Genomic DNA, 56,791 nt, shown 5'->3' with positions numbered 1-56,791 from the left:
ACCACCCCCTAGGGGCGCGGGGAACTGCGCGAACAGCCACGACGGTGCCGCACCCGGCACACGGCAGGTCGCGGCACACCCTGCGGAGCGCAACGGCCCGGAGAGCCGGCGGCTGATCCGGATGCGGGCGATCCTCGCCCTGGACTCGGACCGGGTGACCGAGGCCCGCGACCAGGTCGTCCCGCTGCTCGCCGCGACCGGCGAACCCGCCGGCGCCGAGGACACCGTCGCGACCCTGGTGGCGCTGACCCGGATCCAGGTCCGCGCCGGCCACTGCCGCGAGGCCCTGCGCACCGCGGCCCGCTGCTCGCGCGCCCTGGCCGGAGCGGCCCCCGCGCTCTACGCGGCGGCCCTCGCCGCGACCGCCGGCGGCACCGCCGAGGAGGCCCGCCGGCTGGCCGCACAGGCGGTCCGCGCCTCGGAGGCCGACGGCGACCGCCTGTTCCTGCTGCGCGCCCTCGCCGTGCTCGGCCAGGCCGAACTGCTCGGCGGCGATCCGCGCGGGGCGGCAGCCGCCGTCGAGGCGCTGCAACGCGTCCGGGAACTCGGCGAGGCGATGTGCGCCGCCGACCCGCCGCTGCTGCACTGGTACGGCGACCTGGCCGAGGCCCTGGTCGTACTCGGCGAGACGGACGCGGCCGGCGCGGTGCTCCACGACGCCCGCGCCCGGGTGCGGGACGGCGCACCGAGCAGCGTCCTCGCGACGCTGGACCGTGCGGAGGGGCTGCGCGAGGCGGGGATCGGCCGGGCCAGGGAGGGCGCGGTACGGCTCCGCGCCGCCGTCGACCGGCTGCGCCCGCTGCCGCTCCCCGTCGAGCTGGTCCGCACCCTGATCGCGCTCGGCGCGGTCGAGCGCCGCGCCCGCCGCCGCAACGCGGCCCGGCAGGCGCTCGCCGAGGCCCTGGAGACGGCGGCCCGGATCGGCGCGGCCCCGCTCGCGGCCCGGGCCAGGGACGAACTGGCGCGGCTGGCGGCCGGGGAGCGCGGCGCCGAGCCGGGCGCGGCCGGTCCCGACCTCACCCCCACGGAGGCGCGGATCGCCGAACTGGTCGGCGGCGGGGCGACCAACAGGGAGGTCGCCGCCGAACTGTTCATCAGCGTCAAGACGGTCGAGGGCACGCTGTCCCGGGTCTACCGCAAGGTCGGCGTCCGCTCCCGCACCGCGCTGGCGCACGCGATGGCGGTCGCCGTCATCGCCTCCGGCGCGGCGGTGGACACCGGCGACGACGAGCAACCGGGGCCGACGGCTCAGACGGTGACGGTAAGTCAGGCGGCCCGGGCCCGGCTCCCCCGCCCGCTCGACACACGCCGTTGACATGACATCGGCAGTTAACACGTAACGCAAGGGTTCCCCCGCTTACGGGGGTGGGGCCGGAGTTCCTACGGTGATCCCGTTCCGCTTCCGGAACACTCCCCACCCCCCACTCTCCGGAGGAACTTCGGTGAAGTCACGCCTGAAACTGCTCGGTCTGGTCGCCGCGCCGGCGCTGATCACGGCGGTCGTCCCCGCCGCCTACGCCGCCGACGCCCCGCACACCACCCGTGCCGCCGTCGCCGGGGACGTCCTGCCCGGCCTGAAGCACGACGCGTCCCGCACCGGCGAGGTCGCCGCGGGCAAGCGCATATCGGTGGCGATCAGCCTGGCGCCCAGAGGGGGCAGCGCCCTCGACACCTTCATCGCGAAGGTCAGCGACCCGCACTCGGCCGCCTACGGCCACTACCTGACGAAGGGCCAGTTCGCGGCCCGCTTCGGCCGGACCGACGCCGAGGTCAAGCAGCTGAAGGAGTACCTGCGTTCGCAGGGCGTCACCGTCGGCAAGGTGCACTCCGGCAACCTGCTGGTCGACGCCAGCGGCACCGCGGCCCAGCTGCAGAAGGCGTTCGGCACCCGGCTGTCGACCTGGAAGGACGCCACGTCCGGCCGCTCCTTCTACGCCAACGACAGCGCGCCGACGCTCCCGTCCTCCCTCGCCGCCATCGTCAGCGACGTGGCCGGCCTCAACAACCGCGTCCAGCTGCACCACCAGGCGACCCCGCACACCGTCGTCCCGCACAACGGCCCCGGCGGCGGCTACACCCCGGCCCAGCTCAAGGGCGGCTACAACGTCTCCGGCACGTACACCGGCAGCGGCCAGAAGATCGCGCTGCTGGAGTTCGACGGCTTCCAGCAGTCCAACATCACCAAGTACGACACCAACTACAGCCTGGGCTCGCCGACCCCGACCGTGTCCAAGGTGGACGGCGGCTCCGGTTCGCTCGGCGACGGCCAGGTCGAGGTCGAGCTGGACATCGAGGTGCTGCACGCGATCGCCCCGAAGGCGAACGTGACGGTCTTCGAGGGCCCCAACTCGGATGCCGGCGAGGTCGACACGTACCAGGCCATCGTCGACAGCGGCATCCCGACCACCTCGATCAGCTGGGGTGCGGCCGAGTCGGCCCGCACCACCTCCAACATCAACGCGGTGGACGCGGTGTTCAAGGCGGGTGCCGCCGAGGGCCTCGGCTTCTACGCGGCCTCCGGCGACGACGGCTCCGACGACGCGGGCGACGGCGGCACCTCCGTCGACTACCCGGCCAGCGACCCGTACGTCACGGGCGTCGGCGGCACCAAGCTGACCGTCACCTCGGCCAACGCCTTCAGCAAGGAGGTGGCCTGGTCCGGCGGCGGTGGCGGCAAGTCCACCGTCTTCAAGATCCCGAGCTGGCAGACGGCCGTCCAGAAGAGCGCGGGCGGCGGCTACCGACAGGTCCCGGACGTCTCGGCGCACGCCAACCCGAGCCCCGGTGTCTCCATCTACTCGCAGGGCTCCTGGTCCTCGGTCGGCGGCACCAGCGCGGCGGCCCCCGAGTGGGCGGCGTTCGCGGCCCTCTACAACCAGCAGGCCGCGGCGGCCGGCAAGGCCAACCTCGGCTTCGCCAACCCCGCGCTCTACTCGGCGAGCGGCACCGGCTTCCACGACATCACCAGCGGCAGCAACGGCGCCTACTCCGCGGCCACCGGCTGGGACTTCACCACCGGCTGGGGCTCGTACAACGCCGCGACCCTGGCGTCCAAGCTCCTCGGCTGACAGGGGACGGGGCCCGGGCCACCGTCGTCGGGTGCGGGTGCGCTGTCGCTGATCGCGCAGTTCCCCGCGCCCCTGACGGGGCCCGGACCACCGTCGTCGGGTGCAGGTGCGCTGTCGCTGATCGCGCAGTTCCTCCCCCAGCCTTCGGCCGGGGGTACCCCCAGCGCCCCTGGCGGGGCCTTATCCGACGTCGACGAAATCGCCGGTCGCCGTGGCCGGACCGGTGGTGGCGGTGCCGGCGAAGACGAACCGGAAGTAGCCGTCGGTCGCGGCCCTGGTGGTGGTGCGCAGGGCTCCGGCGGTGCCGCTGGTGACGGTCTTCAGGGTGGTGTAGGTGCTGCTTCCCTTCTTGCGGAACTGCAGTTTGACGGGCCGGCCCCGGTAGCCGGTGTAGCTGCCGCTCTCCCAGTTCGCGCGGGTCAGCCTGCCGGTGACGGTGACGGTCCTGCCCTTCTTCACCGGCTCGGGCGAGGCGTTCACCGTGACCTTGGCCAGCCGCTTGACCCGGGCCGTGCCCGCGGCGTCGGTCTCCGTCCAGTCGTCGGTGTGGTCCTGGGCCCCGGCGAGCACCTTCCAGGTGCCGGCCAGGCCGTTGTGGTCGAGGTCCCGCGCGGCGTCCACGGCGAAGCTCGCCTTGCAGGCGGAGGTGGCGGGATCGGTCGCCGACACCGTGCACGTGCCCGGCGGCGGGTACAGCGGCAGGATGCCGTCGGCGTCGTCGGTGTTCGGGCCGTGCCACAGGTAGGCCCACGACGCGGCGACGCCGTCCGGGTCGGTGGCGGTCCAGGTGATGGTGACGGTCTTCTTCGTGGTGAGGCCGAGGACGATGTCCTTGCCCCCGTCGACGACGACGTGCGTGAACACCGTGTCGCTCGGCGCGGCCAGGTCCGCGGCCAGCGCGGCGGTCGGCGTCACCGACGCGGCGAGGGCGGACAGGCCGGTGGCAAGGGATACGGCGGCGACGGCCGGGCGGATGCGCATGGAATCCCCTCTCGGGATCGACGGCCCGCCGCCTCCGTACGGCGGGTCCTGATGCTGCGTCACATCGACTAGACACACGAGGGTCGGCCACAGTTGCCCGCCGGTTCCCGCCGTGTTCACGCATCCCGGCCGGGACCCGCCGCGCCGCCCCGGGTCAGGATCTGCGCAGGACCCGGTTGGCCCCCGCCACCACCGTGCTCGCGAGGACCCAGCCCACACTCACCAGGACGACCACCACCCACTGCATGGCGCCGTGCGAGCTGTACGACCGCTCCTGCCCGAAGTCGACCACCGGCAGCAGCAGGTCGAGGGTGTACACGGCGGGCTGGAAGTCAGGGGGCGTGCCGTCGCCGTAGGGCAGCGGCGGCCAGGTCGCGAACAGCACCGTGCCGACGGTGAAGCAGAGGGCGAGCAGCAGCACCGCGCGCAGCGGCCGGTAGCCGTAGCCGACGGTGAGGTCCTGCAGGAGGCTCCAGAGCCGGGCGGGCCAGGCCAGGGTGGTGCGTCTGCGGCGCTGCTTGGCGAGCAGGACGAGGCGGGCGTCGGCGTCCCGGCCGTGGCGCCGGTAGTTGGCGGCGAGTTGCTCGTAGGGCTGCGGGGCGAAGCCGGCCGGGTCGCGGTCGAGCCAGGTCAGCCGGCGGTGCCCGGGCAGCACCGGTTTGGTGCTGTCGTAGGCGAGGCCCTCCAGGACCAGTGCGCGGGGCCAGCCGGCCGGGTCGTCGCGGAGCACGCCGACCCGGGTGTGGCTGAGGTCGACGATGCCGGCCGGTGCCTCGCGGGGCTTCAGGGTCAGCTCGGCGGCTGCGGAGCGCCGGCAGATCAGGGCCCGCTCCCCCGCCGGGACGTCCAGCAGGGCGTTCTCGAAGGAGAGCCGGGCCCGTACGGTGATGCTGCTGAGGGAGATCCGGCCGTGCGCGGTCAGCCCTTCGCTGCAGTTGAACTCCGCCCCCACCTCTATGCCGTTGGCCCGCAGGGCGGCGGCCCCGGCGTGGCCGGCCAGCTCGGCGCCCTCGAAGAGGGCCGAGCCGCCGACCCGGGCGTCGCAGAGGTCCACGGTGCCCTGCGCGGCGAAGCCGTCCCGGCAGTCGAGGTCGCCGCCGACATGCAGCCGGTGGGCCCTCAGCGCGGTGCCGGCCGGGTGGTGCAGCCGGGCCCGCCGCAGCACGACGCTGCCCCGTACCGCGGTGTCCCGCATGTCGACACTGCCGTGCACGGCGAGCCCCGAGCCGGCCTGGATGTCGCCGCCGACCGACGCGCAGAGCAACTGCAGGGCGGGGTCGGCGCCCGGTGCGTCCGGGCCGGCCAGGGTGGCGTCCTCCAGGTGGAGCGAACCGCCGATCGTGGCGCCGTAGAGGTTGATCCCGCCGTCGCTGGAGAAGCCCCGGTCGAGGTAGAGGCCACCGCCCACGGTCAGTTCGGGGGCCTGGAGGCAGGCCCGCTCCCCCTGGAGCCGGGCGCCGCGGAAGCCGAGGGTGTCCTGCACCCGGGAGCTCATGAGCCGGACCGGCCCGGTGCACACCAGGCCGGTCGCCGAGAGGTGTTCCTCGACGGCGAGCGACTGCGCGTCGACGGCCGCCGAGCCGTCGGGCGCGTGCACCGTCGAGCGGTCGAGCAGCAGATGCGTGCCGACGGTCAGGGAGCGGAGGTTCAGGGTGCCCTCGAAGGCGCAGCCCACGAACTCGCACTCCTGGCCGATCCGCGCACCGGCCGCGCTCAGCCCGGGCAGGGCGCAGTCCTTCAGCTGGAGCACCCCGAACTGCCCGCCGTCGAAGCAGGGCACCTCGTCGAAACGGCAGGAGTCGAGGCGTATCGCGCCCTGGACGGCGGCCTCGGCCAGGTCCAGGGTGCCGGTGATCCGGGCGCCGCGCAGCCGGAGCCGGGCCAGCCGCCCGGGCACGGGGCGGGGCGCGGCGACCAGCAGCCAGCGCAGGGCCTCGGCCCGCACCTCCGGCACGTCCGCGCACCACTCGCCCCGCCGGTACGCCTCCCACAGCCGTCGCTCGTGCGCCTCCCAGCCGTCCGGCGGGCCGTCGTCCGACACCCTGTGATCCCCCTTCACACACGTCCCCGCACACGGCTGCGAAGCAGGACGTTGTTACCCGACCGGTGGGATGGTCACGCCTGCCGACCGAGGTGGCCGTCAAGGCCGTCGGGGACGCCGGCCGGCCCGCGCGGCGGACGGCCGGTGGGGGTGGCCGCTCGTCCTCGCCCCCGGCCGTGTCCCACGCCCGTCCCAGTGGGCGTCCGTCCCCGCAGGTCAGCGCCGCGGGACCGTCCCGGCGTCCCGATCCCGGCGAGGGGATCCGGCCCGCGGGACCGCCGCTGCCAGCATGACCGGGCCGGGGCCTCCCGGCCAACTCACAAGAGGGGGAACACAGATGGGACGGAGGACGCTACTGCGGGGCCTGACCCTCGCCGTGGCAGCGGTCCTGCCCCTGTTCGGACCCACGGCGGTGCACGCGGCCCAGGCCGCGGCGACCGCCACAGCAGCCGCCACCGCGGTCGCGGTGTGCGGGCACACGAGCGAACAGCCCACGCTGCAACGGGGATCGACGGGGGACCCGACGGTCGAGGCGCAGTGCGAACTCGACCTCGCGACGAAGCCGAGCCGGTACACGCCGATCGCGGCAGACGGTTCGTTCGGCCCGGCGACCGAGACGCGGGTCAAGGAGTTCCAGGCGTGCGCCGGGCTGGGCGTGGACGGCGTGCTCGGCCCGCAGACCTGGGCCGCGCTGAACACCTGGGCCGCCCAGCCGCACACCTGCGCGACCCAGGGCACGTCGGCCACGGCGCAGGCGGCGGTCTGCGGCCACACCGACACCCGCCCGACGCTGCGCAACGGCGCGAACGGCGTCGAGGTCAAGGAGGTGCAGTGCCGGCTGAACCTGGCCATGGAGCCGTTCCACTACCCGCCGCTGACCATCGACGGCGACTTCGGGGGCGGCACCGAGGGCCGGGTGATCGAGCTCCAGCACTGCGCGGGCCTCAGCGCCGACGGCGTCGTGGGCCCCAACACCTGGGCGAAGCTGGTGGACTGGTCCAGCCGTAACGCGTACTGCACGCCACCGCGCCCGGCCGGCTACCCGGTCGACGGCCTGGACACCGCCAAGTACCAGCACCCGGGCGGCGCGCCGATCGACTGGAAGGCCGTGAAGGCCTCGGGCGTCGAGTTCGCGACGATCAAGGCCACCCGCGGCCTGAACGTCACCGACGAGTACCTCGCCACCGACCTGCCGGCCGCCCGGGCGGCCGGACTCGCCGTCGCGCCCTACCACTTCTACACGGGCTCGGCGGCCGACACGGGGGCCGCGCAGGCCGACCGGTTCATCGCCGCGGTACGGGCGACCGGGTACACCGGGCAGCGTGCGGGCGACCTGCCGCCGGTGTTCGACCTGGAGCGCATGGACGACGGCACCGGACGCTGCCCCGTCTACGGCACGGTGGCCGACGCCAAGGCCTGGCTCGACAAGGTGGAGGCTGCCTTCGGACGCACGCCGATCATCTACACCCAGAAGTCCTTCCTCGACGACTGCCTGGGTTCGACGACCGCGTTCGCCCGGTATCCGATGCAACTCGCGGACTACCGCCAGTCGATCACCCAGCCGCCGGTGCCGAACGGCTCGACGACCTGGTCGATGTGGCAGTACACCGACGCCGCGCTGTTCCCGGGCATCAAGGCCCCGGCGACCGCCGACGTGTTCAACGGCACCCAGGCCGACCTGGACCGCCTGGCCAACCGGACCTCCGCGCTCACCACCGCCTCGGCCGCCTCGGCCGCCTCGGCCGCCACGGCCGCCTCGGCCGCCACGGCCCGCACCGCCGCGACGACCTGCTACGGCGGAGCGGTCACGGTGCACTACGGGGAGGTCCTCGACTTCGGCCCGTACCGGACCACGAGCCGCTGCGCCGACATCAACATGCGTGTCGTCGGCGGCGACGCGGAGTACGTCGTCGCCTGCGTGAAGTTCGAGAAGACCGGCGTCTGCAACCGCTGGACCAAGGTCGGCTGGAGCTGGACCACCATCGCCACCGACGTCCTGGACGGGACCAGGTTCACCGTGCCCAACGGCGTGGACCTGGAGGGCAGTTCGGCCACCATCCAGATCGCCTTCTGACCCCCGGCCACAGGGAGACCATCATGATCCGCAACAGAACGCTGGCATCGGCCCTGTTCACCACGGCCGCGCTGCTCGCCGTGGGCGTCGCGCCCGCCTCGGCCCGGACGTCGGCCGCCTCGGCCGCCGCCACCAGCTGCTACGGCGGCGCGAAGACCCTGACCTACCACTACCAGGCTGCCGCCAAGGAGTACGGCACCTACACCACGTCCTCGCGGTGCAACGACATCAACCTGCGGCTCATCACGGACGAACCGGGCGTGTACCTGGACGCTTGCGTGGTGTTCGTCGACCACACCACCAAGTGCAACAACGGTGACGCGTACACCACACACGGTACCGAGTGGGGAACCGTCGCCACCGACGTCAAGGACGGCACCCACTTCGTCCTGCGCGTGCACGCCTACGACATCGACGCGCAGAACGTGACGTTCCAGATCGCCTACTGACCCCTTCCCCCGAAGCTCGACCCGAAAGGACGACCATGACCTCCTCCTCCCGTCCCCTGGACCGCCGCACCATGCTGCGCGGCACGCTGGCCGCCGGCGCCGGCATCGCCTTCGGCCAGCTGCTGTTCTCGGGCACCGCCCAGGCCTATTCCTGGTCGCGCACCCTGACCCAGGGCGCCACCGGCGCCGACGTGACCGAACTGCAGATCCGGATAGCGGGCTGGGCCGCGGACAGCGCGAGCCACAGCCGGGTGAGCATCGACGGGGACTTCGGCTCCGGTACGGCAGCCGCCGTGCGCCGCTTCCAGGCGGCGTACGGTCTCAGCGTCGACGCCGAGGTCGGCCCCAACACCCAGGCGAAGCTCAACTCGCTCGAGCAGTCGGACGGTTCCACGCTCCACTTCAACTGGAGCGAGTTCGTGAACCAGTCGGACGGCACCTTCAACGGCGGCAAGCTCAGCGCGTCGCAGGTGAAGGAGAACGTCCGGCGCTGCATGTACAAGCTGGAGGCACTGCGCAAGAAGCTGGGCGACAAGCCGATCACGGTCAACTCCGGCTTCCGCAGCATCGCGCACAACGCCGAGATCGGCGGGGCCAGCGACAGCATGCACCTGTACGGCACCGCGGCCGACCTCGACGTGCCCGGGGTGGCCACCAAGACCGTCTACCAGAAGGCGGAGACCTGCGGGTTCTCCGGTCTGGAGACGTACACCGTCGACCACCAGCACGTCGACAGCCGGGCCGACCTCGGCCGTGACTGGTGGTGGGAGGACGGCACGGTCTGACGCCGCTCTCGGGGGAGCGGAGCTCCGGGTACCGCCGCTTCGGTACCCGGAGCTCCGGGCTTCACCCCGCCGGTGTGCCCTTCGGGGTGCTGCTGGGCGTGCTGCTGGGTGCGCTGCTCGGTGTGCTCTTCAGCGCCGCCTCGCAGGAGGGCCAGTCGTGGAAGTCGTGCCGGACGCTCCACAGCCGGTGGGCCGCCCTGATGTTCCAGTCCGGGTCGAACGCCCGCAGCGGTGTGCCGTCGAGGTCCTGCAGCCGGGCGTCGGAGATCTGGAACACGCCCCAGTTACGGCTGCCGTTGGTGTTCGGCAGCACGTACAGCGGGTCGAGGAACGACGCGCACCGGGCGACGGCCACGGCGGTGCCGGGATCCTCGGTGAACACCTCACGGACCCGCTCCGCCACCCTGGACGGCGACCACGTCGTCATGCTCACCCGGTGGGCGTAGAGGGCCTTCTTGGTGGCGTCGTCGACCACATTGGTGGCCGGCAGCCCCGCCAGCACCTGGAACGCGGTGACCCTGCGCAGGGTCTCCGGCCCGAAGTCGCCGTCGACGGCGAGCTTCCCCTTCGCCCGCGCCAGCAGGGTCTGGACCTCGCGCACACAGGCGTCGTGCTGCCCCATGCTCACGGTCTTGCACGCCGGGGAGTCCAGCAGCCTGTCACCGGAGGCCGACGCGGCACCGTCAGGAGCGCTGCCGGGCAGCCACACGAAGCCGGCCACCAGCGCCACCGCGACCACGGCGGCCAGGACCGCGCCCCGGGGAGACAGCTTCTCGGGCACCCGGAACCACCGCGGTCGCCGGGGCTCCGGCGGGGCGACGTCGGTCCCGGGCGGGGGAAGGTCGTCCGGTACGGCGGTGTCGGCCCGCACGCCCTCCGGCGCGCTCTCCTCACCTGCCGCCGCCGGTGCGTCCCGGTCGGTGTCCGCCAGCGCCCACAGCCGGTGGAGTTCACGGAGTTCCTCCGCGTCGGCGCCGCACACCTTGGCGAAGGCGTGCACCACGCGGTAGTCCACCGGGACGCTGAGGCCGGAGCAGTACCGATGCAGGCTGGAACCGCTGACGCCCGCTTCCTTGCCGAGGCGGTCGTATCCCCGGCCACTGCGGTCCTTCAGCATCCGGAGACGGGCGGCGAACTTCTCGGTATGCGGAGAGGCAACCACACGTCCCCCGTTGCTCAAACCTCTACTGACGGGTAGAAGCTACACCGCGGGAAAGGAGCGCGTAGGCCCTTCCGTTGCCCTGACATGACTGCCAACGACCTTTTTCATGACGGTATTTGACAAGCCGTCAAACAAATCCGCCCGCTTGCCGTGTCCCCCTGTGCCCTACTTGCACTCGACCCGTCCCGCCGGAGCGGTTCCGGTCGTCAGCGCCTCGCACGCCTTCTGCCAGGCGTAGGGGTCGGACCGGAGCTGGGTGTGCAGGTAGGCCGCGGTGAGGTGGCCGAGGGCGGCGACGCGCTCGGGGCTCTCGTCGGTGGTTTCGTCGGCGTCGTATCCCGATATGCCGCCGAGCAGGTGCTCGGCGCCGAACAGGGTGAGCAGGGTCTTGGGGGCGGGGGCGAGGTGGTAGGGGTCGGCGTGCCAGTCGGGGCCGATGTCGGTGAAGTGCGAGGAGTCGTCCTTGTCGCCGGCGACGACCAGGGCCGGCGCGGTCATCGTGGAGAAGTCGGTGCCCTGGAAGAACGGCACCTTCCCGGCCATCGACCCGTTGAGCACGTCACCGCCCCTGCCGGGGGCGGCGAGCAGCACGCCCGCCTTGATCCGGGGTTCGCGCAGGTCCACTTCCGCCCCGGTGTCGGGGTCGGTCGTCCGGGCGCCCAGCAGCATGCTCGCGGTGTGGCCGCCGAGCGAGTGCCCGGCGACCGCGATCCGGTCGCGGTCGAGGCGACCCGCGAGCTGCGGCACGGCCTTCTCGATCTCGTCGAGCCGGTCGAGGACACGGCTCATGTCCTCGGCGCGCGAACGCCAGAAGAAGGGGGCTCCCGGCGCCCCGGCGAGCCGCCGGGCCAGGGTCCGCGAGCTGAGGTGCGTCGGCTGGACGACGGCGAACCCCGCGGCTGCCCAGAGGTTGGCGAGGGGCGCGTACCCGTTCAGCGACGAGAGGTTGTGGGAGCCGCCGTGCCCATGGGAGAGCAGGACGACGGGCAGACCGGTCCCGGTCGCGGGCACGGACACACGGACCTGAAGATCCACGGGCCGCCCGGGCACGGACAGGGTCACCGGGCTGTACGAGAGAACGGGAGCGAGCGGGCCGAAGCCTGCGATGTCGGTGTCGGTGTCGGCGGTTGCACTCATGAGGAGCGTTTCCCTTCTGCGTCCGGCTGCATCCGTCTGCGTCCGACCGACGCCGGAGAAACGGAACACTGTCCCGATTACTATCCGGAACGGCGTCCCGTTTTGTCAAGCGGCACCGGCGGGAGCTTCGGGAACTTGACGACGGCACCCCGGGACAGACACTCCACGCGAAGATCCGACTTCTTCCGTGCCTCCGCCTCTACACTTTCGCCGTCACACAGCGTGAGGAATAAAGTGAGAAGCGTAAACGAAATGCTCCGATCACAGCGTCCCTTTGTTCTCCGCGCGGTGTTGATCACCGCGCTCGTCGTACAGACCGCCGCACTCTTCGCCCAGGACTCGGAGATCGACTCCCTACGGGCACAACACATGGACCTCCAGGGACACCAGGTCGAGGTCGGCCCGTCCGGTCCGCCCGGTCCCGTCGGCCCGTCCGGTCCCGTCGGCCCGGCCGGCTCGGACGGCAAGGACGGCAAGGACGGACAGGACGGCCAGAACGGCACCAACGGACTCGACGGGAGGCAGGGCAAGGACGGGAAGGACGGCAAGGACGGCAAGGACGGGCAGAACGCCGTCGCCACTCCGAACCCGACCAGCACCCGCTGAACGCCGGCACCACACCTTCGCCGTCACACAGCGTGAGGACACTGTGAGAAACGTAAGAGAGATGCTGCGCAGACCGTGGCGCCCCCTGGTGCTCGCCACCGCGGTGGCCACGGCGCTCGTCGCGCAGTCGGCCGCGCTCGTCGTCCATCAGATGCAGATCGACGACATGTGGACGCAGAACATCGACCTCCAGGGCTACTACTCCGACCCCGGACCCTCCGGCCCGCCGGGCCCCTCCGGACCCCCCGGCCCGCGCGGCCCTTCCGGCCCGCCCGGCAAGAACGGCAGGCCCGGACGGGAAGGGCGGGAGGGAGCCGACGGGAGGGACGGGGACGACGGCCACAACGGAAGGAGAGGGCACCACGGGAGGACCGGCGAACCGGGCAAGGTCGTCTGACGCCGGTCCGGTCGTGACCGCCTACAACCGGGCGCCGATTCCGGTCAGCGCCCGGACCTCCATCTCCGCCTGCTTGTCCGGGTCCGCGGGACGCCTGCTGAGCACGGTGCCGAGGTATCCGCACAGGAACGAGAGCGGAATCGACACGACGCCGGGATTCATGAGCGGGAAGAAGTGGAAGTCGACGCTCTTGACGATCGACGTGGGGGTGCCGGAGACCGCCGGCGAGAAGACGATGAGCACGAGGCAGGACACCAGGCCGCCATAGATGCTCCACAACGTCCCCGACGTGTTGAAGCGTTTCCAGTACAGCGTGTAGAGCATCGTCGGCAGATTCGCGGACGCGGCGAGCGCCAGCGCCAGCGACACGAGGAAGGCGACGTTCTGGCCGTCGGCCACGATGCCGCCCACTATGGCCAGCAGACCGACCACGACCGCCGTCAGCCGGGCGACCCTGATCTCGGACCGGGGATCGGCCTTGCCGTGCCGAATCACGTTGGCGTAGACGTCGTGGGCGAACGACGCCGAAGCGGCCAGGGTCAGACCGGCCACGACCGCCAGGATCGTCGCGAAGGCCACCGCCGAGACGACTCCCAGGAGCACGACCCCGCCGATGCGGAAGGCGAGCAGGGGCGCCGCGGAGTTCTCCCCGCCGGGTGCGTGCACGATCGCGTCGGTACCGACCAGGGCGGTGGCGCCGTAACCGACCACCAGGATGCCCAGGTAGAACGTGAACATCGACCAGGAGCACCACACCACCGACCTGCGCGCCTCCTTGGCGTCGGGCACGGTGTAGAAGCGCATCAGCACGTGCGGCAGGCTGGAGATGCCCAGGACCAGCGCCAGGGCCAGCGACACGAAGTCGAGCCGGCTGATCGCGTTGTGGCCGTACAGACTGCCCGGCTCCAGCAGCCGCTCACCCAACGGGCTGTTCCGCGTGGCCTGTTCGAGCAGTGCCGAGAAGCTGAATCCGAACTTGCCGATGATGAAGACGCTGATGAAGGTCACGCAGACCAGCAGCAGGCCGGCCTTGATGATCTGCACCCAGGTGGTGCCCTTCATCCCGCCCACCAGCACATAGAGGAGCATGACGACGCCCACGCCGCTGATGAGGAGGGCCTGTCCGCCCCTGGTGTGCACGTCGAGCAGCAGGGCGACCAGCCCGCCGGCACCGGCCATCTGGGCGAGCATGTAGAAGAACGTGATCACCAGGGTCGCGTTGGCCGCCGCGGCCCGCACCGGGCGCTGCCGCATGCGGAAGGCCATTACGTCACCCACGGTGAACCGCCCGGTGTTGCGCAGTCGCTCACCGATGAGCAGAAGAGCGACCAACCAGGCGACGAGCCATCCGACGGAGTAGAGGAATCCGTCGTAACCGTGGACGGCGATCGCCCCGGAGATTCCCAGGAAGGACGCCGCGGAGAGGAAGTCCCCGGACATCGCGATGCCGTTCTGCACACCCGTGAAGGCGCTGCCGGCCGCGTAGTAGTCGGATGCCGTCTGGTTTCTGTTGGTGACCCGGTAGACGACGAACAGAGTGATGACGACGAAAATCAGGAACACGCTCAGATTGAGCGTGGGACTGCCGGTCGGGTCGGCGGCGATCTGCGGTGTCATTCCTCGTCGTCCCCCACCAGCTCGTGGATCCTGTCCACTTCCGGATCGAACTTCTTCCTGGCGAAACGCCGGTACGCCAGAACGATCGCGATCGTCGACGCGAACTGCAGCAGGCCGAGGACGGTGCCCATGTTGATTTCGCCCGCCACCTTGCGGCTCATGAACCCGTGGGCATAGGCGGAAAGCAGAGCGAACGCCATGTACCAGCAGAAGAAGAGCGCGCTCATCGGGAAGACGAACAACCGCAGCCGTCTGCGCAGTCGGGCGAACTCCTCGCTCTGTTGAATCGCGGAGTAGTCGGGCTCGCCGTCGTGACGGAACCCGGTGAACTCCCGCCCGGCAGGCCGCTCGGACACTTCGGAGGCGGGCGCCCCTGCCGGTCTGATCACGTTCCTCGTTCCTGGGATGTTCCTGGGCTGTTCCTGGCGATGCGGGCAGAGGACACACAGCTGCTCCCGCGACGAGCGAGGGAAGCAGCAAACCGTGGCCCCCGGGCGGTGGAGAGTGTAGTGAGATACCGCGTACCGTCAACCAACACCCGACGACTCGGGTGTTGAGCGGCGAAACCCGAAGGTCGTTTGATCTTCTTTTTGCCCGACGGTTACCGGAACGAACCTTGGCCGCACGGTGTCGCCGACCGGCCCACGAAATCTGGAGGACATGTGGGTAACGGTTTGATTCGTCGGCGGCAGGCCGGGGAACGGCATTGTTGCGGTTTGCCCGCTGCCCTAAGCTCGCCTCGGTTCCACAGCAGTTGACAGATCGGGACACAGCGTGCGGGCACCCGGGAGAGAACACCATCGTGGCAGGGTTCTGCAAGCAAGCTGTTCCGAGCACGGAGTTCATATCGTGACCGCCGCAGGACATGCGACCACGCGTCCAGTACGACCCTCACTGTGGGCTTCCGTCGTGCAGTGGCGGAACTGGCGGCTCCTCGTGAAACTGACGGCGGTGCTGCTCGTACCCGCCCTGCTCGCCGTCGGCCTGGGCGTCGTGCAGATCCATGACGACGTCACCCGCGCCAACTCCTACGCGGACCTGCAACGCCTGGTCAGGATGCGTGGTCAGCTGCGGACGCTGCTGGAAGCCCTGCAGATGGAACGCACCATGTCCGTCGAACAGTTGAGCGCCGACGCAGCGGACGCCACCGACACCGACACCGACACCGACACCGCGGGCACCGTCGACGGTCCCGCCGGCCTTCGCCGGCAGACGCGCAGTGTCGACAACGCCCGGACCGCCGTCACCCGCACGAGGAAGCAGAGCGTCTCCCTCACCGGCGTCGCGGCGCACCGTTACCGGGACGCCGTCGGCCTCCTGAACCGGCTGCCCGCCCTGCGCACGCAGGTGGCGTCGGGCCGTATCGGCTCCTGGACCGCGCTCGACGACTACGGCACGATCATCACGGGACTGCTCGATCTCGACCAGGCGCTCGCCAGCGGGTTCGCCACCCCGGAACTCACCCGGTCGGCAACCGCGTTGTACAGCCTGGAGGGGGTCGAGGAGCAGATCCACCTCGAACACGCGATCCTGCTCCAGGCGACAGGCCGGGGCCGTCCGACGACGCTGACGCTCGTCAAGGCGCTGCAGGAGGCCGACCTGCGCCTGCGGGACAGACTCGCGGCCTTCCGGGCCGTGGCCACCCCCGCGGAACTGAGCGACTACCGGCGGACGGTCACCGGCCCCGCCGTCGCCCGGCGCGCCCAGGTGGTGAGCGCCGTACTGGCCGTGCCCCTGACGTCGGGAGCGGGGGCGGGAGCGCGGGGGAACGCCGCCACGGCCCTGCATGTCCCGGTCGACAGCTGGACCCGTGACTCGGAGACCACCGGCGCTCTCGTCGACAAGGCGGCGGACGGCTTCCTGCGCACCATGCGCACCACGTCGGCCAGGATGCAGGACCGGACGAGCGACCAGGCGGGACTCGCGTCCGTCATCCTCTTCGCGGTGCTGCTGCTCGCCCTCGCCATCGGTCTCGGCATCGGCCGGCATCTGCTGCGGTCGCTGACCGTCCTGCGCTCGACCGCGCTCGACGTGGCGGAGCACCGGCTGCCGGCCGCGGTCGAAGACATGCGCGAGGGGCGGAAGGCGAAGACCGTCGTCGACGTCGTGCCGGTGCACACCACGGAGGAGTTCGGCCAGCTCGCCAGAGCGTTCGACACGGTGCACGCCGAGGCGGTGCGGCTGGCGGCGGAGCAGGCCGCGCTCCGCGGTGACCTCAGGGACACCCTGGTCAACCTCTCCCGGCGCAGCCAGAGCCTGGTGGACCGCCTGCTGCGGCTGATGGAACAGCTCGAACGGCACGAGGAGGACCCGGAGCAGCTGGCCAGCCTCTTCACGCTCGACCACCTGGCCACGCGGATGCGGCGCAACAACGAGAACATGATGGTCCTGTGCGGCAGCACACTGGTGCGCTCGTCCCACAGTGCGGCGGTGGACACCGTCCTGAGGGGTGCGGTCTCCGAGATCGAGCACTACCGGCGGGTGCTCGTCCAGCCCGGCCCCGCGGTCGACGTGATCGGGTACGCCGCCGGTGACCTGGGGCGGCTCGTCGCCGAACTGCTCGACAACGCCACCTCGTTCTCCCCGCCGCACACCCAGGTGGTCGTCACCGGCGCCCTGGAGCGCGACGGCTCGCTGCTGATCGAGATCCAGGACGAGGGGATCGGGATGAGCGCCGCGGACCTCGCCAGGTCCAACCGGCGGGTGGCGACGGGCACCGACACGGACACGCGCGCGTCCCGGCAGCTGGGCCTGCTCGTGGTCGGCCGCCTGGCCGCCCGGCACGGCATCGCCGTCGACCTGAGCTCGCAGCCGGATGTCAAGGGACTGCGGGCACGGGTACGGGTACCGGCAAAGCTGGTCACGGAGCAGGCGCCGACGCCAGCACCGACGCCGGCACCAGCATCGGCACCAGCACCGGCATCGGCGGGTCGCACGGATCGGCCCGGCACCGCGTCCGCACGCCCCGCCGCCGCGCTCCCGGTACGGACCCGGGGCGCCCGGAAGGACGCCGGTGACACGGCGGCAGGCCTGCCGCGGCGGCCGTCGGCGGTCCCCGCGGTGACGCCAGGCCCCGTCCCGGCCGAGGGCGACACGCCCCGTGAACCCGCAGCCCCGTCATGGTTCACCGTGCCGGCAGGCCACGCGGGGGACGACGCGGACGGGCACGACACGAACGGGCACGACACGAACGGGCACGACGCGGACGGGCACCAGGCGGACGGGCACGAGGCGAAGAAGCCCGGCCGGTCGGACGGCCTCACGCAGGCCGGGTTGCCTCGCAGGGTTCCGCGTACCCGGTCCGCTCCGGCGGCCGGGCCCGAGCCGTCCGCCACCGAGGACGGGAACGCGACGGCCGCGGACTCGAAGGCCGGGCGCGCCCAGAGTTTCCTCAGCAGCTACCAGTCGGGCATCCGTCGGACCTCGCCCGACCAGACGCACAATCCATCGGCGACGGGCAGGAAGAACCCATGACAGCACCCCACTCCCCGGAGGTGAGCCAGTTCGGATGGCTGGTCACCAACTTCACGCAGCGCGTTCCCCAAGTGGCGCACGCCGTGGTGATCTCGGCCGACGGACTGTTGCTCACCGCGTCGGACCAGTTGGCGGGAGACCGTGCCGAGCAGCTCTCCACCATCGCGGCGGGTGCCATCAGCCTGATCCAGGGTGCGGCCCGCTGCCTGGACACGGGGAACGCGTTGCGCACCGTGGTCCAGATGGAACACGGCAACATGCTGTTGATGTCGATCCGGGACGGGTCCTGTCTGGTCGCCCTGGCCGCCCCGGACTGCGAGATCGGCCAGATCGCCTACGAGATGACCGTGCTCGTCGACCAGGTCGGCGAGATGCTGACTCCGGAACTCCGTACCGAGTTGCAGCAGTTCCAGCAGGCCGCGGCCCGATAGCCCGGACGAGGAGACCATGAGCACCGGTGAAGGACCGTCCGGCCCTCGAAGAGACAAGGACGCGGAGGACGAACAGACCTTCGCCGATGTGCTCAACGCGTTCAGCCTCGGCAACGGACGACGTCGGCGGAAGACGTCCCCCACCCGCGACACGCCGGAGGCCCCGGAGCCCACGGAGCGCGACGACGGGGCCGCGGCACCGCCGCCCGCCACCGAGCCGTACGGGGCGGCGGGAGCGGCGTTCGTCCGCGCCTACGTCTGGACAGGCGGCCGGACCAGCTCGCACCACCACTTCGAGGTCGAGACCCTGGTCACCGCCGCCGGTCCGGACGGCACCCGGGGCACAGCCACGCAGTGGGACCACGCGGTACTCGAACTGTGCCGGGAACCGAGGTCCGTGGCCGAGGTCGCGGCGCTCATGGCGGTGCCGCTGGGCGTGGCCAAGGTCCTCCTCGGCGACCTGGCGGACCGGGGGTTGATCAACGTCCACGAGACCGCGACCGACGCCGGCGACGTCCCGACCCAGTCACTGATGGAGCGGGTGCTGTCCGGCCTGCGCCGGATCTGACGGCGCATCCGGCATCCGCGTCCCGCGTCCCGCGGTCACGGTGACCGAGGCTCGTCGATCGGCCCGGCGCCGACGGCCGCGTCCCGCAGTGCGTCCAACAGGCCGCGCAAGGACGGTTGTTCGAGGGCGGTCTTCCGGACGGCGGCCGAGATCACCCGCACCGGCTCGGGGTTGCGGACCGGGCGTACGACGACACCGGGGTGCCGGTTGCGCAGCCCGAGCCGCGGCATCAGGCCGACGCCGAGACCGGCCGCGACGAAACCCTGCGCGGTGGCGTAGTCCTCGCTCTGGATGACGAAGTCGGGGCTGAAGCCGGCCGCCGCGCAGGAGTCGAGGACGGGTTGGAGGCAGGGGCCGGGCGGCTCGCTGCCCACCCACTGCTCGCCGGACAGCTCGTGCAGGTCGATCATCTCCTTGCCGGCGAGCGGATGTCCGAGGGGCAGTACGGCCGCGTACGGGTCGTCGAGGAGGCGGACGAGCCGGAAGCCGTCGCCCGTGCGGTCCTGCGCCTGGACCACCACGGCGAGGTCGGCCCGGCCTCGCGCCACCTCCTGGAACGGGTCCTCCGGGTGCGTGAGTTCGAGGTCGACGCGGACGCCGGGGTGTTCGGCGCGCAGTCTGGCCAGGGCGGGCGCCACCAGTGTGGAGCCGGCCGTGGCGAAGTAACGGACCGACAGCCGGCCGGTGCGCCCGGCGCGGAGGTCGGCGAGCGCCGTCTCCGCCTGGGCGACCGCCGAACCGATCAGCGCCGCGTGCTCGGTGAGCAGCAGCCCGGCCGCCGTGGGCCGCACCCCGCGACCGACCCGCTCCAGCAGTGCCGTACCGGCCTGTTTCTCCAGCGCCGCGACCTGCTGGCTGACGGCGGACGGGGTGTAGCCCAGGTGGGCCGCGGCGGCGGTGACCGTGCCGCTGGTGACCACCGCGCGCAGGACCTGGAGTCGCCTCACATCAAGCATGTAGCACAGCTTAACGGTATGGGCAGAAACGTTTGCTTGTTCTCACATCCCGGCTGAGGCACCGTCGTAGGAGTCGTAGGAGTCGAAGGAGCCGCAGGACAACCGCCACCGGACAACCACCTGCGGACAACCACCTGCCGGACAACCACCGGACGAGAGAACGAGAACGGGGAGACGCCATGACCGACAACAGCGGCACGCGGGCCCTGCGGGGCGGCGTGCGGGTGGCCGTGCTCGCCCTGCTGTGGGGCTCCACCTTCCTCTGGATCGAGCTGGCGCTGCGCGGCCTCTCGCCGTTCCAGGTCACGTTCGCGCGCTGTGCTCTCGGCGCGCTCGTCCTCGTCGTCGCCTGCCGTGCGACGGGGCACCGGCTGCCGACGGGCGTCGCCGTCTGGCGGCACATCGTCGTCGCGGCGTTCTTCTGCAACGCCCTGCCGTTCGCGTTGTTCAGCGTGGGCCAGCAGACCGTGGACTCCGGCCTCGCGGGCGTGCTGAACGCCACGACCCCGCTCTGGTCGATCGTCCTCGGTCTCGCTCTCGGCTCGGAGCGCGGGCTGCGGCCCGTACGGCTGGCGGGGCTGCTGCTCGGCTTCGCCGGCACGGTCGTCATCTTCGCCCCGTGGCGGACGACCGGGGCCACCGGCCGGGGTGCCCTCGCGATCCTGGGCGCCGCCGCCTGCTACGCCGTCGCGTTCACGTACATGGGCCGCATCCTGGTCCGCAGGGGCACGCCCACGATCTCGCTGTCCGCCGCCCAACTCGTCGCCGCGAGCGGGCTGACCGCCCTGGCGGTGCCGGTCGGCGGCCTGGACGCGATCGACCCGAGCCCGACGGTCCTCGTCGCGGCCGTCGTCCTCGGCGTGTTCTGCACCGCGATCACCTTCCACCTCACCTACCGGGTCATCAACGACGAGGGCGCGACCAACGCCGCCGTGGTCGGCTATCTGCTGCCGGTGGTGTCCGTGCTGCTGGGGGCCGTCGTCCTGGGCGAGGACCTGAGCGTCCGGGTGGTGCTGGGGATGGCGGTGGTACTGGTGGGTGTGGGGATGACCCGAATTCAGGGGACGGCCGTGGCGGTCGCCGAAGGACCAGCCGCCGAGGAACCGGCCGGCACCGAGCCCGCACCGGCGGACCGCCCGTCCGGGACCCCGCGTCCCCTTCTGGAGAAGACCGGTGACCGCGGGCTCACTTGAGCCCGGGCCACGGGGCACGGCGCGTGGCCACGCCTGGCTCGCCGGGCCGGGTGCGGCGGCTCTCAGCCCCGGACGAGTTTCGCAACGCCTTCGCCTGCCTGATCGGCCGCGGTGTAGAGATCACGGACCTTCTCCAGGTAACGGCCGAGGATCTCCGGATAGCCGTCCGGGACATCGCCGTGGCGAAACGTCCCCACGATCTCGTCGGCGTGCTCGGCGACGGACCGTTCGGTGTCGATGGCGACCAGGAAACGAGCCGCGACCGCCACCTCGTCCGGCGGGAGGTAGAAGCAGGCGGTGCCCAGGTCGTCGTCGCCGAGGAAGTCGCCCATGGTGATGGGAAGTTCGCTGATCTCCCCGGGCCCCTGAGCCAGCAGGATCCGCTCCAGGACCTCCCACTCGCGCCCGAGAAAGCACTCGCTCGCCACGCCTCCGCGTTCACCCGAAAACCCGGATACGACATGCCGGAATCCCTTGTCCGCATCCGCGGCGGAGATCCTCCGAAGCGTCATGTCCATCGCCGACCGCTCCGATCCACAGGTCCCAGGTTCCCTCACCGTACCGTCGGCTCAGGGGATGACAGGCATCGGTGTTCCACAACGGGCAACCCCGGCGAGCCGGTCGACGCCGAACAGACCAAGCACATGCAGGTCCGTTAGACAGTCACATGGGCATAGACCAAGGGCGCCGAGGCGTCGGTCTCGTCGACGGTCAGCAGGGCGGTTCCGGTGGTGCCGGCCTGCTCGGGGATGTCGGCGTAGAGCCCGGTGAGGCGGCCCTCGGTACCGATCCTCCAGGGCAGTCCGACGGAGTCGATGTCGTCCTGGTCCAGGCTCGCGTTCCCGGCCGTCAGGTCCCCCGTGGTCCTGCCCGGGGACGTGACGAACTCCTTGAGGCCCGCGGGGGTGGTGCGGAGACGCAGACAGACGTCCTGGCCGCTGCCCGCGCTGCCGTCGCCCGGGGCCACCAGGCGGGAGGCGTCCCGGGCCCCGGCCGGCACCGCGAGCCGGAAGGTCTTCTGGAGCGCGGCGCCGGGCACGCCCTGCCTGACCGCCGCGGTCCCGAAGGACGACGCGGGGGTCACCGGCGCGGCGGACGCCACCGGCCGGACCACCACGGCGACGGCGGCCGACAGCAGCACACCGCACAGCACGAGCAGCAACGGGACCACGGCGCCCCGCGGGACGCGCCCCTGGCGCGCGGTGTCCGGCATCACGGCTTCTTCGCCTTCTTCCTCATGGTGGACGGTCCCCGGACGTCGTGGTCCCGGGCCGGTCCCACGGTGTGCAGGCGGGCGATCTCCGGTGGGGCGATGTCGTGGTCGAGCTCTCCGGGGATCACCAGAACGCGCCCGAACGTGACGGGGTCCCCGAGCCGGCGCGCCGGGAGCTCTCGGTGCGCACGCCGGTGGTGTGCCGTCAGCCTTCCTGGCGTTGGCTCAGGTCGCCCTCGACCCGTGCGTGCCGCACGACCTGTTCGCCGGGCCCGTTCATCGACTGTCCGAGCGAGCCGCTCTGTACGTCCACGATGTGCTGGCGGCGCCCCTCCGTCCGGCCGGACACGGTCTGCCACACGGCCAACGCCGCGCCGAGCAGGACGAGTACGGCCGTGCACAGCCACCACGCGGCCGACCAGTTCTGCGTCAGCATGCCGGTGGTCACGTTCACCAGGGCTGCCACCACCACCGATCCGGCCACCGCCAGAAGGCGCAATACGCCGTTTTCCCTCATAACTCCCCCTTGGCGCCGTAGCATCGCAGGCCTGATTTTTCATCACGGGGGAACGGCATGTGGCGCAAACGCCGGCAGACGGTCCGGAACAGCATCGTCCTGGGCGACGTGAACCAGTTCATGAAGGACGGGCCGGCCGACGCGGACCCGGACCGCGAGGCAGACCGGTTACGGGAACACGTCCTGTTCCGGGCGCGGCGCGAGGTGGCCCGGCTCGGACTCCAGCAACCGACCATGATCCCGGTCTCCTGGAGAGGCAGCGACCGCTGGGTGCAGCCGTCGCGGGCCGTGCTGGGCACGGACCCCGGGCGGCTGAGCGGCACGGTGCACCGGATACCGGACGTCTGCCGGGACCTCCCCCGGCATCAGGTCGTGGTCCTGGGCGAACCCGGGACCGGCAAGAGCGTCCTGGCACTCTCGCTCGTCCACGACATGGCCGACGCGCCACAGCCGGGGGATCCCGTCCCGGTGTTGATGTCGTTGTCGTCATGGCGGCCGGCGGTCCCGATGCGGACGTGGATCATCAGACAGATCAGGCAGAACGGCTCCGGACCGGCCGCCCGACGGAAGGTCGGGGCGCAGGCGGCAGCCGCGCTGTTCGATGCCTGCAGAGTGATGCCGGTGCTCGACGGGCTGGACGAACTGCCGCAGCCGCTGCGTGCCCGAGCGGTGGAGGCGATCGACGCGGCGATCCCGAAGGGCTGCTGGCTGCTGCTGACCTGCCGGGCCGAGCAGTACGAGGCGACATGCCGGGCCGGCTCCCGCCTCACCAGAGCCGCGGTGGTGGAACTCCGGGCCGTGGAGACGCGGATGGCGATCGACTACCTCCGGCAGTCGAAGGTGGCCGGTGACAGGCGCTGGGACGCGGTCTTCGAGGCCATCCGCGGTCGGCCGGAGTCGACGCTGGCCCGGACGATGGCCTCCCCCCTGATGCTGTACCTGACGCAGACGGCCTACCAGGCGAGTGCCACCGAGCCCGCAGAGCTGCTCTCGGGCAAGGAGTACGCGTCGCGTGAGAACATCGAGGACAGGCTGCTGGACCGGTACCTTCCGGCGGCGTACGCGGAGTCCGCGCCCGGCCCCTACACGCAGACCCGGGCCAGGCGGTATCTGAGCCTGATCGCCCGCCAGATGGGGCGGGACGGAACGGTCGACTTCGCCTGGTGGCAGATCAGGTCCCTGCTGACGGGACCGGCGGTGGGACTGGCGTTCGGCTGCACCTGGGGCTGGTTCCTGTACGCACTGCTCGGATCGGGGTGGGGGCTGGCGACCGGGCTGCTGACCGGGCTGGTCAGCCTGACCGCCCATGCCGTGGTCCGCTACGAGCTGAAGCAGGTCTACGTACCGGAAGGAGCCCTGCGCGGCCCGAGGGCCCTCGTCCGCCACTACGCGCTCATCGGCGTGGGCTCGGCCCTGGCCGTCGCCGCGGTCACGGGAGTGTGCGTGAGTTGGTGGCTGACCCGGGACCTGAACGCGCAGGCGCCTCTCGCCCGGCACTACGGCGCACTGGTCGGGGCGGCGTCGGGCGCCGCCGCACTGCTGGGCTCGGCCTGGGGTTCCTACCAGGCGTCCAGGCTGTGGTTCTGGCTCACGGGCCGCCTGCCCCGGCGTCTTGCGCACTTCCTCGAGGACGCCCACCGGCGCGGCGTCCTGCGCCAGCCCGGGGCGGTCTACCAGTTCCGGCACGAACGGCTCCTGCGACTGCTGGGCGCCAGGGCCGTCAAGGAGCCGTACCGTTCGGTTCAGGGCGAATGGAGCGCGTCATGGCGGCGCTGGGGGCCGCTGCTGCCCGTCTTCGCCACCACCGCGCAGGTGGGTTCCGCCCTCGTCGTCCTGGGGACGGTGTCGCTGTTGTACGCCACGACGAGCGGCGTGGGCCTGGACTACCGCTCCGGGGACAAGCCTGGCTACGGGGCCAGAACCGTGGCCTGTGCACCCAGCTCGAGCGACGGTTCCTGTACGACTGTGGACGTCTGGTCGTGGAAGGTGCCGGCAGGCTCGTCCCGCCACACGGTGTGGCTGCCCGCGACGGTGCGCGACCGCTCCATCCAGAGGTGGAGCGGCCGGATCGGGGCCCGCGGCTGTGCCCATGCGTCGGTGGAGGTGACCCTCGCGTTGACGGGCCAGGCACCGGCGGCCTTCACCGTGCGGGACTCGTCGGACGCCCCCGCCGCGGACCTGCCGCATCCGGTCCGTCCCGAGCGCCGACCGGTCTCCGTCACCCTGCGCAGACTCGACCACCGGCCCTGCACCCTCCTCGTCGAGTGGACCGGTCCCGGACTGGTCGACGACGCCCTCGAACCCGTGCGGAAGCGGCTGGGCATCGAAGCCGCGGGCTTCCCGGTCCGGGTTCACACCGAGAACTCGCGTATCACCGTGTTGCGGAACACCGCGCTGCCGCCGATCGTGAACAGCGCGAGCCGGGTGTCCAGCAGGTACGGGAACGCCTGGCTGGTGTGCACGTAGCGGCCGTCGTCGACGAACATCTCGACGGAGGTGCGGTCCACCAGGATGCGCAGCTTCACCGTGCCGGCGGACGGGTCGAACGGGGTGTGGCTCTCCTGCCACGTGCCGGACGTGTCGGCGTTCACCGTGTTGCGCCGGTTGAGGAAGGCGTAGTCGGCGTAGATCCCGGCGTCGATGTGCCGGCCGCCGTTCGGGGAGCGCCGCAACTGGAGTCCGGCGCCGGTGAGTTCGGACCAGGCGATCTCGGTCGTCACCTCGTAGGAGATGCCGGTGTAGTCGAGCACCTCGGTGCCGTCCACGGTGACGTCGCCGAGGTCCACGGTGCGGGAGACGTACGAGCCGAGAGCGGCGACCGGCTGGGAGGCCAGGTAATAGGTGTTGTCGGACGCCCTGTCGAGGGTGACCTCGCGGACGATCGAGTCGGTGCCGTTGAAGCCGTCGCAGTCGATGGTGGGGGTGGTGTCGGCGTAGTCCCAGTCGTTCACCCAGCCGATCGCGTACCGGGCGGTCGCGTCCACCGCGCCGTCCGCGTCCCGCTTCTCGAAGGTGACGGCCGCGTACCAGTCCCAGCCGTGGTCGAGCCACTGCGGGTCGCTCGCGTCGGCGGTGAACGCGCTGCCGTCGAAGGAACCCGTCCAGTACGCGTACGTGTTGGGCAGCCCCGCGCCCTTGCCGTTGGCGCTCACGCCGAGCACCCACTTGACGGTGCCGTCGCCCGCGGTGATGCGGAACAGGTCGGGGCACTCCAGGACGCCGATGCCGTCGTGGACGAAACCGCCCGCGTACGCCCAGGACTTGAGGTCGTCGGAGTGGTAGAAACCGATCTTGTCGTTCTCGGCGAGGGCCATCACCCAGCGGTCCCGGTCCTCGTCGCGGATCACCTTGGGGTCGCGGAAGTCGGCGACCCCGGGGTTGGGCAGGACGGGGTCGGTCCCGTAGTTGCCGAAGGTCAGCCCGCCGTCGGTCGAGTAGTACAGGAACTGCTCCTGGTGGTCGGTGCCGCCGCCGGGGGACATGGTGACGATGACGACGACCGCGCCGGCCCCGAAGCCGGCCGTGTCGCCGGTGTCGACCACCGCCGAGCCCGACCAGAGATCGCCGTTGACCGTGGTGTCCTTGGGCACGGCGACCCCGCGGTCGGTGAAGGAGACCAGGTCCGTGGTGGTGGCCAGGCGCCACGCGGTGCCGACGACGCCGTCGAAGTAGTCGGCGTTGTAGAGGTAGTAGTAGCGGTACTCGCCGTCGATCCAGACGGGCCGCTGCGGGTCGTTCTTCCACTGGTCGGGGACGGTGAAGTGGTACCCGGCGCGGTAACTCGCCGCGGCTGTCGTGGACTTGGCTTTGGCCTGGGCTTTGACTCTGGCTCCGCCTCCGGCCTTCGGTGCGGCTGTGGCCGTCCCCGTCGGCAGCAGTGCGGCGGCTCCGCCGGCGGCCGACCCCGCGAACAGTGCTCTCCGGGAGATCCCCGAGGTTCCGGGCATGACACATCGCCCCTTTCATGACTCATGACGCACCACGCACAGGCGTGGAACAGCGGCTCGTGTGAACGAGGACTGTAGACCTAACTCGTTAAAGGTCAAGCGTTCCCGACCCTTGACAGGCCCCCGGCCCGGTTCCCATCATCTGGGGCATCACCCCTGAACTAACACGAGTTAGGCCTGTTGGATGACTGACTCGCACCTCCCCCGCCGCACGCTGCTGCGGTACGGCGCGTACGGGGCGGGGGCAGCCGCCCTGGCCGGTACCGCCGCGAGCTGGGACCGGCTCACCGGAGCGGACATACCCGGCCGGGACGACGGCTCCCTCGTCGTCGCCACCCTCGGCTCCGCCTTCGACCCGGCCACCGTCGACGCCCTCGCCGAGGGCTTCCACCGGCTTCACCCCGACATCCCGCTGCGGGTGAACGCGGTGCAGGCCGTCGACTGGTCGGACTTCTTCGCGAAGATCCTCACCCAGATCGCCGCGGGCACCGCGCCCGACCTGGTCTATGTGGCCACCGAGGGCGTGCAGTTGTTCGCCCGGCAGCTCGGCGTGCCACTGGACCGCTGGGTACGCCGGGACGCGGCCGAGCTGCGCGAGTACTTCGCCGACGTCCACCCCTCGCTGGTCGAGTCGATGATGTACGAGGGCAACCTCTACCAGCTCCCCATGGAGTTCAACGCCGCCGACATGTACCTCAACAAGGAGGTGCTGAAGCGGGCGGGTGCGGGTTTCCCGGCGGCCGACTGGAGCCGCGACGACTTCACGGCGCTGCTGCGGGAGATGAAGCGGGCGAGCGACACGCACTTCACGCCGTACTTCTGGACCAACCGGCTGTGGGGCGGCGTGGTGCCCTGGCTCTTCGCGAACGGCACCAACCTGCTGAAGGAGTCCAAGGCGCCCGGCGGCTCCTGGCTGTGGGACGCCTTCTACCCGGCCGCCGACCGGCAGGGGCGCGGCGGCGGCTTCCGCTGGACGACCCCGCAGGCCACCGACGGCCGGGTCGAGGAGGCGTACGACTATCTCGCCGCCCTCGTCCAGGAGAACCTGTGCACCCGGCCCGAGGGCGGCAACGGCAGCAACCTGGTCGGCGTGTTCTCCACCGGCCGCGTCGGCGTCACCCCGGCGGGCGGCTTCTGGGCGGGCGGCCTGCACCTGGCCGGCATGCGGGCCGCCGACTACGACGTGCAGTACTTCCCGCGCTGGCGCACCCAGCGCCACCAGTTCGGCGCGGCCGGCTACGCGCTGCTGCGCACCTCCAAGAAGCAGGAAGCCGCCTGGGAGTTCATCAAGTACACCGCCCGCAAGGACACCATGACCCGGCTGTTCCAGGGCAACCAGACCACCCCGGCCCGCCGTTCGATGCTGACCGCCGCCCGCTACGCCGAGAGCGGCCCCGCGCACTGGCAGGTCTTCTACGACACCCTCGACCGGTTCCCCGACACCGGCCCGATCCCCGCGCCGCCGCAGGTCGCCGAGGTGACCGACGTCCTCCTCAAGTACACCGGCACCGCCCTGGCCTCGCCGCGCGCGGTGGGCCCCGCGCTGCGCCGGATGCAGAGCGACCTGGAGCAGGCCATGGAGCGTGAGATATGACGAACACCCAGGTGCGGGAAGTGAGTTCACGGCCCACCTCGCCCGCCGCCGTCCCTGCCCGGCGCACCGTCCGCGACCGCGGCGCCCGGCTGCTGGCCACGCTGTTCCTGGCGCCCACGGTCGTCGGCATCGTCGTCTTCACGGTCGTACCGATCATCGGGTCGGTCGTGCTGAGCCTGTTCCACTGGAACGTGATCGACCCGCCCCGCTTCGCCGGTGGCGCCAACTACCGCACGATGTTCTCGGATTCGACCGTCCTGGTCTCCTTCCGCAACACGCTCTTCTTCATGGTCGTCGCCGTCGCGCTGCAACTGCTGATCGCGCTGTCGCTGGCGATCACACTGAACGGCCGGATGCCCATCTGGCTGCGGTCGGTGTTCCGTTCGGCGTTCTTCTTCCCGCTGGTGCTGTCCGCCGCGTCGATCTCGGTGGTGATGAAGTACCTGTTCAACCAGGACTTCGGGGTGGTGAACTGGCTGATCGGCCTGGTCGGCGTCGCGCCGGTGCCCTGGCTGACCTCGGAGCACGCGGCGATGGCCACGGTGATCCTGGTCTACGTCTGGCAGCAGTTCGGCTTCTCGTTCCTGCTGTTCGTCGGCGGTCTGAACAACATCCCCAAGGAGATCCACGAGGCCGCGGCCCTCGACGGCGCGACCGGCCTGCGCAAGCACCTGGCCGTCACGCTGCCGCTGCTGTCGCCGACGCTGCTCGTCGCGTCCGTGGTCGGAATCATCAACGCGCTCCAGGTCTTCGAGCAGCCGTACGTCCTCACCGACGGCGGTCCCGGCGACGCCACCCGCACCGTGGTGATGGTGATCTACGAACGGGCCTTCGAGCAGCTGAACTTCGGTGAGGCGTCCGCGGTGGGCGTGCTGCTCTTCGCGCTGATCATGGCGGTCACCGCCGTCCAGTTCCGGCTCAGCCGGCGTTTCGTCCACTACCAGTGAGCCGGTGAGCCGCATGAGTGCCATGAGCCAAGCAACCCCGACCCTGAACCGCATACGGCATTCACTCTCCCCCTGGGCCCGGATCGCCGGACTGACCGTGTGCGCCCTGCTGACCCTCGGCCCGGTCATCTGGACCGTGTCCACCTCCCTGCGCACCCCGGCCCAGTCCTTCGACCTGCCCCCGCGGATCATCCCGACGCACCCGACGACCGCCGCCTACCACGGGGTGTTCCAGCAGATCGACGTGTGGCTGCTCGCCCTGAACTCCACGCTGGTGACGGCACTGATCGCCGTCGGCCAGATGGTCACGGCCGGCCTGGCCGGATACGCCTTCGCCCGCCTGGAGTTCCGCTTCAAGAAGCCGCTGTTCGGGCTGGTCCTGGCGACCATGATGGTGCCTTTGCAGGTCACCATCGTGCCCGTGTTCCTGGTGCTGAAGTCGATGCACCTCACCGACACGCTCCTCGGCCTGGTCATCCCGGCCTTCCCGACCGCCTTCGGGACCTTCCTGATGCGCCAGTACTTCCTCGGCATGCCGAAGGACCTGGGCGAGGCGGCCATGCTGGACGGCGCGGGGCCCTGGCGGATCTTCCGCTCGGTGTACGCGCCGCTGGCCGCACCCGGCCTGGCGATCGTCGGCGTACTGGCCTTCAACTACCACTGGAACGAGTTCTTCCGCCCGCTGATCCTGGAGACGTCCAGCCAGAACTACACGCTTCCGCTGGGCCTGGTCTCCCTCCAGGGCAACCTCGGCACGGGGTCGATCTCGGTGGTCCTGGCCGGAGTCGTGCTGTCGATGCTGCCTGCCCTCGCCGTGTTCGTCGTCGGCCAGCGCCCGTTGCGCGAAGGCATCACCTCGGCAGGAGTCAACCGTTGAGCCACACCCCCCGTTTCCGGGTCCGTCCGCCCGCCGGCTGGATCAACGACCCCAACGGACCCTTCCGTTGGCGCGACCGCCACCACCTCTTCTTCCAGTACAACCCCGGCTCCCCGGTCCACGCCGACATCCACTGGGGCCACGCCTCCAGCCGCGACCTCGTCCACTGGGAGGACCACCCGGTCGCCCTCACGCCGACACCCGGCGGCCCGGACGAGGCCGGCTGCTGGTCGGGGTGCGTGGTCGACGACGCCGGCACACCGACCGCCGTGTACACGGGGATCGACCGCCACCACGCCGGTCTCGGCACCGTCTGCCTGGCACGGGCGGCGGACCCGGACGACGAGCGGCTGACCGAGTGGAAACCGCTGCCGACACCCGTGGTGACGGGGCCGCCGCCGGGACTGGACGTCGTGATGTTCCGCGACCCGTTCGTCTTCCGCTTCGCGGACCGGCGTTGGGCCCTCGTCGGGGCCGGGCACGCCGACGGCACGCCGTCGGTCCTGCTCTACGACTGCGACGACCTCACCGACTGGCGGTTCGCCGGTGTGCTGCTGGACGGCGACGACCCGGTGGCCGCGGACGTGTTCGGCGCCAAGGCGGTGGGCTGGGAGTGCCCGCACCTGTACGCGACGGCGGGCGGCGACCACGTCCTCCTCGTCTCCCTGTGGGACGGAGACCCCTGCTCGACCGGATACCTGACGGGCCGTCTGGAGACGGACGGCGAGGGCATGCTGAGGTTCGTCACGCGCACCGGCGGCCGGCTCGACCACGGGCGGGACTTCTACGCTCCCGCCGTGCTCCAGGAGCCCGACCGCGCACTGCTGTGGGGCTGGTCGTGGGAGGCCCGTTCGCAGGACGAGGTGGACCGGGCCGGCTGGGCGGGCGTACTCACCGCCCCCCGGGTCGTCGACGTGCACCCCGACGGTTCGCTGCGCGTCCGTCCGGCCCCGGAGCTCGAACTGCTCCGCCCGGCCGAGCCGTTCGTCACCGCGCCGGGCCGGGTTCCGCTCCCGGAGACGTACGACCTGGTGATCACCGCATGCGGACCGACCACGGTGAGCCTGCTCCGGGACGCGTCGGGCCGTGAACTGACCGTCCGGGCCGACCCCGCGGCCGGAACCGTCGTCCTCGACCGCGGCGGATGGCCCCGGACCGGCAGGGAGGGCTCCGCCCCGATCACCGTGCGCGTGCCGGAGGCGCCGGAACTCGCGCTTCGGCTGCTCGTCGACGGCTCGCTCCTCGAACTCTTCGTCGGGGAACGGGCGATGGTCACCGAGCGCGTCTACCGGCGCCCCGGCGACATCGCCGAGCTGGCGGTCGACGGGCCGGGTGCCCAGGTCACCGGGTGGGCGCCGGAGCCACGGAGGCGCGGCTGACCACGGGGCAGGCCAGGCGCCGGACGGTCTTCGGCGGCGTCCGGCCGGTGTCGATGGCGTCCAGGAGCAGCCGGGCCGCCGCCTCGCCCATCGCCCGGTGCGGCAGCGCGACCGAGGTGAGGGGCGGGGCGAGGAACGCGGCCATGTGCTCCTGGTCGTCGTAGCCGACCACCGAAAGATCGGCGGGGACGTCGATCCCGAGCCGGGTCGCGGCGTGCAGGACACCCGCCGCGACCCGGTCGTTGTAGCAGAGGACGCCGGTGGGGCGACGGTCCGGCTCCACCCCGTCGAGCAGGCGCAGCGCCCCCGCGTATCCCGCGGAGATCTCCCCGCCGCCGCGCACGATCCACTTCTCGGGCACGGTGACGCCCTCGGCGCGCAGCGCGTCCCGGAAGCCGCGGGTGCGTTCGGCCGAGGCGATGTCGTCCAGGCCGCCGATCACGGCGAGCCGGCGGTGGCCCGCGTCGAGCAGCAGGCGGCCCGCCGTACGCCCGCCCGCGCGCTCCGCCGGGACGACGGCGGGCAGGGAGTCGTCCTCGGGCAGGCAGTTGGCGAGCACGGAGTGGGTGCGGTGCAGTCCCTCGGGGACCCGGACCCGGCGCAGTGACATGGCCGCGTAGATGATGCCGTCCACGCGCCGGTCGAGCAGTTCCGCGACGGCCGCGTCCTCCTTGGCCGGGTCGCCGCCGGAGTCGATGGTGAGCACGAGGTGTTCGCTGTCCCAGGCGGTCTCCATGGCCCCGCGCAGCAGCCGGCCGGCGAACGGGGAGGACGCGATCTCGTCGGTGACCAGCCCGATCACGGCCGTACGGCGACGGCGCAGACCGCGGGCGACGGGGTCGGGGCGGTAGCCCAGCCGAGCGGCGGCCTGCCGGATGCGCTCCTGGGTGGCGGGCGAGAGGTTGCCCTCGGCGCGGCCGTTGAACACGAAGGACACCGCGGTGTGCGACACCCCGGCGAGCCGGGCGACGTCCCGGGACGTCGGGCGCCCGCTGCCCGTGCTCCTGCTGTCCTCGGCACCACCCACGCCGTCCGCCGCCCTCGCCCCGCCCGTCCCTGTCGATCTCCGTCCACCCTATCCGCGGATCTCCGGAGCGGTTACGTCGCCGAGGCGGGCGGTTCGGTCAGCGAGGCGATGCACGCGGTGAGCAGGCGCCGCATCCGGTCCTGGTCGCCGGCGTCCAGATCGGCCAGCATGTTCTGCTCGACGCGGCGGACCGCGGCGCTGGCCACCTTGAGCTGGCCGCGGCCGAGGGGGGTCAGCTCGGTGGGCAGGGCTCTGCCGACGGGTGCCTGTGCCGGACGGACGACGAGTCCCTGGCGTTCGAGGGCCTGCAGGAGCACGTTCATCGACTGCCGGGTGACGAAGGTGCCGCGGGCGAGCTCGGAGTTGGACAGACCCGGCCGCTGGGCGAGCAGCTCCAGGCAGGAGTAGTGGGTGATCGTCATGCCCAACGGCTTCAGCACGGCCTCCATCGCGGAGTGCAGGGCGCTCGCGGTCGCCTTCACCAGGTACCCCAGTGACGTGTCCAGCTCGATTCCGGGCTCACCTTGACTCATGTCAGTAGTCTGACATACATTCCTGGATGTCAGAAGACTGACATACCCGAGAAGGGGAGAACCATGGCCGTCACCGGACCCGACTTCATTTCACTGCAGGTACGCGACCTGGAGCGCTCCGCCGCCTTCTACGAGCAGTACCTGGGACTGAAGCGCTCCCACGCGGGACCGCCGCACGCCGTCGTCTTCGACACCAAGCCGATCGCGTTCGCCGTCCGCGACGTCGTCCCGGGCGTCGACCTGGACGCGCTCGCACAGCCGGGCCGGGGAATCGCCCTGTGGCTGCACGCCCCCGACGCCCAGGACATCCACGACGCCCTCGCCGCCGCGGGCACGACGATCGTCTCGGCTCCCGTCGACGGACCGTTCGGCCGCACCTTCACCTTCGCCGACCCCGACGGCTACCAGGTGACCCTCCACGACCGCACCTGAGCCGGCCGTCCCGAGCGGGCTTCCCACAGCGGCCGACCGACCGCCGGGGACACGGCAAGGCCGCTCATGCGGTGTGCGGCGGCTCCGGCGTTCGCCACGGGGCGGAGGCGATGGCCCGTTCGCCGCAGCCCCGGGCGAGCAGGCTTACGACCTCGGTCTCCGGCTCGCCGAGGGCCGGCCCCATTCCACCGGTTGCCGCCGCGCGCACGGCGGAGAGCAACTCCCTGGGCAGACCGGCCTTGAGGCCATGATCCCTGGCGCCCGCTTCGACGGCGCGCACAACATCCCCGCAGCGCGACCGCCGCGGTAGCCGCCGTCCAGGACGGCAGCCCCACCGCCGGGGAGGGCGTCACCATCGTCCTCGCCGCCCTCGGTGCCAGGGCATCACCCATGCCGTGCCCGACAAGCCGAAGAGCGGCGTCTGCCCCTGCCACGTGCGAGCGTCTTGGAACCGTACATGGACGCCACCCTCGTCACAGCTATCGGCGTGATCGTGATCGCCATCCGTGGCCGGGGGTGGCAGCCATGTACGGTTCCAAGGTCGCCGGGCGAGCCCAGCAGGAGGGCAACGCGCTGAACGGCTTCCACAGCCTCACGGACCAGCTCCAGGAGGAGCGCAAGGAACTGCGCTCCGACATAGCCGCCCTGCGCCTGGTGCCGGCCGCGGAGCAGCCGGAGACGACACGGCTCCGGCTGCTCGTGCAGCAGCTGGGGGGGCACACCATGGCCCGCGCCCAGCGCGTGCTCGCCCGGCGGTGGAAACCCCTCGCCCTCCTCGCGTTCCTCCTGGCACTCACCGGCGCCGTCCTGTTGGTGTACGTGCGCGTTCAGGTCGAGGCGACGCGCGCGAACCAGCTGGCCGACGAGGCCGATCTGCGCGGCAATGCCGTCGCCACCCTTGCCGGGGATGTGCGGGTGCTGCGCTCCCAGATCAAGGCGAAGGGCGGCACTCCGGCCGCACCGGATCCGGCCAAGGCCGTCAAGAACCTGCCCGACCGGCCCGCCGTCCCCGTCCCGATACCCGGGCCCCTGGACCGAAGGGCGACAAGGGCGACCCAGGCAAGGCAGCCCCCACGATCACCCCATCGCCCGGCGCCTCGGGAGCGGTCGGCGCCACGGGCCCCCAGGGGCGCAGGGCGTACCGGGCGCTGACTCCACCATCCGGTTGGACCTTCACCGACGCCGACGGCAACACCCAGGAATGCACGCCAGACAGCGATGGGTCCACGCACTACACCTGTCGCGTCACCAGCGCGAGCAGCAGCACGCCGGAGCCGCAGAGCCGGAGCCTGCTCGGCCTCGCGGTGCTCACCATGACCGCCTCGTACCGGCGGCTGTAACGAAATACGTGGCGAAATTCGAGCGGCCCCGCCCTCCTGAGACTACGAAGCCGCCTCCGCTGGAAGGGGGCTGACGGTCCGCCGCAAATGAGATTGTTCCTGCGGTATCAAGCGAAGGTGGGGCGGGTAGGACTCGAACCCACGGCCGACGGATTATGAGTCCTTTGGGGATCTCGGCGACCCTTGTCGATCAATGCCCATCTTGGCTGTTTTCCCAGGCCAGACGAGGTTTGGCGCCTCAGTCCTTCTCGGCTCCTGTCAGTCTCTTCCGATCCTTGTGTCCAACCTGCGTCCGGAACGCGTCCCGGATGGCCGAAGTCCGGCTGCCACAGCGGGCGTCCACCCGACTGAGGGAGGCAGCGCGCAGAGGCTCCACCCCGATTGTCGGGCGGAGCCTCTGCGGCCGTTGCCGCAGGCCAGACGTTGTTTCGTCAGCTCATCCGGCTCAGTCGTCGTCTTCCAGAGTGAGCTGAAGAGATCGCGCAGGCGACGGCTTCGGGCGTGCCGTGTGGAGGATTGATCCTCCGCCTGTAGATCTCCCGGCTCCCGGCCGCGCGCTGGATCGAGGATCGGCAGGGTGCGCCATGCGAGGTGGGCCAGGTCGTGGGCATCCTCGATCGCGGGGTCGCGGCGTGGCCGATCCGGGGCGGGGGCCGCCGACGCCCCGGCGCGGGCGACGGCGTCGGCGAAGGCCCCTCAGAGGTACGGCGAAGCCGGTCAGCGGCCCGGGTCGAAACGGCCGTCCATGATGGTCCAGCCCGCGTCGACCACCAGGTTCTCCCCGGTGACGTAGGACGCGGCGTCGCTGGCCAGGAACGCCACCGTGGAGGCGACCTCCTCGGCACTCCCCCACCGCCCGAAGGCCGTGTGGGCGCTGTATGCCTCGCGCGCCTCGACGTCGTCCCACAACGGGCGGGTCAGTGGGGTGTCGATGACGCCCGGCGCGATGGTGTTGACCCGTACCCCCTGCGGTCCCACCTCGGTGGCGAGGCCGCGCGCCATCTGCAGGATCGCCGCTTTTGTGGACGCGTACACCCCCAGCCCCGGTTCGACCATCAGCCCGCGCATCGACGAGCAGGCGATGAGGCTGCCTCCGCCCTGCTCCACCATGACGGCCGCGGCGTCCTGGAGGAAGAAGAACGTGCCCTTGAGGTTCAGGTGCACGATGCGGTCGAACTCCTCCTCCGTGTAGGCGGACAGCCTCTTGCGGATGTTGATGGCCGGGGTGGTGAAGCCGATGTCGAGCCTGCCGTAGGCGTCCACCGTGGCCCGTACGGCCGCGCTGACCTGTTCGTGGCTGCCCAGGTCCGCGGCGAGGCCCTGGGCCGTGCCGCCCTCGGCGACGATGATCTCGGCCGTGGCCTTGGCGCCCGCGCCGTCGAGGTCGGCGCAGACCACCCGGGCGCCGAGGCCGGCGAGGGTGCGGGCCGTCGCCTCGCCGATGCCGGATGCGGCCCCCATGACCAGGGCGGACTTCCCGGTGAGGTCGAACAGGGCCCGGTACTTGTTGCTCATCGTGCGGTCTCCGGTGGGTGGAGGGGATGGGTACTGGAGGAAGGAACGGGGCTCAGGGGAGCATCCAGCCCAGGACGGGGGTGGACTGGAGGAGGACGATCAGCGCGATCAGCGCCAGCAGGGCGAGGCTGTAGCCAATGACCTTGCGGAAGATGTCGCCCTCCCTGCCCTGGACCCCGACCACCGCGGCGGCGATGGCCAGGCTCTGCGGGGAGATCATCTTGCCGACCACCCCGCCGGAGGAGTTGGCCGCCGCCATCAGGTCCAGGGAGAGGCCCGTCTGCTGTGCCGCGGTGATCTGTACGGCTCCGAACAGGGCGTTGGAGGAGTTGTCGGAGCCGGTGATCGCGACCCCGAGCCAGCCTATGACGGGCGAGAAGACGGCGAACGCGGCCCCCATCTCGGCGAGCCCGCGGCCCAGTGAGCCGGTCTGTCCGGACAGGTTCATCACATAGGCCAGCGCGAGGACGGACAGCACGCAGACGATCGTCCAGGTGAGCTGTCTGACGGTGGCGCCGTAGATGCGGGCCGCCTCACCGGGGGCGACCCGGAGCAGCAACGTGGTGATCACGCCCGAGACGAACAGCAGGGTGCCGGCAGCGGGCAGGTAGTCGAAGGTGAAGACGGTGCCGACCGGGACGCCCTGTGCTCCCGTGATGTGCAGCCCCGGCCAGTCGAAGTGGAAGGCGGCCGAGCTGAGATGCTCCTTGACGGCGTCGGGCTGTGCGATGACGAAGACCGCGATCACGACGGCGTAGGGGAGGTAGGACAGGAGTACGCTCCTGCGGCCGTCGCCCGGTGCCGGGGGCGTCTGCTCACGCCCCTTCGCGGTCGTGTCGCCGAAGCCGGCCGTGCCGGCGGAGTCGCCTGAACCACCGCCGTCACCGGAGCCTGCGGTGCTCACCATGGCCGGTGACGGCGAGGCCGTGTGCACCGGTGAGGCGGCGGACACCGGGTCGGCGGTCAGCGCGTGCCGTGGCTGCCAGACCCGCAGGAACCCGACGAGGACGACCGCGCAGCACAACGACGCCCCGATGTCGGCGAGTTCGACCGAGATGAAGTTGGAGAAGACGAACTGCCCGCCCCCGAAGGCCAGTCCCGCCACCAGCGCGGCCGGCCAGACCTCCCGCAGCCCCCGCCGGCCGTCCACGAGGAAGACCAGGACCAGCGGAACGATCGTCGCCACGAGCGAGGTCTGCCGTCCGATGATCGAGCCCAGGGTGTCGAAGTCGCGCCCGCTCACAGCGGCCAGGGTGGTGACCGGCGCGGACAGTGCCCCGAACGCCACCGGTGCGGTGTTGGCCACCAGCGCGGCCACGGCGGCGCGCAGCGGCGCCATCCCCAGCCCGACCAGCATGACGGCGGTGATCGCGACGGGGGTTCCCGCGCCGGCCAGCGCCTCCAGCAGCGCGCCGAAGGCGAACGCGATGATGATGACCTGGATGCGCTGGTCGTCGCTGATGCCGGCGAAGGACCGGCGCAGCACCGCGAAGTACCCGGTGTGCTCGGTCAGCCGGAAGATCCACAGCGCGTTCATCAGGATCCAGATGACGGGCAGGAAGCTGGACGCGGCACCGAAGCCGCCGGCGTCCAGGGTCTGCCCGACCGGCATGCCGTAGACCGCGACGGCGACGACGACCGCCGTGCCGAGCGCGGTCAGCCCGGCCCAGTGCGCCTTCCACCGCAGAGCTCCGAGGAGGACGAAGAGGACGAGCAGCGGCACCGCGGCGACGACTGCGGAGAGCCCGAGTCGTCCGAGGACGGGATCGAAGTCCTGCTGGTACGCGGACACGGACCAGGACGGGGAAGCGAGTTGGGACAAGGACATCGTCATTGACACCCCATGGATGAGTCGAGAGATCGAAGTGGGCGAGGTGGCGGCGATCCCTCGGTGACTCGTGCCTCGGTGCCTCGGTGCGGCAGGTGCAGGTGTCAGGCGATGGAGTGGTCCGCCGGTGTGGACTACGCGGGTGGTTCGGTGAGTTCGCCGCCCAGGGCGAGCTGGTCGTGGGCGAGTTCGGTGAACTGGATGCGCACCAGGTGCCGCGGTGCGCCGAGTACGTCGACCACGGCGTCGGTCACCACGCGGGCGAACTCGGCACGCTGGGCGCGCGTCCGGCCGGCCAGGATCTCGACGGTGATGTTGGGCATGCTTCTCCCGGGATCGGAATGTGCGGGGCGGGTGGGACGGGCGGGTCAGCCGGCGGCGATCGCGTCGGTCTCGCCGAGGAGCGCGAGCACGCCCGCCGTGTCCAGGAACAGCACGGGGATGAGGCGGGTGCGGAAGAGCGCGAGGATGGCACGGGCCTCCTCGGCCGCCGCGGTGTCGATCACCGGTACGGGGAGGCCGGCCGCGGCAGCGGCGGCGTCGGCGAGGAGCGCCTCGCGGGCGGCGGCATACCCGGTGCCGCGGGCGACCGGTGCCAGCCGGTCCCAGACGCCGGGCAGGAAGCCGGGCCAGTTCCCGAGCGCGCGGTAGAAGCTGAGTACGCGGGGGAGGTCGTGCGTGGTCCGGATCTCCTCGTAGACCCGGGCCAGTTCGGGGGTGGGGGCGCTGCCGTCCGGGGTGACGTCGACCGCGTCCGGCGCGATGCCGCGCGGTCCGGGGGCGGGCGCCTGCGGGTCGGCCGCCCGAGCCTTCGCGGTGAGGCCCCGGTACCAGCAGGACGTCAACAGCAGGAGCTGGGGCAGGAGCCGGTGGAACGTGGCCGTGTAGCGGCGGATCAGTTCGGTGTCGGCGTCACCGGCCGACAGGGACGGATCCGGGGCGGGCAGCAGGGCGGCCGGTATCCGCAGGGTCGCGGCCGCCGCGGCGAACTCCGCCGAGCCGAGCACCGGCTTGAACGCGTCCCAGGCCGGTGCGAGGTAGTCCGGCCAGTTGGCCAGGGCCAGGAAGACCGGGCTGACGAACGGTACGCCGAGGTATCCGGGCACCTCCGCCAGCACCTCGGCGGTCGCCGGCGTCGGCTCCGGCCGGCCGGGCAGGCCCGGCAGCAGGAGGGCACCGCGTTCGGCGTCCGCGCGCTCCGTCGTGGCGGGTGTCTCCATGTCGGTCACTGCTGTGTCCGTCCTTCCGGGTCCGTGGTCCTCGGACCGATCGCTTCGGTGGTCGTGCGGCCCGCCACGGTCCGGGGGATCCCCAGCGGGTTGGTGTCGCGCAGCGGGTCGGGCAGCTGCTCGTCGGGGCTGTTCTGGAACGCGACCGGGCGCTGGAACCTGACGACGGCGTGGGTGCCCACCGAGGTGTGCGCGGCGCTGGTGGAGGCGGGGTACGGCCCGCCGTGGTGCATGGCGTCGGTCACGGCGACCCCGGTCGGCCAGTCGTTCCACACCAGTCGGCCCACCTTGGCGGTCAGGTCCGCGGCGAGGTGCTGGGCGTCGTCCTGGTCACCGGCGCCCAGGTGGATCGTGGCGGTCAGATGGCCGTCCAGGGCCGCCACCGCCGCGCCCAGGTCCCGCGGGGTCCCGTACCGGACGATCACTCCGAACGGCCCGAACCGCTCCTCGGTCAGCGCGGGATCGGCGAGGAAAGTGCCGAGGGAGGCCTCGACGAGGCTCACCGGGAAGACATGGCCCGCGCCGCCGGGTGCGTCGCACCCCGCCAGTACGGTGACGCCCGGCCGGGCGGCGAGTTCGGCGGTGCCCGCCACGAGTCGCTGCCACATCGAGCCGTTGAGGACGGCGGCGGGCTCGCGCCCCACGACCTGCCGCACGGCGCGCGCCACGAACCGGTCGCCGGCCGCCCCTCGCGGTACGAAGGTCACGCCGGGCTTGGTGCACAGCTGGCCGTTCGACGCGGTCAGCGAGGCCACGTAGGCGTCGGCCAGGTCCTCGGCGGCGTCCGTGACCGCGCCGGGCAGGAGGAGGACCGGGTTGAGGCTGCCCATCTCGGCGTAGACCGGGATCGGGTGCGGGCGGGACGCGGCCAGGTCGAAGAGCGCCCGGCCGCCGGCGAGCGAGCCGGTGAAGGCGACGGCCATGATCCCGGGCGCCAGGACAAGGGCCCGGCCGATGTCGAGGCCGCTCTCCGGGAGCAGGTGGAACACCCCGGCAGGGGCTCCGCACGCGGTCAGCGCGGCGTGCACCGCCTCGGCGACGAGCCTCGCGGTCCCGGGCTGTGAGGGGTGCCCCTTGGCTATCACCGGGCAGCCGGCGGCCAGCGCCGCGGCGGTGTCCGTACCGGCCACACCGAACGCGAACGGGAAGTTGCTCGCCGCGAACACGGCGACCGGGCCGAGGGGGACGTTGACCCGGCGGACGTCCGGACGGGCCTCCGTCGCCGGGTCGATTACCGCGTCGAAATGGCCGCCCTCCTCGATGAACCGGGCGAACTGCGCGAGTTGGAGCCGGGTCCGCTCGATCTCTCCGGCGAGCCGCTGTTCGCCCAGCCCGGTCTCCGCGGCGGCCGTCGCGACGAGGCTGCCGCGCCGGGCCGCGAGTTCCTCGGAGATGCCGCGCAGCACGGCGACGCGCGGTCCAGGAGCGAAGCCGCCCCACTCCGCGAACGACCGTGAGGCGGCGGACAGGGCCTCGTCGAGCGACGGGGGTGACACCAGGGAGCCTGTTTGCATACTGCTTAGGATACAAACTTGGATCCAAGCTCACAAGGATCTGTCCCAGCCCTGTTCCGGCGCCTCTGCCGCTCTCCGCTTCCTCAGTCCAGATAGACGCCGGCGGGCGGTCGCACGGCGTCGAGACGGCGGGCGGCAGCCGCCTGTACGTCCTCGACGTGGATCCTCGCCTGCTGCTCGGCCTGCTCGCGGTCACGGTCCAGCAGGGCACCGATGATCTTCTTGTGGCCCTCGACGCAGAGCACGGCCTCTTCCACGGTGAATAGGCTGGCCATGTTGTAGGTGACGCCGAAGTCCCGGTTGCGCAGCCACTCGTCGTGCAGCCTGTGGTTGGCGGAGGCCTGCACGATCGCCTGGTGGAACTCCCGGTTCATCCGGCCCAGTTCGGCACGGGGCCGACGTACGTACTCCTCCGTCGGCCCCTCGTACAGGGCGGAGATCGCGGCGAGCTGCTCCTCCGATCCCCGCACGGCGGCCAGCCCGGTGGCCATGCCCTCAAGTGCGCCGCGGACCTCGTAGATCTCGCGGATCTCGTCCGGCGTGTGCTCGCGGACGACCCAGCCCTGCCGCACCCGGATCACCAGCCCCTGGTCCACCAGCCGCATCAGGGCGGCCCGCACGGGCGTGCGACTGGCGTTCAGCTCCGCTGCGACCTCGTCCTCGGGAAGCCGCTGGTTGGGCCGGTACACCCCCTGAAGGATGGCCGTGCGCATGTGCTCGTACACGAGATCGCTCAGCGACTCCCCGCTCCCGGCGGGCGACCGCCTGCGGCGGGGGCCCGTCTCCTGTGTGTCCGCTCGACCGGGTCGCTCGACCATCGCTTCTCCGCTCCGCCGCCGGGTCAGGTCTGCAATTATTCCAGGCCGCCGGAGGGCTGCCGCGGAAGAAGCGGGACTCACCCTGCTCCACTACGACCGCGACTTCGAAACCATCGCCCGCACGACAGGGCAGCTGGTCCGCACGATCGACCTCAGGCAGTCAAGGCCGCTCGGGCAGCCCACCCACGACGCCGTCCTCCAGCCCCAGACCGATACGTCTGCGCAGGCCGAGACGATCCCAACGCACACTCACGGCCACAGAGTCGAACTCACGAGCAGCGGATTCAGCCCCGCAGCCCAAAGCCCTGCATCCGCACTCCAGATGAGACGTCTCCGCAGGTCAGAGGCCTGCGTGGTGGGGCGGGTGGGACTCGAACCCACAGCCGACGGATTATGAGTCCTTTGAGGATCTTGGCGACCCTTGTCGATCCATGCCCATCTTGGCCGTTGTCCCAGGTCAGACGCGGTTTGGCGCCTCAGTCCTTCCCGGCCCTTGTCAGTCTTTTCCGATCCTTGTGTCCAACCTGCGTCCAGAACGCGTCCTGGAAGGACAAGCCCGACCAGCTTCCGAGACGATCGCCCCGGCTCGGGAGTGCGCCTCGAACTCGCCCGCAGCGGATTTCCCTACAGCGACCCGAAGGAAGGCGGAGCGCCCCCAAATACGGTGACCCTCATTTCCGGTCGCCTCAAACGATCACCGTACGGGCTATCCCCGCGTGCGGGGGCCGACTGGGCACTCCACCCACGAGATCGAGCCCGAGCGGGCGCTGTCCCCGCGTATGCGGGTATAGCACCAGCAGCTTCCAGGCCTTTGGCCCCGGAATGCCGTCGGCCCCGCGCACACGGGGATAGCTCCACGGACGCCCGGGCGCTGTACCGCATCTGGTAATCGGCCCGCAGACGGGGATAGCTCCTTGCGGGACTCGCGGGCCATCGTCACGACCTGGTCGGCCCGCGCACACGGGGATAGCTCCATCCTGTCCGACGAGCGGCGGCTCAAGAGCGCCTTTATCGGTCTGCGGGCTTTTGCGCGAACCAACGGGCGCGGTCGCATCGCGTGGTCGGTGAACGTCGACTCCCCGATCTGCAGAACTCACCAGCATCCCGCCGGGGCACGCCAACTCGACCAGGCCCAGTAGAAACCGCCTTGGCCCAAGCGATCCCGCGAGCCACAAGGAGTCCCGTGGCGCGCAGTGGTGTGTACGGTCGAACCCGTTACCGGAAGGACTGCTGGTGCACCCCGGAGACATCGATCACCAAGGTCAGAGGCCGACAGACGTGATCCTGTCTCCGGAGATCAGGCTCGTGCGTCTCGCTGCTGAACTTCTTTGAGGACTCCGGCCACCGTAGCGAAGTCATTGTCCACGTGGAGAACGGTGTGCCCATGATGTACAGCTGTCGCACACACCAACAGATCGATCGCTCCAGCCGCCCGATGCTGGCCCCGCTGGGTCAGTTTGTACTGGGCGGTGTCGACCCACCGCCAGGCGTTCTTCGGAACCGGAGAGAGCAAGCAGAGCGCGTCCAGTTCCTCTGCGAGCTCGTCCCGATGGGACGGGTTGGTTGCCGAGTAGAGAAATTCGGTCCGTGTCGGCTCGCAGAGGTGGAACACCCCGGCGGCAATGTGTCCCTCCCAGGGACGCAACGCACCTGGGGTGCGAAACAGGTGCCACAGAGCCGAGGTGTCCACCAGATACGTGATCACTCGAACGCCTCGCGTCGCGCACGCTTCTCCGCGTCACGCGCCGCCGCGGCCTGCTCAAACTCACCACGCGCACCTCGCGCAGCCAACTTCTCCGCAGCCTCAAGCCGCTTGATCCGCGCCACGTAGTCCCGAAGGGCCGCGTTGACGGTCTCCTTCTTCGTCGTGACACCCATCAGCCGCATGGCCTCGGCCAGCGCCTCGTCGTCGAGATCAATCTGCGTGACGGACATCAGACACCTCCAACATCCACGATGTATGCATCCAAGATACATCACCAACATCGAGTGCGGCCATCGATCACAAACAGACCACGCGGGGGAGGCGCGCCGGGTGTCATGACGTTCACATGGGCCCGCTTCTCACTGCAGGGCGAGCCGACAGGGGGCTTTGCCCGCCATCGACACGAAATACTCCATAAGCGCCACGCCCGACTTAACCGGAATCGGCGTCCAGAATTTGTCCAGATGATCATGAAATGATGATCACCACGGGGTCGCCAGGACCCTCATACGCTCGCCCCGACCAGGGAAGTGCCTGGTCAGAAGGTTTCTCCTCGCGTAGCGAGTGGTGGGGCGGGTGGGACTCGAACCCACGGCCGACGGATTATGAGTCCGCTGCTCTAACCGGCTGAGCTACCGCCCCATAGCGGCGTGTCGCGTACAAGTGTGCGCGCCGTCTGCCGCAGCATAGCCGCTCATACGATCTCCTGCCTCGGCTGGTCGGCTTCTGCGGACAGTCACGACCTTCAGGACATCGGTGCAGGCCCGGCGGTTCCCGCGGGCATGAAAAAGGACCCCTGGAGGGGCCCTCGTTCAGCATGCTCCCCCGACTGGACTCGAACCAGTAACCTGCCGGTTAACAGCCGGCTGCTCTGCCAATTGAGCTACGGAGGACCGAGCTCCCCCGACTGGACTCGAACCAGTAACCTGCCGGTTAACAGCCGGCTGCTCTGCCAATTGAGCTACGGAGGAATGCCTCGTTGCATCGAACGTACCTACCTGGGTATTCGCCAGGGGGCGCTCGCTCGCTGCGACACATACATTAGCGCAAGCAGGGGGGTGCTCCGCCAATCGGTACTCCCCCACGTCGGAAGGGTGGCACCGCCATGCGCTACAAGCTCACGTTCGCCGTCGGGCTCGCTCTCGGTTACGTGCTCGGCACGCGGGCCGGACGAGAGCGCTACGAGCAGCTGAAGAAGTCCGCCCGCCAGGTCGCCCAGAACCCGGCCGTCCGCAACACCGCGGAGACCGCCGCCCAGCAGGGCCGCGTCTACGCCGGCAAGGCGTTCCACTCGGTGAGCGAGAAGGTCGGCGACCGCATGCCCGACTCGGTGGCAGCCCGGGTCCGGTCCCTCCGTGAACGCAACACCAACGGAGCAGCCTCGGACGACTGGGGCACCGGCAACAACTGACTGCCCCTTCCGGCGCCGGGCAGCCCGTCCCACCTGGGGGCGCGGGGAACTGCGCGAGCGGCCCCCGCCCGCCCGCACCCGCCGTACGACGCAGGGCACCCACCCCAGAAGGCGCCCGTCGGCCGAACCACAGCGGAGCGTGCGGCAGAATTTCGGTCATGGGGATAGTCGCCGGGTTGGACAGCTCACCGGATTTCACTCGCATCGTGGTCTGCGACACGGACACGGGTGCGGTGCTCCGCCAGGGATACGCACCGCACCCGGTCGACACGCCGGACGGCGGGGCGCGCGCCAGTGACGTCGACCCGCAGGCCTGGCTGCTCTCCCTCGGCGAGGCCGCCGGCGGCGGCCTCCTGGAGGGCGTGCAGGCCATCGGCGTGTCGGCGCAGCAGAACGCGCTGATCCCGCTGGACGCCCAGGGCAACACCGTCCGCCCCGCGATGGTCGGCGGCGACAAGCGCTCCCAGGTCGCCGCCGCCGACCTCATCGACGCGCTGGGCGGGCGGGAGGCCTGGGCACAGGCGGTCGGGTGCGTGCCGCAGGCCGCGCAGCCCGTCACCAAGCTGCGCTGGCTGGCCAAGACCGAGCCGGAGAACGCCCGGCGGACCGCCGTGCTGCTGCAGGCCCACGACTGGCTGGTGTGGCAGCTGCTCGGCCGGCCGGTGCGGCGGACCACCGACCGCGGCGGGGCCTCCGGGACCGGGTACTGGTCGGCGGCCAGCGGCGGCTACCGGCCCGACCTCGTCGAACTCGCCCTGGGCCACCAAGCCATGCTGCCCGACGTGATCGGGCCCTCCGACGCGGCCGGCACCACCCCGGAGGGGCTGCTGATCTCCGCGGGGACCGGCGAGACCATGGCCGCCGCGTTCGGCCTCGGGCTCGGGTTCGGGGACGCCGTGGTGTCGCTCGGCGCCTCGGGGTCGGTGATGGCCGTGCACACCGAGGCGCTCGCCGACACCTCCGGGATGATCACCTCGCTCGCCGACGCCACCGGCATGCACCTGCCGGTCGTCACCACGCTCAACGCCGTACGGGCCCTGCGCGGCACCGCCGAGCTGCTCGGGCTCGCCGATCTGGAGGCCCTCTCCGACCTGGCGATGAAGTCCACGCCCGGGTCGCACGGCCTGGTCATGCTGCCGTACCTGGAGGGCGAGCGGACGCCGAACCTGCCGCACACCGCCGGCACGCTGGCCGGGCTGCGCCGGGAGTCGATGAGGGCCGAGCATCTCGCACGCGCCGCCTTCGAGGGCATGCTGTGCGGGCTCGCCGACGCGCTGGACGTGCTGCGCAACCGGGGTGTCGAAGTGCGGCGGATCTTCCTGCTGGGGCAGGCCGCCGAGCTGCCGGCCGTCCAGGCGGCGGCGCCGATGCTGTTCGGCGCGCAGGTCGTCGTACCGCAGCCGGCGGACTACGCGGCGATCGGGGCGGCCCGGCAGGCGGCCTGGGCGCTCGGCGTGTCGCAGGGGACGCTGGACCCGCGCACGCCGCCCGTGTGGCAGGGCGCGGCGGCGCAGGTGCTGGAGCCCGGGGACGAGCTGGCCGTCGGGCAGGCGGTGCGGCAGCAGTTCGTGTCGGTACGGGAGCAGACCCATCCCGGGGCGTTCCGGGCGTAAACCCCGCGAAGCGCACCGCCGCGTACGGCTGTGTCCGTCCGCTGTCGGGTTAATCGGTTGAGGTAACGCGGGTGGAGTGTCGGACGATAGGGGCCTAGGGCAAACACCCCGCCCTTCGGGCAGTCGACCCCGCCCACCCCACCGCCGACTCCGAGAGACGTAGCGTGCTCATACGACTTCTGCGGACCTATCTCAGGCCCTACAGGAAACCCATCTCCATCCTGGTGCTGCTGCAGTTCCTGCAGACCTGCGCCACTCTCTACCTGCCCACGCTCAACGCGCACATCATCGACAACGGCGTCGTGAAGGGTGACACGGATTACATCCTGTCCTTCGGCGCCCTGATGATCGGCATCTCGCTCGCTCAGGTGGTGTGCAACGTCGGTGCCGTCTACTACGGCGCCAGGACCGCGTCCGCGCTCGGCCGGGACGTGCGGGCCGCCGTCTTCGACCGGGTGCAGTCCTTCTCCGCACGTGAGGTGGGTCACTTCGGGGCGCCCTCGCTCATCACCCGTACGACCAACGACGTACAGCAGGTCCAGATGCTGGTCCTGATGGCGTTCACCCTGATGGCGTCGGCGCCCATCATGTGTGTCGGCGGCATCGTGCTCGCCCTCGGCCTGGACGTTCCGCTGTCCGGGGTGCTGGTCGCCGTCGTACCCGTGCTGGGGATCAGCGTGACGCTGATCGTGCGGCGGCTGCGACCGCTGTTCCGGGCCATGCAGGTGCGGCTCGACACGGTGAACCGGGTGCTGCGCGAGCAGATCACCGGCAACCGGGTGATCCGCGCGTTCGTCCGCGACGAGTACGAGCAGGGCCGGTTCGGGAAGTCCAACGCCGACCTGACCGAGATGCAGCTGGCCACCGGCAACATGCTGGCGCTGATGTTCCCGATCGTCATGACGACGGTGAACGTGTCGTCCATCGCGGTGGTCTGGTTCGGTGCCCACCGGATCGACAGCGGCCAGATGGCGATCGGCGACCTGACCGCCTTCCTCGCCTACCTCATGCAGATCGTGATGTCCGTGATGATGGCCACCTTCATGTTCATGATGGTGCCGCGCGCGGAGGTCTGCGCCGAGCGCATCGAGGAGGTCCTGGACACCGAGTCCAGCGTCGTCCCGCCGCTCGCGCCCGTCACCGAGCTGCGCCGGCACGGCCATCTGGAGATCAGGGCCGCCGGGTTCCGCTACCCGGGTGCCGAGGAGCCGGTGCTGAAGGCCGTCGACCTGGTGGCCAGGCCCGGCGAGGTGACCGCCGTGATCGGCTCCACCGGCAGCGGCAAGTCCACCCTGCTCGGGCTGGTCGCACGCCTCTTCGACGCCACCGACGGGCAGGTCCTCGTGGACGGCGAGGACGTCTCGGGCCTCGACCCGAAGCTGCTCGCGCAGACGGTCGGCATGGTCCCGCAGAAGCCGTACCTGTTCGCCGGCACCGTCGCGACCAACCTGCGCTACGGCAACCCGGCCGCCACCGACGAGGAGCTGTGGCACGCGCTGGAGGTGGCGCAGGCCAAGGGCTTCGTCGAGAAGCTGGAGGCCGGGCTGAACGCGCCCATCGCCCAGGGCGGCACCAACGTCTCCGGCGGCCAGCGCCAGCGCCTGGCCATCGCCCGTACGCTCGTGCAGCGCCCGGAGATCTACCTCTTCGACGACTCCTTCTCCGCCCTCGACTACGCGACCGACGCGGCCCTGCGCGCCGCGCTCGCCCAGGAGACGGCCGAGGCGACCGTCGTCATCGTCGCCCAGCGGGTGGCGACCATCCGGGACGCCGACCGGATCGTCGTCCTCGACGAGGGAATCGTCGTCGGCACCGGACGCCACCACGAACTCATGGCCGGTAACGAGACCTACCGGGAGATCGTGCTCTCCCAGCTGACGGAAGCGGAGGCTGCCTGATGGCCGGGCCCATGGGACGCATGATGGCCGGGGGCGGCCCCGACTCGCGCTCGCTGGACTTCAAGAACTCGGGCAAACGGCTCCTCGCCCGGTTCAAACCCGAACAGCTCACGATCTACCTCCTGCTGTTCTGCGTGGTCGCGAGCGTCACCCTCAACGTGATCGGCCCCAAGATCCTCGGCAGGGCCACCGACCTGGTCTTCGCCGGCGTCATCGGCAAGCAGATGCCCGCCGGGACCACCAAGGAGCAGGTCCTCCAGGGCATGCACGACCGCGGCCAGGACACGGTCGCCGACATGCTCAGGTCCACCGACTTCACCCCGGGCAAGGGCATCGACTTCGGCCAGGTCGGCGACGTCCTGCTGTTCGCGCTCTGCACGTACCTCGTCGCCGGTCTGCTGATGGCGGTGGCGACCCGGCTCGTCAACCGGTCCGTGAACCGCACGATGTACCGGCTGCGCGAGGACGTCCAGGCGAAGCTGTCCCGGCTGCCGCTCTCCTACTTCGACAAGCGGCAGCGCGGCGAGGTGCTCTCCCGCGCCACCAACGACATCGACAACATCGGCCAGACGCTCCAGCAGTCGATGGGCCAGCTCATCAACTCGCTGCTCACCATCATCGGCGTGCTCGCGGTGATGTTCTGGGTGTCCTGGATCCTGGCGCTGGTGGCCCTGGTCACCGTGCCGCTGTCCTTCCTGGTCGCCACCCGCATCGGCAAGCGCTCGCAGCCGCACTTCGTGCAGCAGTGGCGCTCGACCGGCAAGCTGAACGCCCACGTCGAGGAGATGTACACCGGGCACACCCTGGTGAAGGTGTTCGGCCGCCAGGCGGAGTCGGCGCAGCAGTTCGCCGAGCAGAACGACGCGCTGTACGAGGCCGGGTTCAAGGCGCAGTTCAACAGCGGTGTGATGCAGCCGCTGATGATGTTCGTGTCGAACCTGAACTACGTGCTGGTGGCCGTCGTCGGCGGTCTGCGGGTCGCGTCGGGCGCGCTCTCCATCGGTGACGTCCAGGCCTTCATCCAGTACTCCCGGCAGTTCTCGATGCCGCTGACCCAGGTCGCCTCCATGGCCAACCTGGTGCAGTCCGGTGTCGCCTCCGCCGAGCGGATCTTCGAGCTCCTCGACGCGGAGGAGCAGGAGGCCGACCCGGTCCCCGGCGAGCGCCCCGCCGAACTGCGCGGCCGGGTCGCCCTGGAGCACGTCTCCTTCCGCTACGACCCGGAGAAGCCGCTGATCGAGGACCTCTCCCTCACGGTGGAACCGGGCCACACGGTGGCCATCGTCGGCCCGACCGGCGCCGGCAAGACGACACTCGTGAACCTGCTGATGCGGTTCTACGACGTCTCCGGCGGCCGGATCACCCTCGACGGCGTCGACATCGGCCGCATGTCCCGGGACGAACTCCGCTCCGGGATCGGCATGGTGCTCCAGGACACCTGGCTGTTCGGCGGCACGATCGCGGAGAACATCGCGTACGGCGCCTCGCGCGAGGTCACCCCCGGCGAGATCGAGGAGGCGGCCCGGGCGGCCCACGCGGACCGGTTCGTCCGTACGCTCCCGGACGGCTACGACACGGTCATCGACGACGAGGGCACGGGCGTCAGCGCCGGTGAGAAGCAGCTCATCACCATCGCGCGCGCCTTCCTGTCCGACCCGACGATCCTCGTCCTCGACGAGGCGACGTCGTCCGTCGACACCCGTACGGAAGTCCTGATCCAGAAGGCGATGGCCAAACTGGCGCACGGCCGGACGTCGTTCGTGATCGCGCACCGGCTCTCCACGATCCGGGACGCGGACACCATCCTGGTGATGGAGAACGGCTCGATCGTCGAACAGGGCGCGCACGCCGAGCTGTTGGCGGCGGACGGGGCGTACGCCCGCCTGTACAAGGCGCAGTTCGCGCAGGCGGTGGCCGAGGTGGACTGAACGGGCGCGGGACGGGTGGGGACGCTTACCGGCGCTTGCAGGGTGCCGCCGCGCCCACCCGTGCCGCCCCAGCGGCACGACTGCCCGCGGTGAAGTTTTCAGGGGCGCGGGGAACTGCGCGAGCAACCCCCACGCGCCCGCACCCGGCGTCAGTCCAGATAGCCCCGGAGCTGATCCGCAAAGGCGTGGTCCCGTAGCTTGTTCAGCGTCTTCGACTCGATCTGCCGGATCCGCTCCCGCGTCACGCCGAAGATCCGTCCGATCTCCTCCAGCGTCCGAGGCCGCCCGTCGGCCAGCCCGTACCGGAGTTGGACGACCTTCCGCTCCCGCTCCCCGAGCGTCGACAGCACCGCCTCCAGGTGCTCCCGCAGCAGCAGGAACGCCGCCGACTCGACCGGGCTCGCCGCGTCGCCGTCCTCGATGAGGTCGCCGAGGGCGACGTCGTCCTCCTCGCCCACCGGGGCGTGCAGGGACACCGGTTCCTGGGCGAGACGGAGTACCTCGCCCACCCGCTCCGGCGCCAGGTCCAGGTGCGCGGCGACCTCGTCCGGCGTCGGCTCGTAGCCCCGCTCCTGGAGCATCCGGCGCTGGACGCGGACGACCCGGTTGATCAGCTCCACCACGTGCACGGGGACGCGGATGGTGCGGGCCTGGTCGGCCAGGGCGCGGGACATGGCCTGGCGGATCCACCAGGTGGCGTACGTCGAGAACTTGTAGCCGCGGGCGTAGTCGAACTTCTCGACGGCCCGGATCAGGCCGAGGTTGCCCTCCTGCACCAGGTCGAGCATGGTCAGGCCCCGGCCGACGTACCGTTTCGCGACCGACACCACCAGCCGCAGGTTCGCCTCGATCAGGCGGCGCTTGGCCATGCGGCCCATGACGACCAGCCGGTCCAGGTCCAGGGCCAGCTCGCTGTCGAGGTCGGGGGTGCTGCCCAGCTTCTCCTCGGCGAACAGGCCGGCCTCGACGCGGCGGGCGAGTTCGACCTCCTCGGCGGCGGTGAGCAGCGGGATGCGGCCGATCTCGCGCAGGTACTGGCGGAACAGGTCCGAGGAGGGTCCGCCGGTGTCGGCGCGGGCGGCGGCCCGCGGCTCGGCGGGCTCGGGCTCGTGCTCCGGCTCGGTGTCGGGGGTGTCGGCCGCGAGCTCCTCCGGGGGCGGGCCGTCCGGTTCGGTCTCGGGGTGCAGCGCGGCGCGGCTCTGCGGCGGCACGCCGGCATGGCCGCCGGTATCGGCGTCCGGCTCGTCCGTCAGCGTGCCGCTGCTGTCCGTCTGGGTCAGGGTCTGGGTCTGCACGGGGGCGACCTCCAGGATGATCGCTGCCAGGGGGTGCGGCAGCGGTACTTCGGGGGCGGAGACGACGGCCTCGCCGCTGTCCGTCCCGTACGCGATGAGTGGAACGGCGGGGGTGTGGGACCCGTCCGGGACGGGCCGGCCGCGCTCCGAGGACTCAGGCACCGCCCCCAGTGTGGGGTAAGACACATCGCCGCCACGAGGGGCGTGCGGTGACTTTTTGCGTCCGGGCCGTGACCGCGCGGTTATCCCGTCGGCCCGCCGGGAGTCAGAGGGCGGCCGGACCCTGCTCGCGCAGCGCTTGCCCGTACTGCTGGAGGACCCACAACTCGTTCTGCACGGAGGCGAGTTGGGCGGGATCGCCGCCGCTGCCGAGGCGGGTGAGGGTGATCTGGATCTCGTGGATACGGCGGTCGACGGCCCTGCGGCGGACGGTCACGAGTTGGTCGCCCGCGTAGTTCTCGTCGACCGTGCGGCGCATGATCGCCTCGACGGCGAGCTCGGTGACCATCGCCCGGACCCCGTCGTCGGCGGCGGCCTCGCGGACGCGCACCAGGTACTCCTGCGGGTCCTGCGTGCCGTACTCGGCGCCGCCCGCCTCCATGATGGTCCGGCGCACGGCCGCGTAGGGCTCGGCGGTGAACTCGTCGATGCCGTACGCGTCGAAGGCCGGGGAGACCAGCTCGGGGCGCTGGAGGGCGAGCTTCAGCAGCTCGCGTTCGGTGGCGAAGACGGCGTTGCGGAGGTTGAGGGCGGGCCCGGAGACGGCGGGGCGGCCCGCACCGGTGTCGTACGACGGCTGCTGCGGACCGCGCGCCTGGCCGGAGGTCCGGCCGCCGCCCTTCTCGCGGGCCCAGCGGGCCAGCTGGGCCACCCGCTTCACCACGAACTGGGTGTCGAGGATGCCGAGCATGCCGGCGAGCTGGACGGCGACCTCGTGCTGGGCACCGCTGTTCTTGATCCGGGCGACGATCGGCGCCGCCTCGTCGAGCGCAGCCGCACGGCCGGCCGGGGTGTCCAGGTCGTAGCGGGCGACGATCTGGCGGAGCGCGAACTCGAAGAGCGGGGTGCGGGGTTCGGTCAGGTCGGCGACCGCCTCGTCGCCCTTGGCCAGGCGCAGCTCGCAGGGGTCCATGCCGTCGGGGGCGATGGCGATGTACGTCTCGGCGGCGAACTTCTGGTCGTCCTCGAAGGCGCGCAGGGCCGCCTTCTGCCCGGCCGCGTCGCCGTCGAAGGTGAAGATCACGCGGGCCGATCCGTTGTCCATCAGCAGCCGGCGCAGGATCTTGATGTGCTCGCCGCCGAAGGCCGTGCCGCAGGTGGCGATCGCGGTCGTCACCCCGGCCAGGTGGCAGGCCATGACGTCGGTGTAGCCCTCGACCACGACCGCCCGGCTGGCCTTCGCGATGTGCTGCTTGGCGAGGTCGATGCCGTACAGGACCTGGGACTTCTTGTAGATCGCGGTCTCGGGCGTGTTGAGGTACTTGGGCCCGTTGTCCGTCTCGTAGAGCTTGCGGGCGCCGAAGCCGACGACCTCGCCGCCGATGTCCCGGATGGGCCACATCAGGCGGCCCCGGAAGCGGTCGATGGGCCCGCGCCGCCCCTCCTGGGACAGCCCGGACGTCAGCAGCTCCTTGTCGGTGAAGCCCTGGCCGCGCAGGTAGCGGGTGAGATGGTCCCAGCCCTGGGGGCTGTAGCCGACGCCGAAGTGCACGGCGGCGGCCTGGTCGAAGCCGCGCTCGGCGAGGAAGACCCGGCCGGTCTCGGCCTCGGGGCCGGTGGCGAGCTGCTCCGCGTACCAGACGGCGGCGATCTTGTGCGCCTCAACCAGGCGGATGCGCTCGCCGCGCTGGTGGGACGGGTTGTACCCGCCCTCCTCGTAGCGCAGGGTGATGCCGGCGCGGGCGGCCAGCCGCTCGACCGCCTCCGAGAAGGAGAGGTGGTCGACCTTCATCACGAAGGTGAGGGTGTCGCCGCCCTCCTGGCAGCCGAAGCAGTGGAAGAGTCCCTTGCTCGGGCTGACCTGGAAGGACGGCGACTTCTCGTCGTGGAACGGGCACAGGCCCTTCAGGTTCCCGCCGCCCGCGTTGCGCAGCTGGAGATACTCGGACACGACGGCGTCGATCGGGACCGCGTCCCGTACCGCCTTCACATCCTCGTCATTGATCCGTCCGGCCACAGGTGAATTCTACGGTCACTGAAGCACCCCAAAGGGGCGCGGGGCTCTGTCTGATATGCGGCTCCGCCGCGTGGGCGCGACCAGCCGTCCACGACCCGCACCCGCGAAACCACGGGTCCAGGCAGACGCCTAGGCGAGCGATTCCAACGGCACATGCGGGTCGGCCAGCACGTCGAGATCCACCGGCACCGCGGAGCGGATCAGCCGCTGGATCGGCTCTGTGACATCCCACACGTTCACGTTCATCCCGGCCAGCACCCGCCCCTCCTTCACCCAGAACGCGATGAACTCCCGCTTTCCCGCGTCCCCGCGGATCACCACCTGGTCGTACGAGCCGGGCGGCGCCCACCCGCTGTACTCCATGCCCAGGTCGTACTGGTCGGTGAAGAAGTACGGCACGCGGTCGTACACGGCGTCCTGCCCGAGCATCGACCGCGCCGCCGCCGGGCCGCCGTTCAGCGCGTTGGCCCAGTGCTCCACGCGGAGCCTCGTGTCGAACAGGGCGTGCGGGAACGCGGCCACGTCGCCGGCCGCGTAGATGTCCGGGTCGGACGTCCGCAGCCGTTCGTCGACGACGATGCCCCCGCCGCGCGCCCGGTCGGCCAGCTCCAGGCCGGCCGCCTCGGCCAGCCCGACCCGCGGCGCCGCGCCGATCGCCGCGAGGACGTCGTGCGCCGGGTGCTCCTCGCCGTCGTCGGTGCGCGCGGCCAGCACCATGCCGTCCTGGCCGACGATCTCGGTGAGCCGTACGCCGAACCGGAACCGGACGCCGTGCTCCTGGTGCAGCTGGGCGAAGACGTTGCCCAGCTCGGGTCCGAGGACGCTGTGCAGCGGGGTCGGCCCGTGCTCGATGACGGTGACCTCGGCGCCGTAGGTCCGGGCCGCCGCCGCGACCTCCAGGCCGATCCAGCCGGCGCCGGCGATGACGAGGTGCCCGTTGTCCCGGCCGAGGGCGGCGAGGACGCCCTTGAGGCGCTCGGCGTGCGCGAGGCGGCGCAGGTGGTGGACGCCGGCCAGGTCGGTGCCGGGGATGTCGAGGCGGCGCGGCTCCGCTCCGGTGGCGAGCAGCAGCTTGTCGTAGCGGACCAGCGTGCCGTCGTCGCCGAACCGGACGGTCTTGGCGGCGCGGTCGATGCGGTCCACCGTCTGGCCGAGGTGGAGTTCGATGTCGTGCTGCGCGTACCAGGCGGGCTCGTGCACGAAGACGCTGTCGCGTTCCGCCTTGCCGAGCAGGTAGCCCTTGGAGAGCGGCGGACGCTCGTACGGGTGGTCGCGCTCGTCGCAGATCAGTATCACCCGGCCGCTGAAGCCCTCGGCTCGGAGCGTCTCGGCCGCCTTCGCACCGGCGAGTCCGCCTCCGACGATGACGAAAGTCTGGTCCGCGTCGACCACTTGATGCCTCCTCGTAAGGGTGCCGCCACATATGCCGCCCACATGCGCCGCACTGTGAGCCTCCCGCACGCAGCGTGATGCGGGAAGAGGGAGTGACCCCCGCTGACGCGATCTTGCCCCGATCAGGCCAGTGGGAGTCGCGGAGCGTCACAAAGTGTTCACATACGTCCCGTCAGTCGCGCGTGCAGCGACCGCGCGGAGGCGTCGGTGAGCGACGCGATCTGATCGACGATCACCCGCTTGCGGGCGTGGTCGTCGCCGGCCGCGTCGAACAGCGCCCGGAACTGCGGGTCGAGTCCGTCGGGTGCGCGGGCGGTGAGCGCCTCGGCGAGTTCCGCGACGACGACCCGCTGGTCGGCACGGAGCCGCTCCTGCTCGGCGCGCTGCATGACGTACCGGTGGGCGATCGCCTTGAGCACCGCGCACTCCATTCTGGCCGCGCGCGGTACGACGAGTTCCGCGCCGTACCGGGTGAGCCGGCCGCCGCCGTACGCCTCGCGGGTGGCGGCCTCCGCGGCCAGGCAGAACCGGCCGATGAGCTGGCTGGTGGCGTCCTTGAGGCGGGCCTGGGCGACCGCGCTGCCGTCGTAGCCGTGCGGCCACCACTCCTCGTCCTGGAGCCGGTCGAGGGCGGCGGCGAGCTCGGCGGGGTCGGTGCCCGCGGGCACGTACAGGCCGACGGCGACGGCGAACACCTCCTGCCGTTCCGGTTCCGCGTGCAGGCAGTTGGGGTCGATGTGGCCGGCGTGCAGGCCGTCCTCGACGTCGTGCACGGAGTAGGCGACGTCGTCCGACCAGTCCATGACCTGGGCCTCGAAGCAGGTGCGGGTGCCGGGGGCCTCCTTGCGGACCCAGTCGAAGACCGGCCGGTCGTCCTCGTACACACCGAACTTGGGGGACGCCGGGGCGGTGGGGTGCGCGCCGCGCGGCCACGGGTACTTGGTGGCCGCGTCCAGGGCGGCGCGGGTGAGGTTGAGGCCGACGGAGCCCTCGGGGGTGAACCGCTTGGGCTCGATGCGGGTGAGGAGCCGCAGGGACTGGGCGTTGCCCTCGAAGCCGCCGCAGTCGTCCGCGAACTCGTTCAGCGCCTGTTCGCCGTTGTGGCCGAAGGGCGGGTGGCCGAGGTCGTGGGAGAGGCAGGCGGCCTCCACGAGGTCGGGGTCGCAGCCGAGGGCCGCGCCGAGTTCGCGGCCGACCTGGGCGCATTCGAGGGAGTGGGTGAGGCGGGTGCGGGGGCTGGCGTCCCACGCCTGGGCGGAGGTGCCGGGGGTGACGACCTGGGTCTTGCCGGCGAGCCTTCTGAGGGCGGCGGAGTGCAGGATGCGGGCGCGGTCGCGCTGGAAGGCGGTGCGGCCGGGGCGTTTGTCGGGTTCGGGGGCCCAGCGGTCGGCTGACGCCGGGTCGTAGGCCGAGGGTGCGGGTGCGGGGACTGCCATGGTTCGACAGTACGGGTTGGTGGTGACAAAACGGAGTTGTGGGGTGTCTGCCCGTCTGCCGGGTTCCGTCCGGCTCGCGACAGCGGTCGGGCGCGAGCGCGCGGTCGGCGCGGCCGGCGCGGGCGGCGCGAGCGCGCGGTCGGCGCGGCCGGCGCGGGCGGCGCGAGCGCGCGGTCGGCGCGGCCGGCGCGGGCGGCGCGGGCGGCGCGGGCGGCGCGGGCGGCGCGGGCGGCGCGGGCGGCGCGGGCGGCGCGGGCGGCGCGGGCGGCGCGGGCGGCGCGGGCGGCG

The 56,791-nt window shown here is 71.3% G+C and carries 49 protein-coding genes, 3 tRNA genes and 2 pseudogenes (1 of these 54 cut by a window edge); 24 read left to right on the top strand and 30 right to left on the bottom strand.

Features of this window, described 5'->3' with window-relative positions; all coding sequences use genetic code 11:
- Window positions 1–1,315 carry the end of an AAA family ATPase gene (locus tag AB0D74_RS38155; protein WP_362597298.1) on the top strand. Its footprint begins 1,934 nt before the window's first position, so 1,315 of the gene's 3,249 nt are visible here — the last part of the coding sequence; its start codon lies off the left edge, out of view; it ends in the stop codon at window positions 1,313–1,315.
- Window positions 1,316–1,442: 127 nt separating this feature from the next.
- Window positions 1,443–3,068 (top strand): S53 family peptidase, encoded by a 1,626-nt coding sequence (locus tag AB0D74_RS38150; protein WP_362597295.1) that lies wholly within the window; start codon window positions 1,443–1,445, stop codon window positions 3,066–3,068.
- Between the two features lie 180 nt (window positions 3,069–3,248).
- Here the strand turns inward: AB0D74_RS38150 and AB0D74_RS38145 are convergent, their stop codons facing one another.
- On the bottom strand, window positions 3,249–4,049 hold the full coding sequence (locus AB0D74_RS38145) for a hypothetical protein (protein ID WP_362597292.1): 801 nt from the start codon (window positions 4,047–4,049) through the stop codon (window positions 3,249–3,251).
- Window positions 4,050–4,203: 154 nt separating this feature from the next.
- Window positions 4,204–6,090, bottom strand: coding sequence for a hypothetical protein (locus tag AB0D74_RS38140; RefSeq protein WP_362597289.1), 1,887 nt, complete (start codon window positions 6,088–6,090; stop codon window positions 4,204–4,206).
- 337 nt (window positions 6,091–6,427) lie between these two features.
- Here AB0D74_RS38140 and AB0D74_RS38135 point away from each other — a divergent pair, with 337 nt between their 5' ends.
- Genes AB0D74_RS38135 through AB0D74_RS38125 form a run of 3 tightly spaced genes read left to right on the top strand, consistent with a single transcriptional unit; the run spans window position 6,428 to window position 9,398 of the window.
- The gene (locus tag AB0D74_RS38135) at window positions 6,428–8,164 is read left to right on the top strand and encodes a GH25 family lysozyme (protein WP_362597286.1); all 1,737 of its coding nucleotides are present in this window, start codon (window positions 6,428–6,430) and stop codon (window positions 8,162–8,164) included.
- A 23-nt stretch (window positions 8,165–8,187) separates the two neighbouring features.
- Complete coding sequence (locus AB0D74_RS38130; RefSeq protein WP_362597283.1) at window positions 8,188–8,613, top strand: hypothetical protein; 426 nt, start codon at window positions 8,188–8,190, stop codon at window positions 8,611–8,613.
- 35 nt (window positions 8,614–8,648) lie between these two features.
- On the top strand, window positions 8,649–9,398 hold the full coding sequence (locus AB0D74_RS38125) for a D-Ala-D-Ala carboxypeptidase family metallohydrolase (protein WP_362597280.1): 750 nt from the start codon (window positions 8,649–8,651) through the stop codon (window positions 9,396–9,398).
- A gap of 61 nt (window positions 9,399–9,459) precedes the next feature.
- Here AB0D74_RS38125 and AB0D74_RS38120 read toward each other — a convergent pair whose 3' ends face one another.
- Together AB0D74_RS38120 and AB0D74_RS38115 are read right to left on the bottom strand one after the other, a co-directional pair.
- Window positions 9,460–10,560 (bottom strand): helix-turn-helix domain-containing protein, encoded by a 1,101-nt coding sequence (locus tag AB0D74_RS38120; protein WP_362597277.1) that lies wholly within the window; start codon window positions 10,558–10,560, stop codon window positions 9,460–9,462.
- 165 nt (window positions 10,561–10,725) lie between these two features.
- On the bottom strand, window positions 10,726–11,697 hold the full coding sequence (locus tag AB0D74_RS38115; protein WP_362597274.1) for a chlorophyllase: 972 nt from the start codon (window positions 11,695–11,697) through the stop codon (window positions 10,726–10,728).
- Window positions 11,698–11,985: 288 nt separating this feature from the next.
- Between AB0D74_RS38115 and AB0D74_RS38110 the strand changes: the two genes are divergently transcribed.
- Entirely contained in the window at window positions 11,986–12,303 is a 318-nt protein-coding gene (locus AB0D74_RS38110) for a hypothetical protein (RefSeq protein ID WP_362597271.1), read from the top strand.
- 61 nt (window positions 12,304–12,364) lie between these two features.
- Window positions 12,365–12,700: a hypothetical protein gene (locus AB0D74_RS38105; RefSeq protein ID WP_362597268.1), complete on the top strand. Its 336-nt coding sequence runs from the start codon at window positions 12,365–12,367 to the stop codon at window positions 12,698–12,700.
- A 21-nt stretch (window positions 12,701–12,721) separates the two neighbouring features.
- On the opposite strand, the gene AB0D74_RS38100 is transcribed toward AB0D74_RS38105, so the two are convergent.
- Window positions 12,722–14,317, bottom strand: coding sequence for a cation acetate symporter (locus AB0D74_RS38100; protein WP_362597265.1), 1,596 nt, complete (start codon window positions 14,315–14,317; stop codon window positions 12,722–12,724).
- On the bottom strand, window positions 14,314–14,673 hold the full coding sequence (locus AB0D74_RS38095; protein WP_362597262.1) for a DUF485 domain-containing protein: 360 nt from the start codon (window positions 14,671–14,673) through the stop codon (window positions 14,314–14,316). Before AB0D74_RS38095 ends, AB0D74_RS38100 begins: the two co-directional genes overlap by 4 nt.
- Window positions 14,674–15,226: 553 nt before the next feature.
- On the opposite strand from AB0D74_RS38095, the gene AB0D74_RS38090 reads away from it, so the two are divergent.
- From AB0D74_RS38090 to AB0D74_RS38080, 3 genes are read left to right on the top strand one after another with little or no spacing between them, the layout of a single operon-like run.
- Window positions 15,227–17,791 (top strand): nitrate- and nitrite sensing domain-containing protein, encoded by a 2,565-nt coding sequence (locus AB0D74_RS38090; RefSeq protein ID WP_362597259.1) that lies wholly within the window; start codon window positions 15,227–15,229, stop codon window positions 17,789–17,791.
- Complete coding sequence (locus tag AB0D74_RS38085) at window positions 17,788–18,222, top strand: roadblock/LC7 domain-containing protein (RefSeq protein WP_362597256.1); 435 nt, start codon at window positions 17,788–17,790, stop codon at window positions 18,220–18,222. Before AB0D74_RS38090 ends, AB0D74_RS38085 begins: the two co-directional genes overlap by 4 nt.
- A 16-nt stretch (window positions 18,223–18,238) precedes the next feature.
- Window positions 18,239–18,790, top strand: a complete 552-nt coding sequence (locus AB0D74_RS38080) for a DUF742 domain-containing protein (RefSeq protein ID WP_362597253.1) — start codon at window positions 18,239–18,241, stop codon at window positions 18,788–18,790.
- 35 nt (window positions 18,791–18,825) lie between these two features.
- Here AB0D74_RS38080 and AB0D74_RS38075 read toward each other — a convergent pair whose 3' ends face one another.
- Window positions 18,826–19,746, bottom strand: coding sequence for a LysR family transcriptional regulator (locus tag AB0D74_RS38075; RefSeq protein WP_362597250.1), 921 nt, complete (start codon window positions 19,744–19,746; stop codon window positions 18,826–18,828).
- A 179-nt stretch (window positions 19,747–19,925) separates the two neighbouring features.
- On the opposite strand from AB0D74_RS38075, the gene AB0D74_RS38070 reads away from it, so the two are divergent.
- Window positions 19,926–20,939 carry a DMT family transporter gene (locus AB0D74_RS38070; protein ID WP_362597247.1) on the top strand — a complete coding sequence of 338 codons (1,014 nt, stop codon included), beginning with the start codon at window positions 19,926–19,928 and terminating at the stop codon, window positions 20,937–20,939.
- A 62-nt stretch (window positions 20,940–21,001) separates the two neighbouring features.
- On the opposite strand, the gene AB0D74_RS38065 is transcribed toward AB0D74_RS38070, so the two are convergent.
- From AB0D74_RS38065 to AB0D74_RS38050, 4 genes are all read right to left on the bottom strand, one after another.
- Window positions 21,002–21,367, bottom strand: coding sequence for a hypothetical protein (locus AB0D74_RS38065; protein ID WP_362597244.1), 366 nt, complete (start codon window positions 21,365–21,367; stop codon window positions 21,002–21,004).
- 227 nt (window positions 21,368–21,594) lie between these two features.
- Window positions 21,595–22,152, bottom strand: coding sequence for a hypothetical protein (locus tag AB0D74_RS38060; RefSeq protein ID WP_362597241.1), 558 nt, complete (start codon window positions 22,150–22,152; stop codon window positions 21,595–21,597).
- Complete coding sequence (locus AB0D74_RS38055; protein WP_362597238.1) at window positions 22,152–22,280, bottom strand: hypothetical protein; 129 nt, start codon at window positions 22,278–22,280, stop codon at window positions 22,152–22,154. The genes AB0D74_RS38060 and AB0D74_RS38055 overlap by 1 nt, the downstream gene beginning before the upstream one ends.
- A 77-nt stretch (window positions 22,281–22,357) precedes the next feature.
- A complete protein-coding gene (locus tag AB0D74_RS38050; RefSeq protein WP_362597235.1) occupies window positions 22,358–22,669 on the bottom strand; it encodes a hypothetical protein in 312 nt (103 codons plus the stop codon).
- Between the two features lie 57 nt (window positions 22,670–22,726).
- On the opposite strand from AB0D74_RS38050, the gene AB0D74_RS38045 reads away from it, so the two are divergent.
- Entirely contained in the window at window positions 22,727–25,135 is a 2,409-nt protein-coding gene (locus AB0D74_RS38045) for an NACHT domain-containing protein (protein ID WP_362597232.1), read from the top strand.
- Here AB0D74_RS38045 and AB0D74_RS38040 read toward each other — a convergent pair.
- Window positions 25,021–26,616, bottom strand: a complete 1,596-nt coding sequence (locus AB0D74_RS38040; RefSeq protein WP_362597229.1) for a GH32 C-terminal domain-containing protein — start codon at window positions 26,614–26,616, stop codon at window positions 25,021–25,023. The two genes, AB0D74_RS38045 and AB0D74_RS38040, sit on opposite strands and share 115 nt — an antisense overlap.
- Window positions 26,617–26,800: 184 nt before the next feature.
- Here AB0D74_RS38040 and AB0D74_RS38035 point away from each other — a divergent pair, with 184 nt between their 5' ends.
- From AB0D74_RS38035 to AB0D74_RS38020, 4 genes are read left to right on the top strand one after another with little or no spacing between them, the layout of a single operon-like run.
- Window positions 26,801–28,210: an extracellular solute-binding protein gene (locus AB0D74_RS38035; protein WP_362597227.1), complete on the top strand. Its 1,410-nt coding sequence runs from the start codon at window positions 26,801–26,803 to the stop codon at window positions 28,208–28,210.
- Complete coding sequence (locus AB0D74_RS38030) at window positions 28,207–29,157, top strand: sugar ABC transporter permease (RefSeq protein WP_362597224.1); 951 nt, start codon at window positions 28,207–28,209, stop codon at window positions 29,155–29,157. Before AB0D74_RS38035 ends, AB0D74_RS38030 begins: the two co-directional genes overlap by 4 nt.
- 22 nt (window positions 29,158–29,179) lie before the next feature.
- Window positions 29,180–30,034, top strand: a complete 855-nt coding sequence (locus AB0D74_RS38025) for a carbohydrate ABC transporter permease (RefSeq protein WP_362597222.1) — start codon at window positions 29,180–29,182, stop codon at window positions 30,032–30,034.
- Window positions 30,031–31,413 carry a glycoside hydrolase family 32 protein gene (locus tag AB0D74_RS38020; protein WP_362597219.1) on the top strand — a complete coding sequence of 461 codons (1,383 nt, stop codon included), beginning with the start codon at window positions 30,031–30,033 and terminating at the stop codon, window positions 31,411–31,413. The genes AB0D74_RS38025 and AB0D74_RS38020 overlap by 4 nt, the downstream gene beginning before the upstream one ends.
- Here AB0D74_RS38020 and AB0D74_RS38015 read toward each other — a convergent pair.
- Both AB0D74_RS38015 and AB0D74_RS38010 read right to left on the bottom strand, forming a co-directional pair.
- Window positions 31,376–32,440, bottom strand: a complete 1,065-nt coding sequence (locus AB0D74_RS38015) for a LacI family DNA-binding transcriptional regulator (protein WP_362597216.1) — start codon at window positions 32,438–32,440, stop codon at window positions 31,376–31,378. The two genes, AB0D74_RS38020 and AB0D74_RS38015, sit on opposite strands and share 38 nt — an antisense overlap.
- A 71-nt stretch (window positions 32,441–32,511) precedes the next feature.
- The gene (locus tag AB0D74_RS38010; RefSeq protein ID WP_362597213.1) at window positions 32,512–32,973 is read right to left on the bottom strand and encodes a MarR family transcriptional regulator; all 462 of its coding nucleotides are present in this window, start codon (window positions 32,971–32,973) and stop codon (window positions 32,512–32,514) included.
- A gap of 63 nt (window positions 32,974–33,036) precedes the next feature.
- On the opposite strand from AB0D74_RS38010, the gene AB0D74_RS38005 reads away from it, so the two are divergent.
- Window positions 33,037–33,405, top strand: coding sequence for a VOC family protein (locus AB0D74_RS38005; RefSeq protein WP_362597210.1), 369 nt, complete (start codon window positions 33,037–33,039; stop codon window positions 33,403–33,405).
- 100 nt (window positions 33,406–33,505) lie between these two features.
- Here the strand turns inward: AB0D74_RS38005 and AB0D74_RS38000 are convergent.
- Window positions 33,506–33,691: pseudogene (locus AB0D74_RS38000) on the bottom strand (DNA-binding response regulator); the annotation flags it as partial.
- A gap of 239 nt (window positions 33,692–33,930) precedes the next feature.
- Between AB0D74_RS38000 and AB0D74_RS37995 the strand changes: the two are divergent.
- Complete coding sequence (locus AB0D74_RS37995; protein ID WP_362597207.1) at window positions 33,931–34,557, top strand: hypothetical protein; 627 nt, start codon at window positions 33,931–33,933, stop codon at window positions 34,555–34,557.
- 905 nt (window positions 34,558–35,462) lie between these two features.
- On the opposite strand, the gene AB0D74_RS37990 is transcribed toward AB0D74_RS37995, so the two are convergent.
- The 6 genes from AB0D74_RS37990 to AB0D74_RS37965 all read right to left on the bottom strand — a co-directional run bounded on the left by AB0D74_RS37990 (window position 35,463) and on the right by AB0D74_RS37965 (window position 41,649).
- On the bottom strand, window positions 35,463–36,260 hold the full coding sequence (locus AB0D74_RS37990) for an SDR family NAD(P)-dependent oxidoreductase (RefSeq protein ID WP_362597204.1): 798 nt from the start codon (window positions 36,258–36,260) through the stop codon (window positions 35,463–35,465).
- Between the two features lie 52 nt (window positions 36,261–36,312).
- Window positions 36,313–38,094, bottom strand: coding sequence for an L-lactate permease (locus AB0D74_RS37985; protein ID WP_362597201.1), 1,782 nt, complete (start codon window positions 38,092–38,094; stop codon window positions 36,313–36,315).
- Window positions 38,095–38,222: 128 nt separating this feature from the next.
- Window positions 38,223–38,411: a tautomerase family protein gene (locus tag AB0D74_RS37980; RefSeq protein WP_155057924.1), complete on the bottom strand. Its 189-nt coding sequence runs from the start codon at window positions 38,409–38,411 to the stop codon at window positions 38,223–38,225.
- Between the two features lie 45 nt (window positions 38,412–38,456).
- Window positions 38,457–39,308 carry a halocarboxylic acid dehydrogenase DehI family protein gene (locus AB0D74_RS37975; RefSeq protein ID WP_362597449.1) on the bottom strand — a complete coding sequence of 284 codons (852 nt, stop codon included), beginning with the start codon at window positions 39,306–39,308 and terminating at the stop codon, window positions 38,457–38,459.
- A 5-nt stretch (window positions 39,309–39,313) separates the two neighbouring features.
- Window positions 39,314–40,831 (bottom strand): aldehyde dehydrogenase (NADP(+)), encoded by a 1,518-nt coding sequence (locus AB0D74_RS37970; RefSeq protein ID WP_362597197.1) that lies wholly within the window; start codon window positions 40,829–40,831, stop codon window positions 39,314–39,316.
- Between the two features lie 83 nt (window positions 40,832–40,914).
- Complete coding sequence (locus AB0D74_RS37965) at window positions 40,915–41,649, bottom strand: GntR family transcriptional regulator (RefSeq protein ID WP_362597194.1); 735 nt, start codon at window positions 41,647–41,649, stop codon at window positions 40,915–40,917.
- A 55-nt stretch (window positions 41,650–41,704) separates the two neighbouring features.
- Here AB0D74_RS37965 and AB0D74_RS37960 point away from each other — a divergent pair.
- Window positions 41,705–41,806, top strand: a pseudogene (locus AB0D74_RS37960) (VapC toxin family PIN domain ribonuclease); the annotation flags it as partial.
- Between the two features lie 1,140 nt (window positions 41,807–42,946).
- On the opposite strand, the gene AB0D74_RS37955 reads toward AB0D74_RS37960, so the two are convergent.
- The 5 genes from AB0D74_RS37955 to AB0D74_RS37935 all read right to left on the bottom strand — a co-directional run bounded on the left by AB0D74_RS37955 (window position 42,947) and on the right by AB0D74_RS37935 (window position 44,325).
- Complete coding sequence (locus AB0D74_RS37955) at window positions 42,947–43,354, bottom strand: PIN domain nuclease (RefSeq protein WP_362597191.1); 408 nt, start codon at window positions 43,352–43,354, stop codon at window positions 42,947–42,949.
- The gene (locus AB0D74_RS37950) at window positions 43,351–43,584 is read right to left on the bottom strand and encodes a type II toxin-antitoxin system VapB family antitoxin (protein WP_360530619.1); all 234 of its coding nucleotides are present in this window, start codon (window positions 43,582–43,584) and stop codon (window positions 43,351–43,353) included. The genes AB0D74_RS37955 and AB0D74_RS37950 overlap by 4 nt, the downstream gene beginning before the upstream one ends.
- A gap of 335 nt (window positions 43,585–43,919) precedes the next feature.
- Window positions 43,920–43,996 (bottom strand) — tRNA-Ile (locus AB0D74_RS37945).
- Between the two features lie 178 nt (window positions 43,997–44,174).
- A tRNA-Asn gene (locus AB0D74_RS37940) sits at window positions 44,175–44,247 on the bottom strand.
- 5 nt (window positions 44,248–44,252) lie between these two features.
- Window positions 44,253–44,325 (bottom strand) — tRNA-Asn (locus AB0D74_RS37935).
- Between the two features lie 134 nt (window positions 44,326–44,459).
- Here AB0D74_RS37935 and AB0D74_RS37930 point away from each other — a divergent pair.
- From AB0D74_RS37930 to AB0D74_RS37915, 4 genes are all read left to right on the top strand, one after another.
- Window positions 44,460–44,765, top strand: coding sequence for a YtxH domain-containing protein (locus tag AB0D74_RS37930; protein ID WP_362597188.1), 306 nt, complete (start codon window positions 44,460–44,462; stop codon window positions 44,763–44,765).
- Window positions 44,766–44,923: 158 nt separating this feature from the next.
- A complete protein-coding gene (locus tag AB0D74_RS37925) occupies window positions 44,924–46,378 on the top strand; it encodes an FGGY family carbohydrate kinase (RefSeq protein WP_362597185.1) in 1,455 nt (484 codons plus the stop codon).
- 164 nt (window positions 46,379–46,542) lie between these two features.
- Complete coding sequence (locus tag AB0D74_RS37920; protein WP_362597182.1) at window positions 46,543–48,276, top strand: ABC transporter ATP-binding protein; 1,734 nt, start codon at window positions 46,543–46,545, stop codon at window positions 48,274–48,276.
- Complete coding sequence (locus AB0D74_RS37915; RefSeq protein WP_362597179.1) at window positions 48,276–50,204, top strand: ABC transporter ATP-binding protein; 1,929 nt, start codon at window positions 48,276–48,278, stop codon at window positions 50,202–50,204. The genes AB0D74_RS37920 and AB0D74_RS37915 overlap by 1 nt, the downstream gene beginning before the upstream one ends.
- 149 nt (window positions 50,205–50,353) lie before the next feature.
- Here the strand turns inward: AB0D74_RS37915 and AB0D74_RS37910 are convergent, their stop codons facing one another.
- From AB0D74_RS37910 to AB0D74_RS37895, 4 genes are all read right to left on the bottom strand, one after another.
- On the bottom strand, window positions 50,354–51,661 hold the full coding sequence (locus AB0D74_RS37910; protein WP_362597176.1) for an RNA polymerase sigma factor: 1,308 nt from the start codon (window positions 51,659–51,661) through the stop codon (window positions 50,354–50,356).
- A gap of 103 nt (window positions 51,662–51,764) precedes the next feature.
- Entirely contained in the window at window positions 51,765–53,675 is a 1,911-nt protein-coding gene (gene dnaG / locus AB0D74_RS37905) for a DNA primase (protein WP_362597173.1), read from the bottom strand.
- A gap of 129 nt (window positions 53,676–53,804) precedes the next feature.
- Window positions 53,805–55,067: an FAD-dependent oxidoreductase gene (locus AB0D74_RS37900; RefSeq protein WP_362597170.1), complete on the bottom strand. Its 1,263-nt coding sequence runs from the start codon at window positions 55,065–55,067 to the stop codon at window positions 53,805–53,807.
- Between the two features lie 158 nt (window positions 55,068–55,225).
- Window positions 55,226–56,503 carry a deoxyguanosinetriphosphate triphosphohydrolase gene (locus AB0D74_RS37895; protein ID WP_362597168.1) on the bottom strand — a complete coding sequence of 426 codons (1,278 nt, stop codon included), beginning with the start codon at window positions 56,501–56,503 and terminating at the stop codon, window positions 55,226–55,228.
- 38 nt (window positions 56,504–56,541) lie between these two features.
- On the opposite strand from AB0D74_RS37895, the gene AB0D74_RS37890 reads away from it, so the two are divergent.
- A partial coding sequence (locus AB0D74_RS37890; RefSeq protein ID WP_362597165.1) for a hypothetical protein occupies window positions 56,542–56,791 on the top strand: 250 nt, incomplete at its 3' end.

It is taken from the genome of Streptomyces sp. NPDC048278 (assembly GCF_040652195.1).
Classification (GTDB): Bacteria; Actinomycetota; Actinomycetes; order Streptomycetales; family Streptomycetaceae; genus Streptomyces.
Note: the sequence above shows the minus strand (reverse complement) of the source record. Positions and strands in the feature narration are given on the sequence as shown.

Excerpts from the sequence above, each read along its gene's own strand:
- AB0D74_RS38145 (WP_362597292.1), bottom strand. The coding sequence starts at position 4,049 with ATGCGCATCCGCCCGGCCGTCGCCGCCGTATCCCTTGCCACCGGCCTG.
- AB0D74_RS38135 (WP_362597286.1), top strand. The coding sequence starts at position 6,428 with ATGGGACGGAGGACGCTACTGCGGGGCCTGACCCTCGCCGTGGCAGCG.
- AB0D74_RS38130 (WP_362597283.1), top strand. The coding sequence starts at position 8,188 with ATGATCCGCAACAGAACGCTGGCATCGGCCCTGTTCACCACGGCCGCG.
- AB0D74_RS38125 (WP_362597280.1), top strand. The coding sequence starts at position 8,649 with ATGACCTCCTCCTCCCGTCCCCTGGACCGCCGCACCATGCTGCGCGGC.
- AB0D74_RS38115 (WP_362597274.1), bottom strand. The coding sequence starts at position 11,697 with ATGAGTGCAACCGCCGACACCGACACCGACATCGCAGGCTTCGGCCCG.
- AB0D74_RS38105 (WP_362597268.1), top strand. The coding sequence starts at position 12,365 with ATGCTGCGCAGACCGTGGCGCCCCCTGGTGCTCGCCACCGCGGTGGCC.
- AB0D74_RS38100 (WP_362597265.1), bottom strand. The coding sequence starts at position 14,317 with ATGACACCGCAGATCGCCGCCGACCCGACCGGCAGTCCCACGCTCAAT.
- AB0D74_RS38085 (WP_362597256.1), top strand. The coding sequence starts at position 17,788 with ATGACAGCACCCCACTCCCCGGAGGTGAGCCAGTTCGGATGGCTGGTC.
- AB0D74_RS38080 (WP_362597253.1), top strand. The coding sequence starts at position 18,239 with ATGAGCACCGGTGAAGGACCGTCCGGCCCTCGAAGAGACAAGGACGCG.
- AB0D74_RS38075 (WP_362597250.1), bottom strand. The coding sequence starts at position 19,746 with ATGCTTGATGTGAGGCGACTCCAGGTCCTGCGCGCGGTGGTCACCAGC.
- AB0D74_RS38070 (WP_362597247.1), top strand. The coding sequence starts at position 19,926 with ATGACCGACAACAGCGGCACGCGGGCCCTGCGGGGCGGCGTGCGGGTG.
- AB0D74_RS38060 (WP_362597241.1), bottom strand. The coding sequence starts at position 22,152 with ATGCCGGACACCGCGCGCCAGGGGCGCGTCCCGCGGGGCGCCGTGGTC.
- AB0D74_RS38050 (WP_362597235.1), bottom strand. The coding sequence starts at position 22,669 with ATGAGGGAAAACGGCGTATTGCGCCTTCTGGCGGTGGCCGGATCGGTG.
- AB0D74_RS38045 (WP_362597232.1), top strand. The coding sequence starts at position 22,727 with ATGTGGCGCAAACGCCGGCAGACGGTCCGGAACAGCATCGTCCTGGGC.
- AB0D74_RS38040 (WP_362597229.1), bottom strand. The coding sequence starts at position 26,616 with ATGCCCGGAACCTCGGGGATCTCCCGGAGAGCACTGTTCGCGGGGTCG.
- AB0D74_RS38035 (WP_362597227.1), top strand. The coding sequence starts at position 26,801 with ATGACTGACTCGCACCTCCCCCGCCGCACGCTGCTGCGGTACGGCGCG.
- AB0D74_RS38030 (WP_362597224.1), top strand. The coding sequence starts at position 28,207 with ATGACGAACACCCAGGTGCGGGAAGTGAGTTCACGGCCCACCTCGCCC.
- AB0D74_RS38025 (WP_362597222.1), top strand. The coding sequence starts at position 29,180 with ATGAGCCAAGCAACCCCGACCCTGAACCGCATACGGCATTCACTCTCC.
- AB0D74_RS38010 (WP_362597213.1), bottom strand. The coding sequence starts at position 32,973 with ATGAGTCAAGGTGAGCCCGGAATCGAGCTGGACACGTCACTGGGGTAC.
- AB0D74_RS38005 (WP_362597210.1), top strand. The coding sequence starts at position 33,037 with ATGGCCGTCACCGGACCCGACTTCATTTCACTGCAGGTACGCGACCTG.
- AB0D74_RS37995 (WP_362597207.1), top strand. The coding sequence starts at position 33,931 with ATGTACGGTTCCAAGGTCGCCGGGCGAGCCCAGCAGGAGGGCAACGCG.
- AB0D74_RS37990 (WP_362597204.1), bottom strand. The coding sequence starts at position 36,260 with ATGAGCAACAAGTACCGGGCCCTGTTCGACCTCACCGGGAAGTCCGCC.
- AB0D74_RS37985 (WP_362597201.1), bottom strand. The coding sequence starts at position 38,094 with ATGACGATGTCCTTGTCCCAACTCGCTTCCCCGTCCTGGTCCGTGTCC.
- AB0D74_RS37980 (WP_155057924.1), bottom strand. The coding sequence starts at position 38,411 with ATGCCCAACATCACCGTCGAGATCCTGGCCGGCCGGACGCGCGCCCAG.
- AB0D74_RS37975 (WP_362597449.1), bottom strand. The coding sequence starts at position 39,308 with ATGGAGACACCCGCCACGACGGAGCGCGCGGACGCCGAACGCGGTGCC.
- AB0D74_RS37970 (WP_362597197.1), bottom strand. The coding sequence starts at position 40,831 with ATGCAAACAGGCTCCCTGGTGTCACCCCCGTCGCTCGACGAGGCCCTG.
- AB0D74_RS37965 (WP_362597194.1), bottom strand. The coding sequence starts at position 41,649 with ATGGTCGAGCGACCCGGTCGAGCGGACACACAGGAGACGGGCCCCCGC.
- AB0D74_RS37950 (WP_360530619.1), bottom strand. The coding sequence starts at position 43,584 with ATGTCCGTCACGCAGATTGATCTCGACGACGAGGCGCTGGCCGAGGCC.
- AB0D74_RS37930 (WP_362597188.1), top strand. The coding sequence starts at position 44,460 with ATGCGCTACAAGCTCACGTTCGCCGTCGGGCTCGCTCTCGGTTACGTG.
- AB0D74_RS37925 (WP_362597185.1), top strand. The coding sequence starts at position 44,924 with ATGGGGATAGTCGCCGGGTTGGACAGCTCACCGGATTTCACTCGCATC.
- AB0D74_RS37915 (WP_362597179.1), top strand. The coding sequence starts at position 48,276 with ATGGCCGGGCCCATGGGACGCATGATGGCCGGGGGCGGCCCCGACTCG.
- AB0D74_RS37895 (WP_362597168.1), bottom strand. The coding sequence starts at position 56,503 with ATGGCAGTCCCCGCACCCGCACCCTCGGCCTACGACCCGGCGTCAGCC.